Here is a 57,671-nt window from a genome sequence, read left to right on the forward strand (position 1 = left end):
ATGTTAAGGTGTGGGTTTGTCAGCCATGTTGAGATTGATCTGCAGTGTTCACACGCATTAGAAAATTATTTCGTCGACGAACTTGACACAAACAATACGACACTTATTCTGTCTGGCGTGGACAGTACTGAACTGGATGGGGTAGCCAGATCATTCCCGGCGAAACTCTTCAAAGGTTCGGTTTATTCGAGGAAAAGGTTTTACTGATTAATTAGTTCACATGAGCTGACAAAGTAATAGTTGCCACTCCGATCCGCTTTCAGAGGCAATTCCCTGCCGGTCTGCTCCTTAATGCGCTTTTTCATCCTGCTGATAAAGGTATCCAAACGCCTGTTGTCATATTCAATCCAGCGATACCCTTGGTGCTCTACAAACCGGCGCTTGGAGAGCAAATTTCTTTCACTATTAAACAACAATTCAAGAAAAGCAGTTTCTCTCTCCGTCAGTTCAGCTTTGTGAGCCTCCGGCGTGAGCAGGAACCGACCATGGCTATTGAGTTGCCACATAGGAGGACTATGATGTTCCCCGCTAAAACGCCGGGAAAGTGAATACAAGATGGCGGTAAGTTCGGAAGGACTGAATGGCTTGCCCAGATAGATATCTGCGCCTTCAATATAGCCGCGTACTTTGTCTTCGGTAGAGTCTCTTACGGTCAGAATGATAATGCCGATATCGTAATTGTCATCTCTGAGTTTCTTGGCAAAATCATAGCCGCTCCCATCCGGCAGATTGATGTCCACGATGGCGATGTCTGCCTGGCCAACCAGCTGACTGGCCTGATTGATCGTTTCTGACCTGATTGGCATAAACCCCATCTTTTCAACGACTCTTTCAACCAGCTGGCTAACACCTTCATCATCGTCGAGTATCAATACTTTCATTTATATCTCCGAAAAAACGTGATTCTACTTAATGCAATAGTGTCCCCCAACCTTTGTAAGGATATGTAAGTTTGTAACAAGGTGAATGGAGATAAGATCCCAAGCATTAGCAGTTTAAACAATCTTAGCGCATTGCAAAGCGGGCTATACTGAACATACCATACCGCTGCTCCCTGATTGTTTTTTCAAAACATCACTTATTCTCGCTCAATCATCTATTATGTTGTCCGGCTCATTTTCATCACATGATCACAATCTATTGAATTTTCAAATTATCCAAGTGAGAACTAATTCCACGAACCTCAAGACGGAGTTATGAATCAATGCACTGGAAGCTAAATCTAGTTTCAGATGAGTTCTATATCACAGAAGAACTTCTCAGTGCCCTCGGCTGGGAATTTGAGCCGGTCAATCTCGATTTTAAGCAGTTTATGAACCTGATCGCTGTCAAGGATCGTGATAGGGTTCAGCACGCACTCCAAAACGTCGCAACGGGCAACAAGCCTGCTATCATAGAATACACTGTCATCCTGCCTGATCACGAAAAAAGAGTAATCAGGCAGACCATCAGCCCACTCGTCAATCAAATAGGGCTGGTAACCGCTTTGACAGGAACATTAGTCGACATATCCGAATTATGGAAGACCAGAAAGCAAACAGAGAACCTCTCCAATTTCTTCAATGAAGCAAAGCTGATTACCCATATCGGCAGTTGGGAAACGGATTTGGCTGAAAACAGACTTTATTGGTCTGATGAAACTTGCCGCATGCTTGGTGTCCTGCCCAGCCAGTTTTCTGAAAAATTGGACGAGTTTTATCAGTTAGTTCTACCGGATGACCGGAACAAGATTTTTAAACAGTATCAAAACGGTACCGCTGATAATGAACTGTTTGAACTTGAATACCGGATTCGGCGTGCCGACAATCAAGAAATACGATGGTTATATGAACGAGGCAGAAATATTTCTGGTAACGGACATTCAGCTCAGCACAGGCTGGGTATTGTTATGGATGTGACAGCGCGTAAAAAAATGGAGGCCCTGGTTCAACTGGAAAATATCGTCTTTCAGGAGTTACTCTCGCAGAGCCCTCTGGATGACGTCATCAACGCCATTGCAAACGGCATCAAAGAAGTCATCTACGATGTTGCAACCAGTATTCACCTCATTGATCGCGCCCATGACAAAGTTGAAGCTTTCTATGCGCCGAGCATACCCGCCGAACTCAGCGATCTCATCAAGTCTATTTCAATATCAGATCTGCTCGGCCATACCAATCCCGGCCCCCCAAACGCACCGACGGTAATCATTCGAGATATGCCCACAGACCCTGTATGGGCTGACTTATATCAAGGCAGGCATGACTGGCCATACCGGCAAAGCCACTCCTTCCCGATTATGACCGCACAACAAGAACTCATAGCCGTTCTGACAATCTATTATCCGAACAGCAGCTCCCCTTCACCTGAAGAAGAAAACATTATCAGGCGAATTTGCCATCTCTACACCATCACAATCGAAAAACATCACAACCATCAAGCCCTCATGTCCAGTGAGGGCCGATTCCGGCACATATTCAATGATTCTGCGACTGGCATCGCGATCACAGATCTGGACGGCAAGCATCTGGAATTCAACCATGCCTACCGCCAACTGCTCGGTTACACCGAGTCTGAACTGAAACAAAAGGACATAAAGTCGCTCACCCATCCAGCAGACTGGAAAAAAAACCAATCTCTGCTGAAAACGGTTATTGCCGGTGAACGTGACAGTTTCATAATTGAAAAAAGATTCATCGGCAATCATAAAAAAATCGTCTGGGTGCGGATGAGCGTCACCGCCCAGAAAAACTCCCAGGGCAAACCCATCAGGTTAATTGGAATCTGTGAAAACATCAGCGAACGTATCCGGGCAGAAAAAAAGCACGCTGAAGCGCAGGAAGTGATTGCTCATCTTTTCACCAATCTGCCTGGTATAGCCTACAGAGGTATAGCGGACAAACACTGGACAATGCTGTTTTTAAGTCAAGCAGTCAAAGAGGTGACCGGCTATGATGCACAAGACCTGATTCATAACAGCGTTATAAGCTTTGCAGAGTTAATTCATCAGGACGACCAGTCCCGGATAAAAAGTGAAATAAACCAGGCTGTTAAGGAAAACCGGAGCTTCCAGGTTGAATACAGAATAATTCATGCAGATGGCTCCATAAGATGGGTCTGTGAACAGGGAAAAGCTCTCAGCCATAAATCAGGTGATGGGCACATCCTGCTGGATGGTTATATGACCGACATTACGGCCCAAAAAGCCGCTGAACAAACCATTGAAGAAAATGAAGAACGGTTTGAGCTTTTACTCAAGGCATCCAGTGATGCTATCTGGGATTGGAATTTAACCACTAACACCGTCTGGCGCAGCAACGGCTTTGAATCATTATTCGGCTACAAAGCAAATGAACTCCAGCCCTCCTTATCGCAATGGAAGGAGTTAATGCATCCTGAGGATAGAAAAAAGATTAGCGACGACATCGAAGCTTTTATTGCCTCCACTGAAACCAAATGGTCTGTCTCATATCGTTACCTGCGTAAAGATGGTGGTTATGCCCATGTTTTAGACCGTGCCTATCTGATACGGGATGCCGGCAATAACGCTGTCCGGATGGTCGGCGGTATGACGGATGTGACCGAACGCATGGTCCTGGAGGAAAAGTTACTTCAATCTCAGCGACTTGAGTCTATCGGTCAGCTTACGGGCGGTGTCGCCCATGACTTCAACAATATCCTCACCGTCATGCTTGGCAATGCCGAAATGATCATTGAAGAAACGACCAGCGGCGATCAGGTAAATGAAATGGCACAGATGATTGTCGAAGCAGCCAGAAGAGGGGCTGAACTGACTCAAAGTCTGCTCTCATTTGCCCGCAAGCAATCACTGAAACCGCAGAAGGTCGACATCAATACACTGATCAGAAATATGAAACCATTGCTGCTGCGGACTATCGGCGAGCCGATTCATTTCGAACATGATCTGAATCCCGAACTCTCGTTTGCCAAAGTCGATCCGGGACAGCTTGAAAATGCCCTTCTCAATCTGCTGCTTAATGCCAGAGATGCAATGAAAAATGGCGGTGTACTCAAGATATCAACTCAAAACACCACCTTAGGCAAGGATTTTGCCGTAAATCGGGATGTCGTTTATGGTAAGTACATCATGCTCAGTGTTTGCGACAATGGTGCGGGGATCTCGGCAGACAATCTGCGGTGGGTTTTTGAACCCTTCTTCACCACTAAACCCAAAGGCAAAGGCACCGGCCTGGGCCTGGCCATGGTATATGGCTTTGTCAAACAATCAGGTGGCCACATCGAAATCAACTCTACTCCCGGCCAAGGCACTCGTGTAGATATTTATCTGCCAAGCTTCAAAGGCAACCACCATAAAAATAAAAAGCTGGTCGATGATGCAATCGCTATGCAAGGACGTGAAACTATTCTGCTTGTCGAGGATGACGATTTGGTCAGACGTTATGCTCGCCAACAGTTGACCAAACTGGGGTATATCGTGGTTGAAACCGATAATGCCAAAGATGCACTCAAACTGCTCGAAACGCACCATCCTGACTTGTTATTCACTGATATTATTCTGCCCGGGGGAATGAATGGTATCGAACTTGCTGAGGAGGCAAAAAAAACAGCTGATGACTTGAAAGTTTTATTCACCTCCGGTTACACCGATAACGCTGTCGTTGAAAAATACCGGAAAAAGTCCGGCTTTCAACTGCTGGCCAAGCCCTACAAGCGTCAAAAGCTGGCCGCCGCGGTGAGACAGGTACTGGATTAATCGATCATGATGAACACAACGCACCCGATAGACACTAACCGGCTGCTCATTCTCGAAGATGACATCAATGTAGCCAAGCTTATATCGAATATTGCAATAAGAGCAGGTTATGATACTCACATCACCACGACGCCAGACGAGTTCTGGGCGCGAATGACTGACTGGAAACCGGCCTTTATTGTCATTGACCTGATCATGCCTGATATGGATGGTGTTGAAGTCCTGTCCAGGTTATCAATGCGTAACTGCAAATCCAGAATCATTATTACCAGTGGTGTCGGAAGCCGTATTCTCAGCGCCGCGCAACGCAGTGCACTTGAGCAGGGGTTGGATGTTGCAGGTGTACTGCCCAAACCCTTTGCAACATTACAACTCAAATGCCTGCTCTATGCCGACAAACAAGCAGACTTAGCTAAAAATTTACTCCTGGAAAGCGAACAACGCCCGCCTGTCACGTTCCATTCTCTCGCAGAAGCGATTGAAAAAAAACAGCTCATTGCTTTTTTCCAACCCAAGATCGACTGTGACTCCGGAAAGTTAGCCGGCTTTGAAGTTCTGGCCAGGTGGACACACCCGGAAGAAGGGCTCATTTATCCGGATGAGTTCATCAGCATTGCCGAGCAACTGAATCTGATACAGCCTTTGACTTATCATGTTATTGAAACATCGTTCACCGATTTCACTCGTTATCTAGATATCGCAAGGCGCACCGATCCAAAGCTGGCAGAGACTATCACTATTTCTATAAACATCTCTGCCAAAGCACTCGATGACCAGGCATTCGCGACTAACATACTATCTTTGTGCACAAAACATAACATCCCTACCCGACAAGTCGTGCTGGAATTAACCGAAAGCAGCGCAATGAACGACCCGATCACATCCCTCAAGATGCTGACCCGATTGCGGATGCAAGGCTTTCAGTTAGCTATTGACGATTTCGGGATCGGCTATTCTTCGGTAGTGCAGCTGATCAGGCTGCCTTTTTCGGAAATCAAGATCGATAAGTCCTTTGTCATGACAGCAAAGACTGATAAAGAATCGTTGTCGGTTATCAAGTTTATTATTGATCTGGGTAACGATCTGGGCTTACAAATCACTGCGGAAGGCGTCGAAGACGAAGAAACGCTGATTATTTTGAAATCATTAGGTTGTAATCAGGCCCAAGGTTATTTTATTTCTTACCCAATGCCAGCTGATGAATTACTGAAAACCGCTGAAGCGTTGACATGCACTAACTCAACACTGATCTGACTGTTAGCGTTTCTCAGAATAAAACAGCTCGCGAATTAAGGCTTCGTACTGAAACAGCCAAGACCAGCAACATCCCCTGGTCAGGTATTAGAAAAAATAATAATCCGGCACTTGTTGACACAGTCCGCTATCAAATACACGCTGAAAGTCAGCATACGAAGGCTACGCTGTTTGCACAGTTGAACACCTGATAAGAGTATCCATGAAAAAACTTTTTGCCATACCGCTTATTTTTGTCAGCGTACAAGTCTGGGCCGACCATCCCGCCGTTGCCTTTGGCAATGAAGGAGCGGGACCTATCAGTACAATTAGCGCCACCACTATGCCTCATGGCAGTTGGAGCGTCGGCATCAGAACTGAGATCATCGAAAATGATGCTTTCAGTCACCAAAAACTGGAACGCTTTGCCGAGCAAGGCCTTGAAGGTGTGCATAATATCGATCGCATTCGTAACACCTCATTCTCAGCCGCATATGGCGTTACGGACGATCTGACCTTAAGCGCCAGACTGCCCTATATCGAACGCGACAATATCCGTGAAAGTGAAATTGAAGATGGTGAAGCAGAAGCCCACGAACACGGTGATTCATCAGGATGGGGCGATGTGTTGCTGTTTGGACAATACCGCCTGTTTGGACAGACTTCACAAGACGCAGCACTGTTATTCGGTATCAAAACACCCACCGGCGAAACATGAAAAAGATGCCAACGGTCAACGTTTCGAAACGGAGTTTCAACCCGGCTCCGGCTCTTGGGATTACCTGCTCGGGCGGCGTACAGCTATAACCAGGATAAATTCGGTTATCACGCCAATGTGTTAATGAATAAAAAAACAGAAGGTACGCAATCCACCGAAATCGGCGACAGCCTGACTTATAACCTGGCGGTGACCTACCGGCTTAATGGACATACACACCATAGCCATGCTGGAAATCCCCATACCGACACCAACTGGGATGCAGTGCTTGAGTTCAACGGCGAAACGCGGCGTAAAAATAAAATCGGCTCACACTCGGAGGATAATTCCGGTGGTACCACTATCCTGCTGGTCCCCGGCTTGAGGGTCTCCGCCGGTGATTTCAGCGGCTTTGTCTCTATCGGCTTGCCGTTCATAGAAAATATGAATGGTAAGCAAACCGATATCGATATGCGTATCTTGGCCGGTGTTGCGATAGCGCTCTTCCCCCCCTCCCGAGCCTGTAAATAACGCGCTGTTTTTTATTGCTTACTACTTTTTCTTCTTGCCTTTTTTATCTTTCTTGGCTTTTTTCTTGTTCTTATCTTTCTTTTTATCTTTGTCTTTCTTCTTGTCCTTGCTTTTATCTTTAGCTTTTTGCTTATCTTTTTTCTTGGTTTTTTCAGGCTTGGGCTTACTTACAATGGTTTTAGCCTCTGCTTCTGGTTGCTCTGGTTGGGCAGTGGCGCTTTCCGGGAAGCAAGCCAGTTTTAATTGGTGAAAACGCGTAACACAATATTTGACTTGTCCGATAGATAAGCCAGTCTCTAATGCAGCCTGAGCGTGTGTTGCGCCGGCATGAATGGCGAGTAATGCCGCAGCCCGCTGGCTGTATTTATTATTGCCCGCGGCTATTTGTTTACAGATGGTGACTTCTTTTGGCGCCAGCAATGTCTTCCTTGCCTGGCTGGTACTTGTCTGTGTTGCCATTCATTTCTCCCTGAAGATTGAACTGACGTTTGTTTATGAAATTTGTACCTGCCGTTCGTCCGCCCCGGCAGAATTGGCAGGCTCAATATAAATTCTGATATCGGGTTCATTATCCTGTTCCATCACAATGGTAGGTTCCAGCAGCACGCCGATTTTTTTGCTAATTATCTCCGTCGACAACTCTTTGCTAATATCAAAGTCGATCAGTGACAGTTTAGCGCTCCGACAGGCCTGAGAAATGATTTTTTGCCGTTCAGTCTGAGCTGCCGTGCCACTCAGTTGCACTACACAACGTGGCGATGAGTTCAGTTTATCTATCAACACAAAGTCGACACAAACTGATTCGATCTGCTGCTTCGCCTTCAGAATAACTGCCTGCTTTTGTTTGCCACTGATTTTTATTAAATCAGCAAGCCGTACTTTTGCGTAAATATCATATTCGTTGGATACCGCACTATGCAGTTTGGTTTTAAAAGCGCGCTCGGCAATATTGAAAAGCGCAGTTTGACGTTCAAACGGGATATTTAATGGATTGGATTTACGTGTCGCTCTGATTAACCACCACAAAGCCAGTAGTAAAAAAATAAGTGTTAATGCCAAAGTCTGCATGTTCTTCCTCTTAATCAAGCGGTTGCCATATTTACAGGCTGACGTCTTGGCCCCCAGTTGCCGGGCAGTGGTTCAAAGATACCGACACAAGGCGTGCCACAATTTAAACATCTGCCCTGCTCGTCCAGTTGCCATTCAGATAATTGATACCAGTCTCGGCCGATAAGTAGCTCGCCACAATGGTGGCACCAGGTACTATCAGCCTGTTTGTCGTGCATATTACCCACGTAGGCGTAATGAATTCCGTTATCCAGTGCAATTTGTCGCGCTTTTTGTACGGTTGCGCAGGGGGTAGACGGTTTGTCCATCATTTTCCAGTCGGGATGAAACACGGAAAAATGCATCGGCACATCGGGGCCCAGATGTGCCATTACCCACTGACACATTTCATTAATTTCAGCTTCCGAGTCATTTTCGTCCGGAATAATCAGGTTTGTGATTTCGAACCAGACATCGGTTTCGTGCTTAAGATATTCCAGCGTTTCCAGCACAGGCTGCAAATGCGAACCGGTTATCTTATGATAAAACTTTTCAGTGAAAGCTTTCAGATCGACATTGGCGGCATCCATATATCGATAAAATTCTGCGCGGGGCTCAGGACAGACATAACCTGCTGTAACTGCCACGGCTTTGATATCCCGCTCATGACAGGCTTGCGCTACATCTATCGCGTATTCATGAAAGATAACCGGATCATTATAGGTGAAAGCCACACTGCGACAGCCTAATTGTTCTGCTTTAACTGCTATCTTTTCAGGTGTTGCTGCAGCCATCAAGGTATCCAGCTCTCGTGATTTGCTGATGTCCCAGTTCTGGCAGAACTTGCAGGCCAGGTTACAACCCGCCGTACCGAATGACAGCACAGGCGTACCCGGCAAAAAGTGATTAAGTGGCTTTTTCTCGATCGGGTCAATGACAAAACCACTGGAACGGCCCCAGGTGGTCAGCACAATAGCACCATCCCGATTTCCCCGCACAAAACATAGCCCGCGTTGTCCGGGGTGCAATTTACAAAAGCGCGGACAAATATCACATTGCACCCGGCCATCATCAAGTTTATGCCAGTATTTGGTGGCAACAACCTCACCAAAATCGTTGTGTCCAGGTTGTTTGGGTTTCATTTCAATCCACCTCCAGATAAGGAGATATTGCAATAAATATCAGTAAGGATGATACTAATCTAATCTTACGCCGATAAGCGGAGGATTGTCATGGAAATCATTCGCCCCAGCGCAGTGGCAGGCCTTTTCTACCCCGCAGACACCGATACGCTTAACCATATTATTGCAAACGAGCTTGATAAGAGCGTCAGTTCAACACCACTTACACCCAAGGCCTTAATCGTACCGCATGCCGGTTATGTTTATTCAGGTGCCATTGCGGCCAGTGCCTACCGATATCTCAAGCCACTCAAACACACGATTAGCCGTGTGGTACTGATTGGACCGTCACATCGCGTGCCTTTTGACGGTCTGGCGGTATCTGGCGCCGACTGGTTTGAAACACCGTTGGGACTCGTTGCCGTTGATCGTCATGCCAGCAGCAGTATCATGTCAATTGAAGGTGTTCATGTTCTGGAACACGCGCACGCCCGTGAACACAGCCTGGAAGTGCAGTTGCCGTTTTTGCAATATCTACTGGACGATTTCAAAATCGTGCCTGTGGTAGCAGGACATGCCAGTCCGCAACTGGTTGCGCAAGTACTGGAATCACTCTGGGGTGGGCCTGAAACGCTTATCGTCGTCAGTTCTGACCTCAGTCATTACCTTAATTACGACACTGCCCGTGAAATTGACGCAGAAACCTCTGAAGCTATTATCAATCTTGATAATCACCTTATTGATGGTTATCACGCCTGTGGCAGTGTCGGCATCAACGGTCTGCTGCTTTATGCTCGCCGTCATCAGCTCCATGGACAAGTGCTCGATTTAAGAAACTCAGGCGATACCGCCGGTAAAAAAGACAGTGTCGTCGGCTATGGAGCTTATCTGTTTAATTGAATCATGCTACCAAAAGACGAACGCCATTTGCTGAAAAAAATAGCCCGCGACTCAATAAGCTACGGCCTCAAATATGATGAAGCCATGCCTGTTGAACTTGGTGTCCTGCCGCCATCATTCACACAACTCAGTGCCTGTTTTGTAACGCTCTATCGGTCAGGGGCACTTCGCGGTTGCGTCGGTTCCCTGCAAGCACATCGGCCGCTGGCCGTGGATGTCGCCAAAAATGCTTATTCAGCTGCTTTTCGTGACTGCCGCTTTAAGCCTGTTGATAAAACCGTATTACCCGAACTTGATATTCATATTGCCATTCTGACACCTGCCAATGAAATTGCCTGTACCACCGAACAGGATTTACTGGCCCAATTGCGTCCGGGTATTGATGGTTTAATTATCGAAGATAAGGATCACCGAGCCACTTTCCTGCCCGCTGTGTGGGAATCTTTGCCTAACCCGGAAAGATTTGTACAAGAGTTGAAATGTAAAGCTGGCCTGGCCAGCGATTACTGGTCAGCCCAATTACATTGTTATCGCTATCAGGTCGAATCATTTTAATCCGCCAGAATAAACAGGGCTCGTATTTATACCGAAACAACCTGGAATTATGACCGACTCAGTGTTCCAGAACCCGACTGGTGTGATGGCCATAAAAATGCTCGGCCACGGCCTCCACAACTGAATCAGCCACATTGGCCGGTCCCGCTTTGCGGTCGTCCTTGGGCAGGTATTTTCCGGTTCTTACCAGACAGGCCTGTAGCCCCGCCGCCAACGCGCCCAGCACATCGGCCTCAACATCATCACCAATCATCAACACCTGTTCAGGCTGACAGCCCAGCGAAGATACGGCAGCGTGAAAAAAACCTGCGGCTGGTTTACCCAGAATACAGGCTTCAATATCCGCAGCGTACTCCAGTGCCTGGATAAAAGGGCCGGCATCCAGTTGCAACTGACCGGCACTTTTAAAATAGCGGTTACGCCCTATGCCGAGTAGAGGTGCGCCCTCCATCAGCAAGGAAAAGGCCCGGTTCAGATGCTGATAATCAAAACGCTCCGCTGCATCGGCAACCACAACCGCATTGGGATTGCTCTGATCCAGTTCAGAAAACTCAGGTTCCAAATCGGGATGTATCAGGCAATACGGTCGTAATTGTTGTTGCAGGCAGATGTGTTTCACTGCAACCGGTGCGGTGAAAATATCCCGTTGATTCAGCGTAAAGCCCATGTCCTGCAGACTGTGAAGGATATCAGTGCTGGTTGAACGTGAGGTATTGGTGACAAACCGCATCGGTACCCCGCTCTGTTGCAACTTGCTGACGGTATCAACTGCACCGGGCAGCGGCTGCTTATCAACATGCAACACACCGCTGATATCAAAAAGAATCGCTTTGAGCATCACAAAAACCTCCCTTTTGTGAAAGCGCGATTAAAGTATGCGCCAAAGCCCGGAGAGACTCAAATCAGGTAGGTTCCGTCCAAATACAGCATTTTGTTCGGAATATTAGCCGTTATTAATCACTGATCAACCTGAACTTTATTTAAGAAAACAACACGCGGTTAGGCAGGAATCCCTATCTACTTCTCTCACAGAAACGCGGGTTTGGTTTATCGGTCCCAGGTTAATTACCCCTCCTGTAACCAATAAAAGCTGAACGGGGGAATCACCAGTGCATTTTTGAAAATATCCGGTCGCTGACCACTGCACAAATCAAACAACTGGCCATACTGCGGGTCACCCCAGCTGCCCAGTTCGTCCAGATTCAGATGCTGCGGTTTATCGTTGAAATTAGCGACCACCAGTACCCGATCCTGCTGTTGATAAATACTGAAACGCTCAAAAACAAATAAATGTGGATTACCGCCATCAAGCAATTGACGATTATTAAAGTCGGCAAACACGTCAATTTCCTTGCGTATTGCAATCATACGTTTGAGGGCACTGAATATTTGATATTCCGGTGTGCCCGGCTGATTACGCAGTTCGGCTTTTTCCCAATCAATCGTAGGACGGTGGACCCAGCGTGAATCGCCCATCTTGTGTGGGTCTTCCAGGAATGACACATCATTGACCGTGCCTAGTTCATCACCATAATAAAGCAGCGGAATCCCACCAAAAGACAGAATCAGGCTGTGCAGCAGCAGAATGATTTTGATGGCATCCTCAACATCCTCCATATCGCCCTGTTCCAAGGCATATTCCAGACCGACCAGTGAGGCCAGAGAACCGGAAATACGTGCGTCACCTGTTTTCTCATTCTGACCGAACGGTAGACCACGGGCATGAGATTCATCAAAACGGCCCATGAAATAATCGATAAGAAATTTACGGTGCCGAGCCGGTTGATAACCTACCAATTCAATATCACGATCATCAAACCCCAGACCAATATCATCATGACAGCGAATATAGTTAAGCCAGGTTGCCCGATCCAGTTTCACCGGCAGGCTCTTTATTCCCTGGTTGAGAAGTTGCGTGTTCTTGGTCGCGACCGCATCCCACATCAAGGCCATAAAAGTGGCGTTATAGGCAATTTCGCACTCTTTGGCGATAACAGCGTCTTCCCCAAAATACTTGGCTACCTCCACCGGCGCCACAATCGCCTCGGCGATATAAAGAACACTCGGCGCGGTCACCTGGCAGCAGTCTTTCAGCAGTTGCAGGATCAGATGTGCTTCCCGCTCATTCTGACAGGTACTGCCGATTTTTTTCCACAAAAATGCCACCGCATCAAGACGCAAAATATCAGCGCCCTGATTCGCCCAGAACAAAATGACATCCAGCATTTCAATAAAGACGGCCGGATTGGAATAATTCAAATCCCACTGGTAGTCATTAAAGACCGTCATCACCCAGCGGCCCATATCTTCGTCCCATGTAAAGTTGCCGGGTGAAGTTTCAGGGAATACTTCCGGCATGCTCTGCTCAAACATATCCGGCACATTACGATTCTCAAAGGTATAAAAATAATCCTGATACACCGGATCACCCTGCCGCGCTTTTTGTGCCCATTCATGTTCATTTGAAGTGTGGTTCAACACCACATCCAGGGTCAGCAGAATATCTCTTTCATGCATGGAACGGGCAAGCTGATTAAGATCCGCCAGCGTACCGGCCCGTTCATCAATTTCACGAAAGTTACTGACCGCATATCCGCCGTCACTGCTACCGCGCGGGCAGCGCATGATGGGCATGATATGAACCAGATTAACGCCCAGTTCCTGAAAGTAGTGCAGATGGGCTTCCATGCCTTTCAGATCACCGGCAAAACCATGACTGTATAAAGCCATACCTACCCAGTTCTGGCTTAAAAACCAGTTATGATCGGCTTCACGCTCAATATCACGCTGCCGCAGATCTTCCGGCCGGTTAATATACTGCCAGGCCATGGTTTCAACCAGGCGCTGTGCCTGTTCCTTGAAGTCGTCGCGGTCACCGTACAACCGGTCAAACAAGGAATGAATCGCGTAAAAATTCGCGCCCAGCCGGGTGTAGAAATAGCGTAGATCCTGTTTTGAGATCCCGGCTTCGATCTCATTAAGAATGTCATTTAAAAGCGTATGCGCTTGCTGCTCGTACATGAAGTTCCTTCGTGTCTGTTCTCTGGCTTTAAGCTGAAAAGCCTTGATAAAAGGCCTTGTTTTTACTGATGGCACCACGTTGGCCGACTACTTTCGAGGCAAAAGCCTGTGCCTTTTCCAAGGTCGAGGTTATCGGCCAGCCCGCCATCAAACCATGAATATACATAGCGGTAAACGCATCGCCGGCCCCCACCGTGTCGACTACGGTTGTTGCTTGTGCCGGAGCGACTTGATGAAACTCTCCATCCTGACTGCGTACGACGGCCCCTTTTTCACCACAGGTCACAATAAGCTGATCCAGATGAAAATGGGTATGCATACGCGTCATGTCCTGATGCAGATCCGCAGAACGAAAACCCAGCGACTCCAATTCATCCTGATTCAATTTCACCCATCTGGCCTGCTCCAGCCAGCGGCACAGATCTGTTTTCTGCCACCAGGGTGCGCGAAGGTTGACATCAACAAATATCGCCAGATTTTCCGCCTGTGTCAGTGTTTGTAAGGTCTGGTGTGAAACCGGATTTCTGGCCGCCAGTGATCCATGGTAGAACAGGCCTGACTGCGGCGGCTGTTTTAGCTCGTCGTAATCAATAAAGTCATACGCACTGTCGATGGCAATATCATAATGAGGTTGATTATTCTCAAGGCTCACGATAACGCGGCCGGTGGGATGTTTTGTATCACGCTGCACATTTTCGGTTGTCATGCCCCAGCTCTGCATCTCGCTGAGAATGGCATCACCCAGCGCATCATTTCCAACCCGGCTGATGAATTGTGGCTGATCTCCCAGGGCCTGCAGATGCCAGGCAACATTGAATGGGGCCCCTCCCAGAACCGATTCTCCATTAGCAAAACAATCGAATAAGGCTTCACCGAATATAGTTAGGGTTTGTTGACGTTTCATGATGATTCTTCTGCAGTATGCGAATGACAAAAATGCGGCGCAAAATGCGCGACTCCCTGCAATACACCCGCCGAATAATTGCCATTAATGTCCTGTTCGTCGCTTTTGGCAAGATACAGGGCTGACGCATGGCCTTTATGCCGGGAGATATCCACCGCGGCTTGTTTGATTTCAGCACTGGCATTATCAACCAACACTGACTGAATACGGCTGGTAAGCACCGGCAGATCATTACCACTGTCACCGGCAAAAATCACCTCATTAAGTGCATAGTCCAGTTTTTTCTGTAAAAACTCTATGGCATGTAATTTTGTGGCGTGCTTAGGCAACACGTCAAGCAGGCCCACATTTTTCGGTTCATCGATACTCCATAACACGCTGACTTCCACCCCAGCATCTGATAGACAGGCTTCTATACGGGCAAAGATGCTGTCCTTATCAAGATATAAAGGCAGGTAATAACTGAGTTTATGCGTGTTTTGTTTGCTGCTTTCCTGCAATCGCAGTTCACTGATCGGTTTCAGCAACTGTTTCAGTTGAGCATGAGTTTTGCCATGCCAGTCCTGGTCTATCTCGGCCTCCCATTCGACCATCTGCTGCCAGCTGCCTTTGCCTATTTGGTAAATCTTGGTGCCGACATCAGTGATCGCATAATCAGGCATGGGCAATGCGTAGTTTTTAATCGCCTGCTTGACTAATGTCACATGCCGGCCGGTCACATAAACGAGTTTGACATCCGGCCGGTTGCAAAAAGCGTTGAATTGCTTGCGTGCATCAGCCGGTTCGGGCTGAAATCCATTGGGAATAATGGTTCTGTCCATATCGGTACACAACAGTAATTTCTGTTCTGGCATTGTTACGCTTTCTGCTGTTTGGGTTTATTAAAAAACTGATAATGCTCAAGCGCTTCCAGAATCCCGGCAGCAAAAGGCCTGGTGGCGAAGTAAATATGCTCGATATCAATCAGCTGAGACAATTCTTCGTGATGACGATTAGCAACCACGGCTGCGAGGGTATTGCCACGCATCATGTCTTCGTCGGCGCCGGAACCACCGGCAACAAATATATGCTCCAGTGGTATCTGCCAGCGATCGGCGACGTAGCGTAGCGCCATCCCTTTGGATGCCCGGATCGGCAGAATATCCAGATATTGACCAAATGCGACCTGCACATGAACGGCCTGCTCTTCACGGTGCAGCTGTCGTTTTATTTCTTCAACATCGGCAATCTCGGGATCGATGTAATAACTCAGTTTAAAACGGCTTTGCTCTGCTTTTGGCTGCCGCTCCAAGCCCGGATATTCATCCAGCAGTTGCCTGACTTTATGCGGTGTCCAGTGATAATCAATATGTTGTGCCCAGCCGGTGTCAGGTGTCAGTTTAGGCGCGTAGTATATTTCGGTACCGGAGCTGGTAATCAGAATATCCGGCTCCGGAATTTTGTGTTTTTTCATCAGCCGTAAAGCCGCATCAAGACGGCGGCCGGTAGCGATAGCAAATTTGGTGGTTTTACGATGCTCCCGCAGCAAAATAATCAAACCCTGCAATGACACATCGTCGCCAATCAGGTTCAAATCCAGATCACTGACAATGGCACCTTCCGCATAAACCGGATGGATGCGCTCCACCGGTTTGCGGTTGAGCAATTCAGAATGGTGAATTATCGGTTTCACCAGCTGCAGATAACGTTTGGCATGAGCCTGCCAGGAATAATGCCTGGTTACACCTTCCAGGCCCTGGCGGGAGAATTCCTGCCAGCGTTTCCGGTTAGTCAGCAATGACAGCAAAGCATCAGTGATCGTCTTCGCTTCCAGTGGGTCAACCAGGTAGCCATTATGGCAGTTGCCGATAATGTCCCGCGGTCCGCCGTCTTCAGTCGCGACAATCGGTAAACCGGAAGCTGCGGCTTCAATCAAGGTCAGACCAAAAGGTTCAGTCAGGGCCGGATTGACAAACACGCCGCCTGAAGCCGCAGCAATACGGTAAATCAGTGGTACTTGATCGCGTTTGTGATGCTTGGGTAAAGCCACTTTACCGTAAAGATCATAACGATCGATGGCAACCAGCAGCTCGTGGAATACTTCCTGTGCCCCTATTTCCAGATCATCAATATCATCACGGTTACCGGCCACTATCAACAGATTGCCTAATTGTTGCAGTTGTATTGATTCACCATAGGCCTCAAGCAGCGCACTGATGTTCTTGCGTTTATCCGGCCTCGACAACGCCATAATAATGGGTTTGTTCGGGTCGGTCAGATGTTTGGTCAACGTGGCATGCAAATCGCTTTGTAACTCATCACCTGTCGGTGGCTTAAACTGCTTGATATTGGTGCCCGGTGGAATAACCCGCATTTGCTCAGGTTGATAATGATCATAGATTTCGTATTGTTCTTCAATTTCCTGATGGGTGCTGGTGATCACCCGTTCCGCCGTTGCCAGCGTAATTTCCTCGGCTGCCACCCGCCGGCTCATATTGTAAAGTTGTTCGATCTGCTCACCACTCAAACCACTGGCGAGCAACCTTCTGCGCTTGACCCGTCCCAATGAATGACCGGTATGGATCAGAGGGATACCCAGCAGACTTGCCACATGGGCACCGACCAGGCCGGCATCGGCATAGTGACTGTGAATCAAATCAGGAAAGCGGCCGCTTTGTCTGAAAAAGTCAGCCAGGTTATCGGCAAAAGTATCAAGGTGTTCCCATAAATGCTCTTTGTAGATGTATACGTCGGGACCGGCATCAATACGAACAATTCGCAGTTTGTCGCTGAGTAGCTCAATCGGCTCGGCATAGTCGCGGTCAACCCGATCATCCACAACACGCCGCGTTACAAGATCGACTTTTGCAACCTCAGGTAATTCAGCCAGAGCCTGTGCCAGTTCGAGTACATACAGGGTTTGCCCGCCAGTATCGGCATCACGGCCCAGTTCAAGATTTTGTCCACGTATCAGACCGTGCACACTGATCAAGGCGATGTAGATCTTCCCCGATTGTTCGCTCATAGCAAAATCATTCTCCGGTTATTGAATAAACATCCTTATCAGACCGCCCTGGGGTTCACTCCTCTGAATGTCACAGTAAGTTTGTGAAGCAATATAGTATTGATGTATCACAGCACTGTGACAGCATACAACAGTTGAAATGACAAACTGCCGGGCTCCTTCATCAGAGTCAGGACAGGCTTATACCGGCAGAAATCGTTTATTGTCAGGACATAACATTACTATAACAGAGGCCGCTGACTGTCAGCCTCTACAAAGTTATTTGAACAACGATTTAACTTTGGCGCTGAGTCTATGGAAGAAGCGGTGTTTACTGCTGGCCGCCTCGCTGGTCAGAAAGTTAATCTGAATAGACTGACGCTTGCCTTCAAAACTGGGGTAGCCATGCCAGCAGTTATCGGTGACCTTGAATGCCAGTAATGCGCCCGGCCCCGGCGTGATCTCGTCCACATAGTCATCCATATCATCGCCGTTACGCAGGATTCTGAGTTTGCCGGTTGCTGCAGGCCATTGTTCATTCAGATAAATCAGAATAGTGGCGACCTTGGTTTTAGAATCGGTGTGGATACGGCCATCTTTTTTGCGGGAAAAGCCACGCAAGGTCACCATCATTGGCAACTCCATGACTTTGACATCAAACTTGTCACAAATTATTTTGCGAAACTGCGGCGTATCCAGTGAATCAATCAGCTGCTTGAAAGCCGGTCCCATTGCCACATCATCGATATTGTAGCTGCCGCCATCGTCGATAGCTGGAAAATCACTGATGATAGCCGAGATCTCGTTCGCATCAATGGCGTTATCCACTGTAAAAAATGGAAACGGATCGGTTCTCACGGGCGATGCGCTCAGCGCATCCAGATTAAGCACGTTTTGCATAGTTCAGTAACAATTGATTGACAAGCGGTAAGGTTACCACGTCATTTCATTGCCAGAAAGCGCCCAGCCAGTCATAAGTAAATCGACAATTCCCGCCGGCATCGCTCATTATCTGCATCGATCCACGCCTCAACAGCTGCAATCCTGTCAATATAATCAGCCGGTAACGTGTTCTCCCGCGCCCCGGTCAAAACATGGATTTTGTACCAGTCGAAAGGTTTGAGCGTAGCGTCAATATCCGTTGCTATATAGGTATAAGCGCAAACGGTCTGCCCGTTACGGTTCAGTAACTGCACCGGTTTGACTTCATAGCCCTTTCCCAATCCTTCCAATTGATCCAGCAAAGGTTTTTCAGCCTGTTTAAAACGAAACACCACTCCTTGAACCGTATCTGCCGGGTCGCCGGTTACACAGGCATCACATTTGGCCGAACCATCAACATGACTGCGTTTGTGGAAACACAATTGGTGCCCCCTTAATGCAGCGTTGCAGACGAGTTGTGCTGAAGGCACTCTGGCACGCAACCTGCGTACCGACATATTGGAACCATAGGCAAAATACAGAATATGTTCCGAAGCTGTTTTAGTATCAGTTGATGACATGTCTTATCTGACCTGACAACAAACTTAATGACTTCAAAGAATTGATTGATTTAGCCCCGTGATTAACGTTTATAATAATAGTGATTCTCATTTCCAAAAAATTGCACTCAGTCAATCGTGTATCGTTATCGGAGCCAACATAAAAGTGTTTAAATTGGGCAATATCATCAAGTCTGTTTTTTTGAGCAGCTTGATTACAATAGTCGCTTTGACTGTACTGCCAGTTAAGGCCAACGAAGCGCAAAGCGATACGCGCCAATTAATGCAGATAGCTGAATATATCAATGTTGATTATACCGAAGCGGTTAAAGACGGCGAAATCATCAGCGAAGCCGAATATCAGGAAATGCTAGAATTTTCGAGTCTCGCAGTTGAAAAAAGCCATACTCTGGAGGGAGGGGCCGCGGCTGTCGCTGCTGCTGTAAAGCTTGAAAATGCCATTCAGGAAAAACAGGATCCTGCTGTTATCAAGCCCATCACCGTTGAATTACGTAACTTACTGATGGCCATTGCACCTGAAGTCACTCTCTCTGAAAATTTGTTACCTGGCGTCCAAACACAAGTATTATTTCAACAAAACTGTATCGCCTGCCACGGCGCGCAAGGCAAAGGCGATGGCGAATTAGCGGCTTCACTGGAACCTGCTCCTACCGACTTTACAGATAAAACACGTGCTGAGAATCGTTCTCTGCTCGGCCTGTATGATGCTATTACCAATGGTCTTGAAGGCACGGCAATGACCGCATTCTCACAACTCAGTGATCAGCAACGCTGGTCACTGGCCTTCTACGTCGGCAGTCTGGCTTTTGACGGCCAGAAAGACGCTCTTGCCAACGTGCCTGCAGTTATGACACTGCATCAGTTTGTCAGCAACAGCCCCAATACCCTGGCCCAGCAATTTCCTGCCGTAGATAGCCAGCTTCTTGAACAGTTACGGGTCAATCCAACCCCGTTATTTACCACAACCAATCCGCTGGAAATGGCGAAACAACAGCTGCGCGCAGCGCATCATAGTTATTTGAACGGTGATTTCAAGCAGGCACAGGCTTTGGCCGTCAGCGCTTACCTGGATGGCTTTGAGATGGTGGAAAATGCACTCGATGCTTATGACTCCCAATTGCGTAAAGATATTGAAAAGTCGATGATGCAATTTCGGCAACTGACCGGACAGGTTCAGCAACAAGACACACTGGCTCAAACGCTGGACACTGCAATAACACAACTTGATCGTGCACAAAACATGCTCTCTGCCGACACCTTGTCTGACTCAACGCTGTTTACTGCCAGCTTCATTATCCTGCTGCGTGAAGGGCTGGAAGCCTTATTAGTAGTCATGGCACTGCTCACCGTATTGGTTAAAACACAGCGCCGTGATGCGGTCAAATATGTTCACAGTGGCTGGATTGCCGCAATTGCCGCCGGTTTTGGCACCTGGTGGATGGCCCAGCACTTGATCAGTATCAGTGGTGCCAGCCGTGAAATCATGGAAGGTGTAGCTGCTTTACTTGCCGCGGCCGTATTGTTTTATGTCGGTTTCTGGATGCATAGCAAAACCAATGCGATCCACTGGCAGGCTTATATCAGAGACAATATTCACCGCCATCTGAGTACCGGTACGTTGTGGGGTATTGCCGGTCTGGCGTTTATCGCCGTCTACCGCGAAGTATTTGAAACCGTACTGTTTTATCAATCACTGCTGACACAGGCTCAGCCCTCACAATTCATGTCCATCTCAACCGGTTTCTTTGCAGGTGTTGTCGTACTGGCTTTCGTAGCGTGGGTAATGATTAAATTCTCCATGCGCCTGTCTATTGGTAAGTTTTTCTCTTTCACCACCTATTTAATGCTCGCTTTATCGTTTGTATTGATGGGTAAAGCCGTAGCCGCTTTACAGGAAGCCGCCTTGATTGCTATCTCGCCTTTACCATTCAATATCAACATATCCTGGCTGGGCATCCATGCCACCTGGGAAGGTATTTTGTCTCAGCTGCTGATTCTACTGCTATCGCTATTGCTGTTACTGGGCTTCAAGCCATTTAGCCAGCGCCACTCAACCCAGCAAAGCTAATAGAAGCGGCCTCAAAAACAGGGATCGCCTCTAATAAAAAAGCCCGCAGAATGCGGGCTTTTTTAATCCTACTGGTGAAAATAAGTGGGCAAATGCCTACCCCGCCAAAGCCACCTGCACCAGGTTGTCGGTAAAAGTCGGGGCATGCCCCATATCCACGAACTCGGCAGAACTGACGCAATTCACCGTACCTTTATTGAGCTGCCGCCAATACCCTAATGTGGCAACAACCATTCCGGAGTTCACGTCATCCGTGATCTGCGCCACGCCCTCAAAACCGCCCCGATTATTAAAGACCCTGACATTATCACCACTCTGGATATTACGCAGTTCAGCATCTGCTGGGTTAATCATCACAAACTGTTCGCCCTGGCCTTTTATTTTCTGCGCCATATTGGCATAACAGGAATTAAGAAAACCGTGGCTCTTGGGTGAAATAATATTAAGCGGATATCTGGCAGCCAGCTCAGGATTATTCTCAGCCGTCTCCCGGGAAGGCACGTAGTCCGGCAGGCTGTCCAATGCTTCACCCGGCTGAAATCCTTCGTACATCTGGCGAAACGGTGCCGCAACAAAGTTAGTCGCGCCTTCGACTATAAAATGACATTTACCCGTCGCTGTCGGAAAGTTACCTTCCTTATGCGGTGCACGATTATCCCGACTACCCACATTCAAGCGGGCAAAGCCATGCTCGCGTAAATAAGCCAGATCAATGCCATCACAAGCCGGTGCATCCCAGTTCACATAGTTTTGCAGACACTCGGAATCCGACCATCTGAAATTTTCCTCCTCATACCCCATTTTGGCGGCAAGACGGCGGAAAATCTCATTATTGGGGAGCGCTTCCCCGGGTGATTCAACACATTTTTCATTGTATGTCAGATAGAGATGGCCCCATGACAGAATCATGTCTTCCATTTCCGCGCCCATAGAGGCTGGCAGCACGATATCAGCATAAGACGCCGTATCAGACAGGAAATGCTCGGCAGAAACCAGGAACAAATCCTCACGCATCAGCCCCTCGACAATTTTGTCTGTTTCCGCTGCTTGCGTGACCGGGTTGGCGTTCCAGCACATCATTGATTTAATCGGGATATCCAGTGCCATTTCGCCGTTCAAAGCACGGCCAATCTGTATCGCATTAATCACCCGTGTGCCTTCAGGAATCAGATCAGGACGGGAAATAACATCAAACTTGTATGGATGCTCCCAGACCGGGAATTGCAACGCCCCGCCGCCAACATGCCGCCAGGCACCGGTTAACGCGGGTAGACAAGTCACGGCGCGAATAGCCTGACCGCCGCCGTAGTTACGCTCCAACGCCACACCTAAACGAATCGCCGCCGGTTGGGTGGTGGCAAATTCACGGGCCAGCTTGCGGATATCTTCGGCAGCCACACCGGTGATTTTTTCGGCCCATTCCGGTGTTCTGGTTTTGGCTCTCTCGGCTAGTTCCGCATAACCTACGGTGTAATTATCGACATAATCCTGATCCTGCAAACCTTCTGCAATAATGGTATGCACCATCGCCATTGCCAGCGCGCCGTCGGTACCGGGTTTGGGCGCAATATGCCAGTCTGCTTCTTTGGCGGTTCTGGATTTATAAGGATCAATCACCACCACTTTGGCGCCAAGCTTTTGCGCTTCTTTTACAATATGCCAGTGATGCAGATTGGTGCTGACCGAATTACAGCCCCAGATAATAATGTATTTGGAGTGGATAAAACTTTCCGGATCAACTCCGGCAGTGGGGCCAACCGTCAGCAACCAGGCCGTACAGGAACCTTCACCACAGAAAGTGCGTTCGCAAACCGTCGCGCCCATTTTGTTAAAAAAGGCATCGCCGCCGTTCAAACCATGCACCAGCCCTTGATTACCCAGATAGCTGTAGGGAATGATAGCCTGCGGTCCGTATTCAGCAATAATGGCTTTCCAGCGTAGCGTGATTTCATCCAGCGCTTCATCCCAGCTGATTTGTTCAAACTGCCCGCTGCCTTTGGGGCCGACCCGGCGCATGGGATGTAACAGGCGATCCGGATGATAATGACGTTTTTCGTAGTCTTTGAGTTTGACGCAAAGACCGCCACGGGTCAGGGGATGATCAGGATTGCCTTTGACACCGGTCAGCTTGCCGTTTTCAACTTCAAACACCATGGAACAAGTATCGGGACAGTCATGGGGACAGCCCCCGTGATGTGTTGTTTTTAATACACTAGCCATATCGTCTCTCTCCTCGCTATCTATTGATTATGCAGCGTTTTATTTCTGACTATACATCAAATGAGTCCGGGAATTTTGCCCGACGCAGGCGCTTCAATCTGCAATCAATTGCAATGCCTGTTGCAAGTCATTTATCAAATCGTCGACTGATTCCAGCCCCACCGACAGTCGGATCATTGCGCCGCTGATACCGGCCTGTTGTAACTGTTCCGGCGCCATACCATGGTGTGAAGTGGTCACAGGTTGTGTAGCAAGCGTCTCCGCGCCTCCCAGGCTGGGTGCCAAAGCGATCAGGTTTAAATTATCAATCACGGTTGTGGCGGCCACGGTACCGCCTTTCACATTGAAACTGAGCATGCCGCCAAACCCCTGCATCTGTCTGCAGGCAAGCGGATGCCCGGGATCTGTTTCCAAGCCGGGATAAAATACAGTCTCGACCGATGGATGCGCTTGCAGAAAGCGGGCTATTTGCAACGTATTAAAATTATGCCGTTCTATACGCAGCGGCAACGTTATCAGACTGCGTTTCAGTTTGTGGGCAATTTCAGGGGCAATCATCTGCCCCAGGTTTTTGCGCCAGCCATTTACTTTTGTCAGCTCATCCGCACTGCCGGTCAACACCCCCGCCGTCAAATCGCTGTGCCCGCCAAGAAACTTGGTAGCACTCTGCACCGAAAAGTCCGCGCCCAATTGGAGCGGTTTCTGATTAACCGGCGAAGCGAAGGTATTATCGACCGCGACTTTCGCCGGGTATTGATGAACCTTACCTGCAACAGCCTGAATATCGATCACCTGTAAAGTAGGATTGGCCGGCGTTTCAAAAAATACCAGTGACGCCCCCTGCCGCAACGCCTGTTCCAGTGCTGAGTGATCATCGGCAGGCAGAAACAGGCTGTTAACACCGATGCCGGTTAACTGGTTTTGCAGAAGTTCCGCCGTGCCGCCATAAATTTCCCCCAGACAGATAATGCCACCCCCGCCATGTGCCAGAAACAGCGAAGAAATAGCCGCCATACCAGATGAAAACGCCAGCGCGGCTTCAGCTTCATCTAATGCTGCCAAGCGTTGTTCCAGCGACTTGATAGTGGGGTTCATGCCGTAACGGGTATAAAAAGCGCCTGGTTTTTCCCCATTAATCACCGACAATAAAGAAGCCGTATTGTCAAAACGGAAGGTGGTGGTGTCATACAGCGGTGTGAACGGCGACCCGAGCGTATCATGGCCGTTCCCCGCATGAACAGCCAGCGTCATTTGCTGTCTGGAATCAGTCATTTTGCACTCCTTTGTGCTGACGAGTCGTCAATACTGTCGACGATAAAAGGTTAACCTGGCTCTCAGGGCTGCAGGCTTTTCGTCTTCGCTACCGTTGTTGTCTGAAAAAATGTCAATCAAGCCGGGAGGAATGAAGTTTGTGTTCAAAAAGGTGCCGGACGATTTTGTAGTCATTCTAGATAAATGACGAGCAAATCTTCCACATCCTGCTCACGCCCTGGCTTACATCCATGTAGGCCACACAGAAAAGTGCTTTTGCAGACACTCCCGGCGGGCTGGGGCTGTTTTTGCGCCCAGCGTCAAAGTCAATCACTCACTACATCACACTCTTTCCGCCTTGCCGGACACAAAAACAGCCTCCAGCAGTGGTGAATACGAAAGACTAACAGCCCCTAAATTAAGCTTGTCCCTTATTCAAGTCAATGGCAGCCGAACCGTCGTTTCTACCTCTTTTTGAGTAAGCCTTCTTAATAATTGTTGCTATTCGCAAATATGGATTTAATAGCTAGTGTCTTATGACACAAAAATTAAGGAGGTAAGATATGAAATATATTCAAAAAGCCATTGCAGCTGAACAACCGTCTATGGGCATTGAAGGCGTGAATGCTACTCTGGGCGATACTGTTGTATCTGACAGTAAAGATAAAACCTTGTGTGCTGGTTTTTTCCACCTCAACAAAAGTGATAAACCATTGGTTTACACCTATGATTACGAAGAAATGAAGATCGTCGTTGAAGGTGAGTTCATTATTTCTGACGAATCTGGGCAGAAAGTTAATGCCAAAGTTGGTGATGTACTTTACTTTGCTAACGGCGAGACCATTACCTTTGAAACCCCCAGTAAAGCTGTTGGCTTCTTTGTAGGTCAACGCAACCCCCTGTAATCCAAAAAGCAGGCTCATGAAAAATGCCGGTAACGTCATCTGACATTGCCGGCTTTTTTTATTTCTGCTGATGTTTCCAGACAGCTGCTTCCAGGCGGCTGGTCAGGTTCAGTTTTCTTAAAATGTTTTTAATATGAACCTTGACTGTAGTGTCACTGATACCCAGTTTGCGGGCGATGTTTTTGTTGTTCATGCCCTCAGCCAGGCAGTTAAGAATCTCGTTCTCACGTTCGGTCAGGCCGGCATCTGAAACTGATATTTTGGTGTCGGGCTCCATCAGCGCTTTTTTGAGTACCTCAGTCAAACAATCCTGCAGCACCGTCACGCCGACCGAAGCTTTGACGAGATGGTTTCTCAAGTCTTCAGGTTCCATATCTTTGAGTAAGTAACCATCCGCACCGGCTTTGAAGGCGGCCAGCAAGTCTTCTTCTGCATCTGATACGGTTAACATGACATAACGCGCCTGAAGATCGGTCGCTTTAAATCGTCGCAGTGTCTCCAGTCCGTCCATACCTTTCATATTAAGATCGAGCAAGACAAGATCCGGCAACAGCTGTTGGGCCAGTTCCAAACCTTCCTGACCGGATGCAGCCTCACCAACTACCTCAAAATTAGGATCATCAGAAATAATCTGACTGACTCCTTTCCGGAATAAAGGATGATCATCAACTATCATTACTTTTATCGTGTTCTGCATATTAATTCTCAATGTATCTTCGTTATTGTGCCAATTTTGGCATGAATGAGAGACGGACACGAGTACCACCGTACCGCCTTGCCATCACCTCTATATCGCCACCCAGCGTATTGGCGCGTTCTTTCATGATAGCCTGTCCGTGATGGTCATGGGTCGTCGATGCCGGCGTGAACCCCACCCCATCGTCATCTATGGTTAACTCGACTGAACCGTTTTTCTGCAACATCATCAAAATGGAGACATTTTTGGCTCCCGAATGACGCACAATATTCGACAAGGCCTCTCTGACCACATGCAGAATGTGAAACTCTTCATTCACCGTCAGACGACAATTTACCAGCCTGTTATCTAATGTAATGGTTAACGGTGACCGTTGCGAAAACTCATCGATAGTCGCCTGAATCGCATAACCCAGTCCACGCAAATCCATATGCACACGAAAAGTCGTTAATAATTCGCGCAATTCGCGATAGGCATTGTCCAGTCCTTCACGTAGCTCGCTTACCACAGCCATCTGTTTTTCGTCATTATTTTTCGATTGCAGCCGCGCTACCTGAATTTTCATAAATGATAGCGATTGCGCCAGTGAGTCATGTAATTCACGGGCGATAGCGGCCCGCTCCTCCAGCACTGCCAGCCGTCTGCCTTCTTCGTCATGGCCTTGAAATTTGGCGACCATGCCCAACAATCTGGCGGTAATTTCAAGTACTTTAATCTCAGAGTCTTCCAGAAAGCGTCCCTGTTCCATTTCCACCAACAATACACCGATACCGTTACTGACGCCGGAGAATGTCACACCCAGACAACCGATTCGCTCATCATCTGCGTTGGTGTATTCATATGTTGCCACGCCTACCATCAGCAACTCATCAAAGATCTCGTCTGTCAAGCTTTGGGGTTTATGGTGTGAAAATATGATTCTTTCCGTCGAAATAACGGCCGCATCGTCAGTATAAATAAGTGCTGCATTGGTAAACCCCAATGCTCTTTCGAGAGCATAAAGCATTTTCAGCATGGTTCTCTCGCTGAGCACATTTTCACTCACCGTCTCAATAAAGCGCAGTATAAAATCCTGGGCCCGAATCAGCACCCGCACGTGCTCACTGGTTCGATGCGCCCAGGTCACCTCTGATTCGAAGCCTTCCAATTGCGCCGTCAGTTCCGAAACACGATGTTCCAAGGTCGCAAATTCATCGACAGCGGCACGGTGACTAGCATCACCTGACTTAATATTGATGAAAGACGTGAGATTATCAAGACGCTCCACAAGCAAGCGGCGCCCGCCTATCACAATGGCCAAAATACAACTGAACACAAAGATCAGGCTGATAGCCTGTAATAAACCGATAATGGATCGTTTGGCTTCATTGTCCCGGTGCAAAGCTTTATCCAACTCGTCATAGGATTCCGCCACTCTCTCGGCCATGCGCAATTGCGCGGTGACTCTGACGTTGAATTTGGCAACATCGGAAAAATTCTGCTGTTCCCGCTCAACTTTTCGTACCGCTGCCAGCACCTCGGGATTATCCTGCCGCAACATCCACAATACCTCAGGATCTGCGGTATCGAGGTAATGCTGCTGCATGTCTTTTAATGTCGCATCGGCCGCTTCCAACTTGATGGCTTTCATATAGGAAAGTTGGCGGTGCCAATAAACCTTCTGGCTGCTAATCTTATCTATGGCTGACTGGCTGGACGGGATATAATCTAATAAAAAAATAGTACCCGATTGCATCAGCAAAACGGTGAGCGTAATACAAAACAGCAACAGCATCAGCTTGGCATAAAGCGTCCGTCGACTAAAACTGCCGATTAAGGCTGATATTTGTTTCAGTTTTGTTACCATCAGTTTTTGTTGTCTCCCAACACAAACCCATCAAAGAAGGTTTTTGTTATGAGTTTATTTTTATTTTGCCTGGTCATGCTCAGCGCCATTTTCACTCTGGTGTTTGGCTTCTGGTGGGACAGTAGCGCACCATTCAAAGTCCACCTTTCTGTGCTCGCGTCCTTACTTGCGATGTTACTCTCAGCCATACTAATCATTAATATTTACCCCAAAATTCAACGTCGCAGCGCAGTCACGGCAAAAGACAAACACCTGGACAATGTGATGTGGGGACAAGATATTTCCAGTAAATTATCAACACCGGCCGCAGTTATCGAAGGGTACAACATCAAATTTGCCAACAATGCCTTTCTCAAAGAATTGGGAATGAGCGGCATGCGGGAGTTTATCACTGAGATGCCGCTGACCAATCTGGTTCACCCCAGTAATCACAACGCTTTGGCCAATTTCATCAGCCAGCAGCATGACCTGCAGAGCAATGAGACTATCACACTGAGAATGCTTTATGCTGATGGTACGACAATCCCGGTTCATATGTCATTATCCCCGCTGAATGCTACCGAACAACCCAATCAGTATTTACTCCAGTTTTCACTGACATCCAGTTCTGAACCTGCAACCAGCTCTGTCTCAGAGGAGCTTACCTACCATCTGCTTATAGACCGGATCGAGCAAATTGTTTTCCAAATCAATGTTGATCAGGAACTTATTTTTCTCAATCCATCCTGGCAGCGCCTGCTGGATTACAGCACCGAAGAAAGTCTGAATAAAACACTGTTTTCATTCATTCACCCTGAGGATCAACCCCTGGCCGAATCCAGACTTAACGCTTTGACTGAAGGCAAGCGCCAACAGTGTCAATTCGAACTGCGTCTGATTGCCAAAAACGGCCGTTCCCTGTGGGTAGAGTTACGGGCTTCAACCACCTCGACCCTGAAAGGCGAACGTACCAGCATTATGGGTACATTGACCGATATCAGCCGCATGAAACAGACTGAAGCTGGCTTAAAAGCCAATGCCCGCTCCACCACCGATATGATCATGACCAATATCCCATGTATGTTGTATCGCTGTAAAAATGATCGTAACTGGACTTTTGACTTTGTCAGTGAAGGCTGTCTGGAAGTCACAGAATATCAGCCTTATGAAATCACCAACTCCCTCAACTTTAATTATATGCAATTAATCTACCCTGAGGATCAACCCAGAGTCTGGGAACATGTCCAAAATCAGATCAATAAACAACGCAGCTTCCAGCTTGTTTATCGCATTCTCACCAGAAGCAACAAAATCAAATGGGTAATGGAACGGGGCAAGGGTATTTTCTCTGGTAGTGATGAATTGCTGACACTGGAAGGAGTCATTATCGATATCACCAGTGATAATTTCCATGAACTCATGTACGGTCTGGAGCAAATAATAGAATCGCCTTGTCCCTATCCTCAACCATAAAAAAGGAGCCACAGCTCTCAGAGTGTGGCTCCTTTTTAAGCTCAAATATTTAGAAAGAGCGCGTCACATAACCAATAAACTGGCTATCACCACGATTATCGCCATCAACACCCGGCCACCAGTCTTTATCAGCGTTGGTGTCGGTATAGTTCACACCCACTGTCCAGCCTTCAGAACCAGCAAGCGAAAAGTCCTTGCTCACGCCAATCAGGTAGTCGGTGTAATCAAAGTCGCTGTAGTTTTCGACATCCAGGCGACCGATATGTGCTGTCAGATTGAAGTCCATCGGCAGGCCATAATTGAAGTTCAGCTCGTAATACTGAGTGCCTTTACTATCGCCATTAGCGTCAGCGCCCATCGTATTGCTAGTGACACCGCCCCAGTCGGTCAGGGTACGGCTGTATTTGGCAGTGAACCATTTCCAGGTGGCGGCCACATAAGCTTCGGTGGTGTCGAAATCTTCATCGCTCCGGCCATTCAGACCCGGCACTTTCTTATTATCAGGGTAATAGAATTGCAGCAAACCGACATCCACGCCAAAATCATCTGTGAACTGGTGGTAATAACCGCCATAGAAGTCGACTTCGATGCTGTTACCCACGTTAAGGCCTTCTTCCAGAGTGGTTGCCCAGACGCCCGCATACCAGCCGCTGGCATGGGCATAGTCAAATCCGCCCTGCAAAGCAGGATCTTCATCACTGTAGTCAATGCCGCGGAATACGTACGAACTGAACAAACCGACGTTTGAACTAAAGCTGTGCGGTGAGGTTTCTTCGGCATGAATAGCCGTGGTGGCTGTCATAGCGGTACCCGCTATTGCCATTGTTAATAAAAGCTTCTTCATTCTATTTTCCTTTTAGGTTGGTAAAAGTTGTTGCTAAAAATCGCAATAAATATTGCGTCGTTCAGATTGGTTGAATTACTTGGAGTAGACAGCATCAACCACCGTTCAATTAAACAATGTTTCACCAAGTGAAACTTTAACTGCATTTACGCATGACTCATTTTCCCTGTCAACACATTCACTCAGGATGAGTGCCCAATTCGAGCTCTTCGCCATCGTCCAGCGGTGCCAGCCAATCTATCGCCATCTGACGGTAGTTATCCAGTCCTTTGTATTCAGATAAGTCCGGATGCAGGTTTTGCAGCACGCGATGCAAACGTTTGGCCCAACGTGGATAAGTCGCCAAATCTTTAAGGCTGATGAGGTAACCACGGACGCTGAAGGCAATGGCATTACTGCGCGGCAGGCGGAATAGTGCCTGAAGCTCCACACGCAAATGCACTTTTTCAGCCACATTTTCCGGTGTGACTGACATATTGTCCGGCCCCCAAAGCGGGTAATTTTCCGGAGAGGTATCCAGACGCGGGTTAATCGTCATGGTCCAATTCAGGCGACGAACCGGGCTGCCATATTGAAGATGCAGCAAGTATTTCAGGGCACGGTCAAAAATGCCGAGTTCATTGGCTTGCGGAACCGGACCATGCCATTCCTTGAACGACATGCCGGCGTCAAATGCCATAGACCAGTCGGCCTGACTGGTGACCATGCCGGCATCGGCAAATAAATCTTCATCACGCTGGTCCAGCAGAATCCAGTCGCCCTGCACTTGACGGGCGATATATTCAAACGGCTCCATCGGCAGCGTGCCTTCATCACCAAAGGTGAAGGACTGTCCGATGCCCAGTGGTTTGTTGACCCAGTGCCAGTTATCACCGTCTTTACTCAGCTGAAACTGTTCCGGATAGTCAGCCGCCAGTGAATCCATTACCAACTCAACCATGTCCCACTGCGCATCCATCATGTGCGGCAACGCAATATAACGCTCGGAATCTTCTTCCAGCGTAATTTGCCTCTCTGCACATTCGGCGACGTAATGTTCATCTACGTCAATAACATGTTCAAACACCGAACCTGGCTGCGTCGGAGCATGCTGCTCAATGTTGACGCTGTACATATATTCATCTTCGGCAAACGGGAACGGAAAACGACGAATGGCTTCAGGTGAGTTAGAAAAGGTGTAATCATCACGGAAGCTTTCTTGTTTAAATACCATGTTCATTCGTATTTCCTCAGATGTTGAGCACTAAGTGGCTGCATTTAGCACGTGAGACGCAGGGCAGAATTTTGTTTCCTACCGCTTTTTCTGCGTCTGACAGATAATGATCGTTGTGCATCAGTACACCATCACAATCGAGCACTTCCAGCTCACAACGCCCACAGGCACCGCCACGGCACAGGAACGGGGCATCAACACCCGCTTCTTCCATCGCTTCCAGCAGGCTCATATCACCCGGTACTTCCACTTCCATCTCGGTTTGCGCCAGTTTGACGCTGAACGCATCGCCCATCGGCGGGGCTAAGAACTGCTCGCTGTGCACATGGTTTTCCGGCCAACCCAGATTTTTTGCTGTTATCAACAGCGATTTGACCATGGGCTCCGGGCCACACACATAGACATGGGTGCCTAAAGGCTGATGGCCGAGCAGATCGTTAAAATCCACAAGCTGGCCTTCTTGTTCGACATAAAAATGCACCCGGTCACCACACATCTCTTCCAGTTGTCCTCTGAAAGCCGCATGCTCATTGGAACGATAGGCGTAGTGCATTTCATAATCGCAGCCGAGCCGGTTCAAGTCCGCGATCTGGGACATAAACGGTGTAATACCGATACCACCTGCAACCAGAATATGTCTGCGTCCCAGCTTAGAGATGGCAAACAGATTGACCGGATAGGTGATTTGCAGCCGTGAACCCGGCTTCACCTTGTCGTGCATGAACACCGAACCACCGCGGGATTGGTCCTGGCGGCGCACTGAAATATGATAACTATCCGTATTCGCAGGCGATCCCATCAGTGAATAAGGATTCCGATGAATACGACCATTGATATTCATTGCCACCACCACATGACTGCCACCGGAAAACCGCGGCAAGGGTTCGCCGTTTTCCTGTACCAGCGTGAAGTGCTTCACGAACTCGGTTACTTGTTCAACATCGGTTACTTTTACATTCAAAATACTCATGGGTAGAGCTCCTCACTTGCCGGAATCTTGCCGGGTTCTTCCGCATCAATCATCACGCCCATATAGGCGCCGAGACGTCTGGAAAAATGATCCCGAACAAACAGGTGCCGGCCGCACCCGCTACAAGGATGGATACTGTGATGCACATCCTCGTCAATAGTCTTGCAATGTACGCAGTAAACTGAGCGTGCCAGCGTACCGCAGAGTTCTTTTTCAACATTGACGTCTTGCACGCCATAGGGTTTAAGTGTCTGCATCACCGACCAGATAAATGCTTCAGTACCGGCGACATAAAATTGTGTGCCCATTAAACAGTCAGGTAGTTGCTCCTTGAGCGCTGCCAACACCGCCTGTTTAGAATCACAAATCTGCAATCCTTCTGGGACCAGCGTTGAAACAATATCAGCGTACTTTTTCGAAGCCGATGCATTATCGGCAAACAACAACTTGATTGGCTCACGGGGATACATTTGCTGAAACAACTTCAGCACGGCAATACCACCCTCCCCCTGTGCTATCACTACATGGCCGGTCGCCTGATGACGCCAGACCAATGAGTCATAAAAGGGTTTACTTCTTATCCAATATCCTCGTTCCATATTTGTTATCTCATCTTGTTCGTACAGCCAGCACCCTGCCATTGGCAGGGTTGCAAGCAGTACGAGAGTTAATCTTGTTACTCTGGATGAGTACGCAGACGCATGGGGTCATAAAACGGTGTTTTCACCACATGCGCTTCTACCGGTGTTTCACCGCTAATCACTACCTGAGTGCCCAGTTGTGAAAACTCGGGCTTGACATGCACCATAGCCAGAGATTTCATCAGATAACGGCTATAGCAGGCACTGGTAACCACACCGATTTCTCTACCGTCTTTGATGATTCTGGCACCTGCTTCAACCGCTTCACTGCTCTGACATTCCAGTCCCACCTGTTTGAATCGTTCACGTCCGCGTAACTTGAGCAGCGCTTCCTTACCGATGTAGTTGCCTGGTTTATCCAGATCAACACACCAGCCCAAATTCACCTCCCAAGGGGTGGTATCGCCTTCGGGCATGTCATAGGGGTAAAACAATAACGCTGCTTCTACGCGGGTCAAATCCAGAGAGTCCCAAGAAGCTGCCATCACACCATAAGGGTGGCCTTTTTCCAGAATGCTGTCCCAAAGATGAATTGCATCATCGGCGTGACAATAGACTTCATAGCCGCGTTCTCCTGAATAGCCGCCACGGGCGATCTTTACATCACAGCCGAATAGTTTGGTTTCGATATGTTTAAAATAAGGCAGTTTGGCCAGATCAATAGCCATATGGGGCGGGTCCAGCGCATCAGCAGATCTAAGGACATCAATAGATCTGGGGCCCTGCAATGACAGAATATGGACATCCATATCCTGTTCAATTGTCACATCCATACCTTCAGCCAGACGGGCCAAAGTCTGCTGCGTCGCACCGCTGCCATGTGACAGGCGATATTGCTCTTTGCCATCACATATCACCATGATGTCGTCGACCAGCGCCCCTTTTTCATTTACTTGTGCTGCCAGTCTTGACGTGCCCGGTTCAAGGTTGCTGACATCAATCGCAACAAGCTGATCAAGTACAGTCAACGCAGCCGGACCGGAAACGTTGACAATGTTGAGTGCAGAAATATCATAAAGCCCGGCCCTGGTTCTGACTGCAATCACTTCATCATACGGGTTTGTATGGTAACGCCAGGGAATCGGCATATTGTTCCAGGTTTCGCCGTCCAGCTTGCAACCCAATTCCTGATGTCTGATATTTAAGATTGAATTGCGTATGGTACCTGATTCAGGTGTCAAGGCATTTAAGCTTGAATTTCCCATAATGAGTGACTCCGGTGTAATGAAAATGTAATCGTATGGAAAAACATATCGAAATCAGGATCGCTCCGAAATTCTCACGATGGAGTACTCCCTTTAGAGTAAGCAGGGATTAAGCAGATCTCAGCGCTATCAGAATCAGAAAAATTGCAGCAATCGGAAGGCATAGGTCAGCAGGGATTCACCGACACCTTTATCTCATTAAGAACATCAGGAGATGCAACACTAGACCAAGTTAATCCATGCCAAAGCCTAAGGACTGTTGCTGTTTCGTAATTCACCACTGCCGAAGCTGTGGGCTGTGCCTGAAAAACCACTTTTCTGCGTGGCCTACTTGGATGTAGGTCAGAGGCGTGAGCAGATGCGGAAGCTTTGCCCGTTATTTATTTAAAATGACTACAAAAATGTCTGGACAAGCAATGTTCCAGACATTGCTTTTGCATACACTCCATCCATGGCGATAAACGTTTTTGAGCACAAGCCCCCAAGGGTGCAAGATACAACGATGTATCTTGCAAACTTCATTGTTCGTGCTTGATTGACTTTTTTTCAGAAAACAACAATAAGGAAGTCGAAAGACCAACAGCCCCTGATACTGAACAAACTCAGTGCTTGCTCAGCCGTTTCAGGGATTGGATCATTTCTAGCACAACCTGGGCCGCTTCGGCACCCTTTATTGTCATCCTGTCGATGGCTTGTTGCTCGTTTTCGGTGGTCAGAATTGCATTGGCAACAGGAATGCCAGTGTTAATTTGAATGTCGGAAACACATCGTGCCGACTCGTTAGCAACGATTTCAAAGTGATAGGTTTCACCCCGTACGATGCAACCGAGGGCAATAAGCCCGTCATATGCGCCTGTTAATGCCATTTCATTAAGCATCAATGGCGATTCAAGTGCGCCCGGCACGGTCATGATATCAATATCGGCTTCCGCCACCTGGCTCTGCCGCAACTGTTCAAGACACGCATTCAGCAAACCTTCGCCGATATGCGGGTTGAAGCGGGACTGGACAATACCGATCCGCAAACCGGCACCGTTAGTCGTTGTTCTGGTCACTGATTTTTCAAAATCCGTTGCCATATCACATCCTTTATCAAGTCAAAACGCAGGCAGGCAAAACTGTTTTTGTTAACAGCTATACCCGGGATACCTGCCTGCACTTTAACCAACCTGTCAACTCAGTGACAGATTATTGTCAAGTCCTGCTTATTCAAAGTGTGTACGCAGTTCTTCTTCAATATCAAAGATATCGCCAACAATACCGTATTTGGCAATGGTGAAGATCGACGCACCCGGATCGGTGTTAACCGCCACAATCGTAGGCACGTGTTTCATGCCGGCCATATGCTGAATCGAACCGGAAATGCCCATTGCAACATACAATTTACACGAGCCCACCACTTTGCCTGATTGACCCACCTGACGTGATTTCGGCAACCAGCCAGAATCAGCAATCGGACGGGAGCAACATAAAGTAGCACCTGCCATATCTGCCAGTTCGCGGAATTGATCAACATTATCTTCATCGGCAATACCACGGCCAATAGACATAATGAAGTCAACCGTCGTGATATCAATGTCACCCGCACCTTCGGGCTCAACATAACGCAGGTTTTGGCTGCGGCTGCTCAGATTGTTCATCTCTAATATGTTCACTGTCGGCGTTGCCGCCTCTTCTACAGGCTTAAACACACTCGCGCGAACTGTCAGTAATACGCAATCCTTACCGGGGAAATCAACTTCTACATAGACTTTTTCATTATACGCGGCACGTGTAACCACCAGCTCATCACCATCGTAAGTCAGTCCGAACACATCGCTTGCAAAACCATAGTTACCTTTGCGCGCCAGAGTCGGTGCATAGCCCAGACTGTCTACAGAATGCGGCATCAACACCACGGCAGGAGTATAGGTTTCCATCAGCGAGCTTACTGCTGCTTCATGAATATCAGAATCAAAATCTTCCGAAGGTGTTTTAACAGCGACAACTTCATCTACACCGCTGAGTGACAATTGATCGACATAAGACTCTGAGTTCTGACCAATAATGGCCACAACCACCTTGTCATCCGCCTGACGAATATCTTGTGCTGCGGTAATCACCTCAAGTGAGATGGGACGCAATTCATTTTGGCGACTTTCCGCCACGACCAGAATAGTTTTCATCTTTATTCCCCCTTGAATTCTCTTATAATTTCAGCCAGTTTGGCCGCCTGTTCAGCTGGTGTGCCTTCAATCATCGTCGCCATACCTTTTTCAGGGATATACATACGTCTGACATGTGAAAAAGCCGCATCAGCGCCAACTTCTTCAGCGCTAAGTCCCAAATCACTGAGTGAGACCTCCTGAATCGGCTTAGCAGCCGCCTGTTTGATGCCACGCAGAGAGGCATACCGTGGCGTGTTGATACCCAGTTGAATTGTTAATACCGCAGGACAGGTGATTTCAACTTCCTGGGTCAGTCCGCCTTCCAACTCACGACTGACAGTCGCTTTACTGTTGCCCGGTGTGTAATCAAGTCCGGCAACAACGGCAGCATGCGGCCAATTAAGGTAGGACGCAGTGGCAATGCCGGTAGCAGAATTAGCTTCATCTGAAGACTGGACACCGGCAAAAACCATATCTGGTTTTTCAGATTCAGCCACAGCCGCCAGAATGCGTCCGATAGTAATGGTGTCGGAGCCTTCCATTTCATCACTCCAGACCCGGATGGCTCTGTCTGCGCCTTTGGCAAGACATTTACGCAGACTTTCGTCTACGCGATCCGGTCCCACTGAAACCACAACAACCTCGACTTCGGTATCGGAGCTTTCCTTGATACTCATTGCCTCTTCGAGTGAGAAATCATCCCATTCATTAAGGTCATAGAGGAGGAAGTCCTCATCAACATCAAGTTGGTCGTCACGAATTTCAAAGTCATCATCCAGAGCGGCGACTTCTTTGACTGCAACTAAAATTTTCATACTATTTTCTCCTAATTTGCTGTTTTACTTCAGCTTTATATGCAGAACTTACTGCAAATACTTCCTGGAAAACCAGGTAAACAATGTGAAACGAACGGCTGAGTCCGGATCATCGTAAAGCGCCCATTTATCTTCATCACTGAGTACCTCGCTCTGTATCAGCAGCAAGCGATGCAGGTAATAGGGATCTTCAAGTAATGGATACAAAGTCTCGCGATCGGCATTTTTGTTCAGGATCACAGCGCGTCTGACATGCGGTTCGATCGATTTGGTAAGCCTTTGTAATACCGGTTGCGGGGTATTGGGATTATTAGCCACACCGCTGAGCACATCGACGGACTGGTCATCAGACAACATTTTCAGCACAGGTACAGGGGTATGGGGCTGATATGCCACGGCTGAGCGAACCCAGGCCTCAGGATCCTCCGCCAACTGAATCAGTATCTTCTCGGGTGTGCTGCTGTTGCGGGCGATGGCTCTTCTGACTTCTTTATCGCTGTCAGTCGTCAGCTGTTGCATCAGAGCTTCGCTTAAATTCGGGTTCAGAGCGACCCACTGTCTCACCCAGTGATCATCATCATTTGCCAGCTTTTCCACTGCTTCCAGACTCAGGTCCTGGCGTGCGGCTACTGCTCTTCTGACTGATGCAGAGGGTGCATCTATCAATTCTTCCGCTCTGTCGGCAGCTAAATTCGGGTTCCCTGCCGCGGCACGACGGATAGAGCTGTCATCGTGTTTTGTCAGCAATAACAAAGCAGCTTTGTCAGTGCGCGGATTGGCGGCCAGATGTCTGAGCACCACAGGATCCGTATGTTCCAGCGCCTGCGAAAATAATTGTGACGGGCACTGGTCGTGCGCGATCACTTCAGCCTGAACAAAATTATTTCCCCTGTTGTAAATTTTTTCCAGTAGTTCAACGGGGGTATTGGCGTGTCCGGCCAGTTCGGCATCAAAAGTCCCGGCATGTTTTGCTTCAACCATTGCAAAAATTTCTGCCGTGGCATTTGGATTTTTGCAAACAGACCGGATAATCGATGTTTCAGTTTCAGTCTCGACAATCTTTTTCAACACTTCTGCCGAAGTATGAATATGCTGGGCAATCAAACCGACCAGCGTGAGGTCGTCATGTTCATCTTTGAACAGCGTCTCCAGCGTATCACTCTCAGTAGCAGGATTTTTGTCTATTCGAAGACGAATCGTATCATCATGCAAGCCGGACAGCAGTCTCAATACAATGGCTGGCGTATGCTCCCAGCGGGCCAGCCGCAACGCATCACGCCGCTCTTTGCACAGAATATCGGCAAGTTCCGAACGCTGTGCTTCATTAGCCACTTCATACACTGCCGCTGCACTGTATATATCGTTCTCGCTGAGAGCAATCGAAACCAGATCTGAAGCTGATTCAGGTAGTTTAATATCATGCTGTTGCAAGATCGGCCCCCTCATCTTCTTCATCATCAAACTCAATACATTCATTGACGAGTTCAATCAGTTCTTTAACGACAAACTTCCCTTCGTTGCCACTTGTTTTCAGCGCATCTTCAAACATGGTCAGATCTTTAGGACATGACACGATGAAGACTTGCAGACCTTCAATTTCAGCCGCTTCTTTCATACGGTTTTCTGAAGGTTTTTCTATACCGACAGGATCCGGAATCCAGATACGGCCACCACCGGCACCACAGCAGAAGGAGTTGTCACGGTTACGATCCATTTCCACCAGATCGCAGCCGAGCATTTTTATCACTTCACGCGGCGCGTCATAGCCTTTGTTATAGCGGCCCAAATGGCAGGGGTCATGGAACGTAACGCAATAATCCAGTTTTTTCTTCAGTTTGAGTTTGCCTTCATCCAGCAATTGTTTGAGCAGCGTGGTGTAATGCTGAATCTCAAACTCACCGCCGAAGTCGGGATATTCGTTCCTGATGGTGTTGAACGAGTGCGGATCAGTGGTCACAATCGAGTTGAACTCACAGGCATCCAGCGTGTTGATATTGGATGAGGCCAGCAACTCATACAGCCCCTCTTCACCCACACGGCGGACATCATTACCGGCATTCATTTCAGCTTCATAAAGCAGCCCGAAATCGACACCGGCCTGTTTCATAATGCGGGCAAATGATTTGGTCACCACCTGATTGCGCGGGTCAAACGACGCGTAGTCTCCGACGAACCACATCACATCAACCGGCTCTTTGCGGGCATCTTTGATTTCAAATGATAAGTCTTTGGTCCATTTGGCGCGTTTGCGTTTGGACTCACCCATTGAGTTACCGGTTTTGTGAACCGATTGCAGTGTTTTCTGCAAAATGGGATCCATATTGCCTTCATCCACCAGTTTGCGGCGCATTTGCACGATAATCGGCACATGCTCAATGGCCACCGGGCAAATTTCCACACAGGCCATACAGGTGCGGCAGGACCACAAGGTTTCCATAAAGACCTGACCGACATCTTTGCCGTGCACATCGAGCTCGACTTCGTCCGGCAGCTCCTTTTTCTCCAGTGCATTATTGGCAAATTCGCGCAGGGAAAGAATCACATCACGCGGTGATAACGGCGCGCCCACTGCGTTGGCCGGGCAGGCCTCATGGCAACGGCCGCATTTGGTACAGGCATCCAGATGAAGTAATTGTTTCCAGGTGAAATCGGTAATAGTTTTAACACCGATATCTTCCTGCTCTTCAGGTACGGTCGGCAGCCGTATTCCTGCCTTGGGATCACGAAACATCAATGAAGCCGAGGCAGTAAATATATGCTTGATCTTGGTAAAAGGAATCACGGCGATAAAGGTCAGTGCCAACACACCATGGAACCACCATAAGCCGGTACGGAAGGTGCCTGCCGCTTCAGGGCCCATGCCCAGTCCGTGCATCATGCCGGCAATTGCAGCGCCCACCGGAGACCACCAGCGGTAATCCCATACAGTGGCATCGTCCATTAGCCAGACAAGACGTGACGATTCCAGTAAAAATCCAGTAATAACAATGAGGATGAATGACCACAAAAAGGCCCAATCTTCGCGCCGGTAAAAACTGCGGTCATAATCCGGATCACCCGGTTCACGATCAGGACGGGTGTAATCGAGTTTGGGCAGTTTCAGCCATTTACGGCGATACATCATGTAAATCAGCCCGGCGATTACAGCGACACCGGCCACATCAAGAATCAAAGAGAACCAGAGGTAAAAATCGCCATACCAGAACTTGAAGCCAAACAACGGCTCAAGAATGTCGTATTCCAGCGTTATTGTGGCCGTGCCGATGAACAGCAATACAAAGCCGAAGAAAATACCCGCATGCGCCTTACCCGCCGCTGTGTCACGACGCTTTATTGTACGATGCGTCAGCATGGTTTTAACCATGTCGATAAAACGAGGGAAAATCTCGCCCCACGCTGCATCAGGCTTGCCTCGGCGGTATTTTCTCACCTGCACGTAGCAGCCATAGAGAAATACAGCAATGGCAGTATATCCAACTATGTAAAACAAATAGATGGACGTTGTTGAAAAATCTTCAAACAGAATTCGGGTAATTTCTTGTGCTTCGTTCATAACACACACCTGCTAGGCTTGCTTGGAATAGGAATAGAATGCTTTGAGGTCAGAAATGCGTGCTGCCTTCATGGCAGCACGCAACCTTTTCCTGTTTAGACCTTGTACTCGAGCTCGTGGTTTCCACCGGGCATATGCGGTGTACCCCAAGCGATGACTTCACGTTTGTACGGCAGTGGGTATTGTGGATTTTCTTCATCAATCTCCCTTGCCACACGATGGCCGGTGAAGGTCGCATCAGCAATCAAACGAGGCGCTTCAGCATCACCGATCAGGTAAATACCTTTGATATCGTTTTCTGCCCATTCGCTTTCGCGTGCTTTGAGTTCTTGATACAGACTGTTATCGGATTTACGTCCGGTTACCAGTACCAGTGAATCAAACTCGAGCCAACGGTGTGTTTTGTTCTCATCACGTGGTGAAACACCCGGGCCACGATAACTACGACGTGAACCTTCACCCCACATGTTGTAGATTTCCAGTCGGCCTTTTTCGATACGGCTGCAGAAATGATTACCGATTTCTTCGATATTCAATTCATGCATGCGGCGCATCATGTTTGGATATTCCAGCGTGAACTCCATGTATTTAGCAAGGTGAACGCCAGATACGATGGTCACTTCATGACCTTCTGTTGCCAGTTTTTCAGCCAGGCTCGGTGCCATGAAATAGCTGTCAGCATTCAGAATAACCACACGCTTGCCGATCTTTTTCTCACCAGACAAAACTTGTTCAGGTGTCAATTGTTCAGGCAAGGAAGCATCTGCACCTGGAATGGCCGCATGGGTCAGACAGTTTTCACCATCGGTTGTCCAGTGAGCACCGGTAGCGATAATCACTTTTTCCGCACCGTATTCCAGCACATCATCAGCAGTCAGCGCTTTCTGACCTAAAGCCAACACATTGTGCTTGTTGGTTTTGACCAGTTTTTCCAGTTGGGTTTCACGATAATCACGGTGATAACCCCACTCGCCCAGACCTGGCAAAGTGATAACCTGGTTCAGGTGACCACCGACTTTTTCAGCTTTATCGTACAGATGCACTGTGTAACCACGTTCCATCAGCACGCGAGCTGCTTCAGAACCGGATGGGCCGGCACCGACAACCAGAATTGAATCTTGCGAATCAGCTTTGGCGAATTTCTCAGGATGCCAGCCGCGACGGTATTCTTCACCGGCAGTTGCATTCTGAGTACAAATCATTGGAGGACCACCGATTTCCCAGCGGGAAATACACACGTTACAACCGATACAAACACGAATATCGTCGTAGCGACCTTCCTCAATTTTCTTCGGCAGGAACGGATCTGAAATAGAAGGACGGGCAGCACCGATAATATCAGCGTAGCCTTTGGTAACGATTTCTGTCATTTTTTCAGGATCAGTGTAACGACCTACGCCCAGCACTGGTTTTTTGGAAACTTCTTTAACAAACTTGGTCCATGGCACCTGATGACCTTGCTGATAAAAACGCGAAGGGCCTGCATCCTCACCCCATTCAGCAATATCACCGACATCTACGTCCCACAAATCGACAAAATCATCCGCCATTTCGACGAACTTCATGCCATCCACTTCAACTTCGATTTGATCGGGACCGTAAATGGTATCCACCGCAAAACGGGTAGCAATTGCACAGTCATCCCCCACGGCACGACGGACTTTTTCCAGCGTTTCAATCCAGAAACGGGCGCGGTTTTCCAGCGAACCGCCATAACCATCGGTACGTTTATTGTAGTAAGGGTTCAAAAACTGCAGTGGCAGGTAAGAGTGCGCGCCATAAACGTAAACGATGTCGAAACCGGCATCACGGGCGCGATAGGCTGCGTCTACATAGTACTGCTGGACCATCTTGATATCGTCAAGATCCATTTCCTTACAATAGCTCAGGGTTTCAAATTCAGATGCGTATTGGCTGGGGCCTCTTGAAGTGGCACGGGTTTCCAGGCAGGGAGCATGAGCGCCGCCGTACCACATTTCAATACCGGCCAAAGCACCGTTTTTATGCACCGCATCGGTCATCGCCTTCAGGTTACGAACATCGCCTTCATCCCAGATCCGTGCGGACATGCGCATGGTGTCGTCAGACTCGGGGTGAATTGAACAATATTCAGTGTTCATCGCAGCCCAGCCACCTTCAGCTTTCAAGGAACGGTGTGCCGCCTGAAAACCGGGGCGATCTGAACCCGCGCCGATACAATGTGGTACTTGATAAAAACGGTTACGGAGTGTTTTGGGGCCGATTTGAATCGGCTCAAATAGAATATCGTGTTTAGGATCGCGTGCCATTTTTAATTTCTCCCTATTTATGAGTGTTGGCAACCATATTTTCAATCTTGCCAATTACTCCAACAATTCCTAAGAGGGGTTACCTCCTAGGTAGTAGAGACCCCTATACACTCGGGAGAAATATCAACGCTGCAGACAAAAAACGGGGGGCTTGCTCCACCCGTTTGCTTATTGAGAGCAGAGGAAAAGCCGCTAAGACACCAGGCTGTTGGTGAAATAAACAACAAAGATACCGGCAGCCAATGCAATATATGGCAGAATACCTGCTCGTGTATCGCCATCTTTTTCGTTACTGCTCAGATACATATCTTCCAGCATGGCTTTCGGGAATTGACCTTTGTCGATGATGTAGTGACGCCATATAAAAACAGGAATCACCAGCGCAGCCAGGAACAGACCACTCACCAATGTTCCCACTCCCCAGACATTGGCCCCCAGCCCCATCAACGCCAGATTGACGTAAGCCAGTATGGTGCCCATCACAATCAGAATAGTAGGCGCCCGATACGGTCGTTCCCAGCTCGGACGATCCATGCGGTGAATCCAGCCTGAGTTCAAATTCAGGAAGTTGAAAATGATATAACCCACGTTGGAAGCTGCCAGCAGGAACACGTAATCTGACATGCTCAGCAGTACCATATTCACTATTAGATTGGTCCACATGGCGCTGCTCGGCGCGCCATGCTCGTTCACATAAGACAGATACTTCGGTAACAAGCCATCAACGGAACCCTGATATAAGGTACGCGAAGAACCGGACATGGTCGTCATGATAGATAGCAGCAAAGCCAGTATCAGCATCACCACAAACATATTGGCAATAAAACCGCTACCTCCGAAAATGCCGGCCAGCGCATTCGCCACCCCCATACCGCTGTAGATTTCCGATGCCAGCATACCGTCATAAACAGCCGGTGCAATCACGGCGCCTGATGAATTCAGAACTTCAGGTGTAACCAGCTCTCCCAGACCCAGGTGTCCCTGGAATGCCAATGGCACAAGTGTGAATACAGCAACACACAACAGCCCTGAATAGAAAATGGCTTTGAAGGTATCCTTTCTGGGATTTTTAAACTCACGTGTGTAACACGCGGCAGTTTCAAATCCATACGTTGACCAGGCCGCAATAAACAAACCGCCGGCCATCAACACCCAGCCGTCCATGCTCCACTGCCCATCTACCACATTACCGATAGCGTCATAAGCCAGCGGTGACAATGGAAAGAAATGCGCGGAAGGTACATCATCGGTGATCAGCGGTACTACGCCGACGATCAGCAACGGCACCAGTGCTGTTACCCCCAGGACCATGGTCGTTTTTGCCGAGCGTAGAATACCGCCGTTCTGAATGGCATAAACCAACAGCATCAACGAAGCACCGATAATGAAGGTAGCGTTAATTCTGAGCTGGAGCCCCTGTTTGAGCATGCTCAGATCCATTAACGTTATCTGCCAGGTATTAATCACGGCATCTGCCGGAAACAAAGCCGTCAGAATATAGCCAGCCGCCAGACCCGAACCTATCGCCAGCACGGGGCCCCAGGCGACCCAGTTACACCATATTGACAAAGGTGCGACAAACTTGCTGTATTTAACCCAGGCCACTGCACCATACACGGATGCTCCGCCTGTTTTATGCGGAAACAAACCCGCTATTTCTGCATAGGTAAAAGCCTGAATAAAGCCAAAGCCAATCGAAATCATCCATACCAACCAGGCCGGCTTACCCACTGTGGCAGCAATCGCCCCCATGGAAAACAGCACCAGAGCCGGTACTCCACTTGCCACCCAAAACGCCCCCGTCCAGTTAATGCTGCGGTGGAGTGAAGAACTGCCTGCCACTACATCATCGGCGAGGTCGGCTGTAATAGCATCAATCGTTGTTTTTTCCTGCACTGTTTCTCCTTGAGGGTAAGCAAATCCGAATAACGCAATCCTGTAAAAATTCAACTATTAAGGTTTTACAGGTAATATCCTTGCCAGCGTATATGTAGGCTTATACACCACAATATGCACCCATTTGTAACTGAATCTGTACTATCCTTGTCACTCGCACACCTTTTCAATTCTCAATACAGACTACTGCTTAAGGAGTGGCCTGAGAGTAATATGCTGCTTTTGACCTGAACTCAGGTCTTGTGTTTATCTGAAGCTTACCTAGGGGCCTGTTTATCTTTCAGCTCACAACAGAAGCGGACCAGTGCCCGGTCCGGAATTTTATTCAGCATTTACTTGCATTAAGCTTTTGTGACAAAGCTCCTCGCATGATAAAGAGCAAGAACACTCAATGCGACTATCACCACAATTGCCAATACATCGGCTCCGGAATATCCCCAAAATTCAGACATAATATTTTCTCCTCATAAAGATCGAACAACGATTACGCCAGTCCACTGCCACGCATGCATTCACGACCAAAATCATTCAGCCGGATCTTTAACAACACTTTACCCAGTCCAAAACAGCCCTTCTCGCCCAGCTTTTCTTCAACATTTCTATAATTACCCGGACTCAGAACAGCATGCGATATGAAATCTGATCTAAGCATACACATTGAAAAGCCCTCTCCACGCAGTCCTCCATAGTAGATGGACATATCTCAATTTTTCTGGAAATCCGGAAAATGGAACAGGATGGGCTGAAATAAAACTTAAAGGGAAGCTGTCACCCGAATTGACTGGAATCATCAGTAGCCATCTCAACATCATGTTCAACTCAAGAAAAAATTTGCTCTCTGCCACTATCGATCAGGCGGTAATTTTGAGGCCGACAATGCCGATCAAAATCAACATGACACTCAACATACGGTACAAACCGGCCGCTTCACCCAGAAAGAAAATACCGAAGATAACCGTGCCGACCGCACCAATACCGACCCAGACACCGTATGCAGTCCCTACCGGCAGCGAGCGCATGGCAATGCCTAGCAACCAGAAACTTAACAAGAGTGTGATAACAGTGCCCACACTGGGCCAGAATTTTGTCATGCCCTCTGAATACTTAAGCCCCACAGCCCATACGACTTCAAGCAAACCGGCAATGACGAGAATTAACCAAGCCATCATGGCCTCCTTTATGATGGGGCCGTCCCCGTTGATATATGGAGCGGTGAGGTCGTCCCCACTTCCCGCTGAGGGGATTAAGCCTGAAGCAGGCCGGTATCCCGCATGCGTTCCCTGCCAAAGTCAGACATCGCATACTTGAACATTAAGCGGTTGCTAACGTTATCCAGACGGTGCGCCTCGCGGATAATCAGGCCTGCCGCAGCCAGTTCATCGAGGATGATACTGAAATGCTTGACCCAGTAGCTTCCGGATAAAGCGTATTCTGACTGGGCGGCGTCGATCAGCACTTTATCCCACAGGGTGCCATGTTGTTCCAGATAAACCAGCATATAGCCTTTGTGATGAAGTTTCATCGCTATCATCCAGTTGTTTCAGTGACCGACCGCAGCTCGGCGATTGACTCAGGTGGTTCCCGGAACATCACAAAACTGCCGGTTACCGTTAGAATCAGACCTACAATGAAATACCACTCCGGTAATTCCAGCGTTACGGCGGCCACAAAAATAACGGCGAACACCCCGTAGAGATTGCCGATGGCCTCGCCACGCCCGACGCCGATTAAGGAAAAGCTTTTATAAAACGAGGTATAACAATAAGCGTGACATACGGAGGCCAGCAACATCCATTTCATTGCATCAATTGATGCCACGGTCTCTACAAGCAGGTGCATAACCGGCAAATCAGTAAACAACATCAGCAACGGCAGAATTAACACACCCCAAAACAGGATTTCAAACGTAAAGCGGCACTGAATGCCGACATCAGGATCAGTGACATCCATGGCTCTGGAAGCCACCGCCCCCTCCGCTCCCCAGCCAATGGCGGACATAATGCCGCCTGCATAGCCAAGCCAGGCATAACCGCCCATCAGGTCTTCACCAAACAAACCCGGACCGTAAATCACCACCCCGCCCATAATAATGATAGCCATGCCTAAAGCCGCTTGTGCCGATATCTTTTCGTGATACCACAAACGGGCAATCACTGCCCCCACTACCGGATAGAACAAGGAAGTCACCGCGGCAAAAACCGGCCCGACAAAGCCCATCGCCATATAGGATCCGAAGATCGCCATGGGACCGCCAAATAAAGAGGCCAACGCATACCACTTGGAAATTTTCCGAAACCGCACCAAAGTGCGGCCATAGTCTTTTAATTTACCAAGACTGCCATTCCATAATGCCAGGAAAATAAATACCGCGATGGCATGCAGCCAGGTCATCACCGCAGTGGCAACAAGCCGATGGGCTTGTTGATCCGGGCCGATGGCTGAATAGGGATATTCATACCACAGCGCCGTACCGGGAATATACCAGGCGCCCCATAACACTGCCGTCCACAACGCCCAGGTAAATCCCCAGCGCTGGTTACGGGCATAATGCCGTTTCAGTGCATCTTCTGAATACATAACCGCCCCTGGGTGGGTTTAGCTTTGTGCTGTGTCGGCTACGCGCAATTTCGGCAACATGTCAGGCAACAGGAATTCCGCCACGGTCAGGCCAAAGCCGCTCATGCTGGGAATCTTTCTGGGCCAGGTCAGCAAAGACATTTTGTTTATGCCCAAATCTTTCAGAATCTGGGCGCCGATGCCATAGTGTTTCAGTTGATAATCGTCCGGCAATTGGGGCTGCCCGGTGATTTGTGTCAACCAGTCATCATCATCGCCCTTCAGCAACACCAACACGCCATGCCCGGCTTGCTGAATAGTCTGCATCGCCTCAGCTACACTCCAGCTATGTCCGTGTCTGTCATTATCAAGCAAATCGAAACTGTTCAGCGGTGCATGTACACGGACCAGGGTGGAATATTTTGATTGCGGCTCACCGTATACCAGTGCCAAATGGATTTGCTGGGTGGTGAGGTCACGATAAGTCGATAGCTCAAACTGGCCGTAAGCTGTATTGATGCTGCGCTGGTGTTCACGTTTTACCAGTTGCTCAGTCTGGTTGCGATATTCGATCAAGTCGGCAATCGTCCCCACTTTGAGTTCATGGGCTTCAGCAAAACGTAACAGATCAGGCATTCTTGCCATGGTGCCATCTTCATTCATGATTTCGCAGATAACCGAGGCCGGTTCCAATCCGGCTAACAGCGTCAAATCACAGCCTGCTTCGGTATGCCCGGCCCTCGCCAGCACGCCACCCGTTTGTGCCATCAAAGGAAAGATATGACCGGGCCTGACAATATCCGCCGGTTTGGCATCAGCGGCCACAGCAGCTTGTACGGTACGCGCTCTGTCTGCGGTGGAAATACCGGTAGTCACCCCTTCCGCCGCTTCTATCGAGACGGTGAAGTTGGTACCGAGACTGGCCCGGTTATGTCGAACCATCAGCGGTAAATCAAGCTGACGGCAACGTTGTTCACTCAAAGTCAGGCAAATCAGGCCTCTGGCAAAACGTGCCATAAAGTTGATGTGTTCCGCCGTGACAAATTCTGCGGCCATGATGAGGTCGCCCTCATTCTCCCGGTCCTCATCATCCATCAGCACAACCATCTTACCTTGACGAATATCGTCAATAATCTCCTCAACCGGTGAAATCCGGCGCTGAGACTGTTTTGGTGCAAACGGAATAGTTAGACTGTTCATGGCATGTCCCCTTACAGGCGGTCAATCATTGCATAGGCTGAGTGGTTGTGAATCGACTCGAAATTTTCGCATTCAACTTTAAAACCCGACACGGCCGTATTTTTATCCAGGGTGCCGGCAATATCTCTGACCAGATCCTCGACAAATTTCGGATTATCGTAGGCGAATTCGGTGACATATTTCTCATCCGGCCGTTTCAACAGACCATAAAGCTGGCTCGAGGCCTGCTCTTCCACCGCACCGATCAACTGATCCAGAGACAGGCTGTCGTCCATGTTAACTTCAACCGTAACCAGAGAACGCTGGTTATGAGCGCCATACGCGGAAATCTTCTTTGAACAGGGGCACAGGCTGGTCACCGGAATCTCGGCCTTTACTGTCAGGCTGAAATCGGTGCCCATACCGGCCGCCAGCGTTACGTCATAATCCATCATGCTTTTCACCCCGGAGACGGGGGCGGCTTTACTGATGAAAAATGGAAAACGCATTTCGACATGGCCGACTTCGGCTTCCAGCAGCTGTAACATGTCCTGCATAAACACTTTCATGCTGCCGACTGAGAAAACCTGCTGTGGACGCTCAAGCAGTTCAATAAAGCGAGACATATGTGTGCCTTTGACATCATGCGGCAGTTGCACATACATACTGAAATCGGCCACAACACGAATGGGGCCTTGATCATCGCTTTCAAAATAAATGGGATAACGTAACGATTTGATACCCACCTGGTCTATGGCCAGCTGACGCTTGTCAGGGGTGTTTTGTACATCTTCCAGACCGGTGTTAAGAGGCAAATTCATAACGTTTATCCTTATCTGTAGACTTCGTTTAGTCATTGAAATCTGTTGATTATCCTCAAAAAAAAGGAGGGTGAACTTACCGCTGCCACTTATTTATCGCCATTGAGAACGTATGCTGGCTGCGGCAGTTCACCCCCAACGTCCCAACGAGAGACCGGTTAGAGGATAACCATGAAGAAGCTGAGTCTGAATCATCAAACTAAAGCCTCGATTTGGATTATCCAAGGCTGCAAGGTCAGTCACAATTCCAAAGAAGGATTACTACCAATGGGTTAGTAAGGCCTTGTGAACTGAGTTATAAAAAACCCTGCCAAGCAAAGTGCAGCTGACAATCTTGCATTCGCCACGCTGCTGACAACGCAATGGCCAGATTAATTTTGCTGTGCCAGCGTCCAACGCAGCCGCGCCCACATATACGCATCCATGACTGACAAGGCGTAGATAAAAACACCACCGGCGAACTGGCCAACCAAAGAAACATCCGGCGCAGCCAAATTAAAAGTGATCACACCGAGCACCATCATGAAAAATACCATCATTAAACCGCGCATCGGTGCATGATTAAGCACCTGCCCGACACCGGGTAACACAATCGCTACGGCAAGTACCAGGTAGGGATGAATCGGTCTGGATTGTTTCTGAATAGCCTGACTCATGGGTTTTCGCCTCCATCCAGATTGTATTGCAACCGTTGTAACTGACGCGCCAATGCCGCCACCTGATCCGAATCAATCGGGTTGTCATCAAAATGCACCGAACGCAACAGTAAATAATTTCCCCTGTCGGCCTGACGAATCAGATAAGTCAGGCGAACAGCATCCGGTGTTATCAGTAATTCTTTGGTTTTTTCATCGGCAAACAAAGTCCGGACATCGGCATCGATGGCCTGCAAGTCCGGCGTCACATCCCGACTCATATAACGGGCATGTTCAGGCCAGCCAGCCAGCGGCTTGACTGGCTGAGACCATTGCCACGACGGACTATAAAACTCGGTATTCTGCGGCCGTACCAGAATATCGAGACTGCCGGTTGTGGCAGAAGTATTACGCTCCAGTTTGATATGCAACCACATCACCGGAATCTTACGGGCAGTCAGATTATCCACCTCGACCCGCAAAGACAGGGGAGTCTGGTTGAAAAAGCCACGTATCGAAGCATAACCGGCAGCATTAAAACGTGTCTCACTGACAGTCATGACCTTGCCACAACTGTCAAGTAAGCTCGCACGCGATTGAATCACCTGCCGGTGATGTTGTTTATATAACCACCACAAGGCGAAACTGAACACAATGGCCAGCATAAAGACGATAAGTTCAGACATAGTGACCGCTCCGTCTCAGCATAAAAGTTAATTGAATAAACATCGGTAACTCCTTTGGAAAACAGCAAAAGATCGTAAAAAAGACCCCGCAGCCAGTTTGCTGCACTCACTGCGGGGCCAACGGACTAGCGCACCACCGTTACCGGGCAATGCGCCTTGCTGATAACCTGCTCGGCAATAGAACCGAGCAGCACCTTGGAGACACCTGTACGTCCCACCGAACCAGTTACCACATGATCGTGATCATTCTCTTCGGCATAATTAATAATTGCCGCCGCAATGTTGTGTCCCGGCACCGTGGTGCAGAATACCGGTCGCAAACCATGCTGATGGGCTTTCTCCATCGCCTGATGTAACTCCATCTGAAGCTGATCAGATGCTGCATTGAGCACATTGGAGTCCCAGAAGTAGGAATGAGACACATCATTTTCGGTAGGCATCATCACATGAATAAATGTCAGTTCCGCCTTAGCCAGCAGCGCCAATTCAATGGCAAACTCAATTGCTTTTTCAGCACTGTGAGAACCATCTGTTGCACATAGTATTTTTTTCATTTCTGCCTCCTCCTTTAATAACCTTTAGGCCGTGGCCAAGGCATGGTGAACTGATCACCGCGTTTCACAAACTGATAACGACGCATCACAAACCACACCGATGCTACGATGTAGAAAGCCATGATCGACAACAGCGAAGCGCCGTAACCGAGGAAGGTGGCGAAATAAACCACTGAACACAGACCCAGCAATGTCAGTGCCGGAATCGGATGGAACGGATGGATATAGCCACGTTTGATCACATCCAGTGGCCACATTTTTCTGAACCGGATCATATTGAAGGACATAAAGGTATAGCCCAGCAAACCCGACAGAATGGAGAAAGTGATCACCTGATCCAGCAGACCGGTAAAGGCAAACGAGACTGCGATGGGAATCAAAAAGATAATGGCGCGGTACGGTGTCCGGTAATGCGGATGAATCGCCCCGAACCAGGTTGGCATATAACGGTCACGCCCCATCGAAAACCAGGCCCGTGCCGCATCATTGATACAGCCATTGGCAGAGGCAATCGCCGCAAACATGGTGCCGATAAACAGCACAACCTGCAAAGAAGGATTACCAATAATGGATGCCGCATCATATAACGGTGTGGTCGCCTGTCCCAGGTATTGCCAAGGCATCAGACCGGTTGCGATATACCAGGTCAATGTCGCGGCCACCAGCAGCGTCAGAATCCCGCCGATGGTACCCAGTGGAATAGCCCTGCCCGCGCTGCGCACTTCTTCTGCAGCCTGACAAGTGCCTTCAATACCCAGGTAATACCACATACCGAACTGTAACGCCGCCACAACCCCAATCCAGCCATAAGGCAGTTCAGTCAATAAATCACTGTGCTTGAGGATGTTGCCCGGATTAAGCGGATCACTGCCGACAAACAAGGCAATAATCGCCAAAAAGGCAAACAGCGTAATGACAAAATTCACCGTCAGGGTCATAAACACCCCGCGGTAATTCAGCCAGGCCAGAAAAGCAATGGTCAACACCACAAACGGCTGCGGACTCAGATCAGCATAGCCGGTTGCTGAAGCCACCGCTGCCATCAAATCCCCGACTATCAGCGCATCTGCCGCTTCCAGCATGGTATAGGCCATCACCAGGTACAAACCCACATTAAAGGCCATAAGTGGTCCGATAATATGCTTGGCCTGGGTATATTGCCCGCCAGCTGCCGCCACGGTTGAAGTCACTTCGGAGTCAATCATCGCCACGCAGCTGTACAGCAAACCAATCACCCAGCAGGCAATCAACGCACCATAAGCACCGCCCTTGGCAACCGAAAAGTTCCAGCCCATAAACTCACCGACCAGAACGATACCGACGCCCAGCGCCCAAACATGAAACGGGTTCAACACTTTCAGCATCGAAATGCGTGGTTGAGTCCCCGTTACAGACGTAGATGTACTCTGTTTTGCAGTCCCTGTAGTAGACGTTGATGTACTCATTTGTCTTCCCCTTCTCGTTTGATTTCCTCCATCAACTCATCCGCACCCTCACGGGAACTGACCAGCAGATCTTCATCAAACTGACGCGACACACTGACGGCATCGGCCAGAATCCAGAGCAGCAGCACCGCGGAAATAATCCAGGCGGCATAGCTCAATAATTCCCAATAAATCATCTTGCACTCTCCTGTTCATTAGCCTGATTGCCGGCGGCACCGAATTTTTCGTCAATTACCTCACGGTATTGCCTGTCAGAGACACGCAAGACAAAAAAGAAGTAGCCGATAATTACCAAAGCCGTGATAATCAGCATCAGCGGATTTATGGTGTAATCAAACTTGTCGTTGATAATCTCAGCCGCAGCAGCCACATCTAAACCGAGCTTTTGCCACTGTTCCTGTTCAACGGGGGAGACATTAAGTGATTCCCAGGTGATGACCTGAGCGGAGATCGTTTCATCGGGGGCAGATTTAGCAGCCGATTCGAGAAACAAGGGGATATACAGACTGACATAAACTAATACAAGAATGAACAGGCTATCGAATAACTGGCCACGCTTGTTCTGTATTTTGGGTATATACATATTGGACATAGCTTTTCCTCATTAATAAACTCATCACATTATTTTTTGGCCGCCCGATTTTCATCGAGATGCTTGATATCCAGTGTGTAAATGAAGTCCTTATCTTCCGCGTAGTGTTTGGTCATCGCTGCTACTGACGCAGTATTGAAAAGCACTAACAACGCACTGGCAATAATCATCACCGTTCTTATGAACGGATCTTCCACAATGCTTAAGATACTAATGAGGACGAAGCCTATAGCCAGCCAGAGTAAAATAATATCCGACCAGGCCATAATACAGTCCCGTATATACATATTTTGTATACGTTTTTTTAAATTATTATTCATGGTTTATTCCTCTCTCTTTTTTTATATTTAGTTAATAACTACACTGATTCCTCCTCTATGAAATAAATCAAATAAAAAAGAAAAGGACTGATGCCACCATGAAAAAACACACTTAAATTGACGGGGTAAGGATCTTTTTAAGTAGGTTTAATCAAAGCAGCACCAGCCCTTGTCTCGATTGCTCTAAAAAAACGGTTTATCAGAACTGCTGCTGACCCGGAATCCAGCTGGTACCCGCCAGAGGTACTTTCGCCATCGCAGCCGACTCAACAGTCAATGCCACCAGATCTTCAGGTTCAAGATTACGCAAATCGTTTTTACCGCAGGCTCTGGCCAGGGTTTGTGCTTCCAATGTCAACACACGCAGATAGTTAGCTAAACGACGGCCTCCCTCAATGGGATCCATTCTTTTCATTAACTCCGGATCCTGAGTTGAAATACCGGCAGGATCTTTGCCATCGTGATAATCATCATAGAAACCGGCAGCTGAACCGATCTTCTTGAACTCTTCATCATAAATCGGATCGTTATCACCCAAAGCGACCATAGCTGCAGTACCAATGGCTACCGCGTCGGCGCCCAGTGCCATACATTTGGCAACATCTGCACCATTGCGAATACCGCCGGACACAATCAGCTGAACCTTACGGTGCATGCCCATTTCCTGCAGAGCCTGAACGGCAAGAGGAATAGCAGCCAACGTTGGTATGCCCACATGTTCGATGAATACTTCTTGTGTTGCAGCAGTACCACCTTGCATACCATCTACAACAATGACATCAGCACCGGCTTTCACAGCGAGTTTCACATCGTAATAAGTACGTGTTGCACCCACTTTGATGTAAATCGGTACCTGCCAATCAGTGATCTCACGCAACTCATGAATTTTGATAGCCAGATCATCCGGTCCGGTCCAGTCAGGGTGACGACAGGCAGAACGCTGATCGACGCCCATCGGCAGTGTGCGCATTTTAGCGACGCGTTCGGTAATTTTCTGGTCGAGCAACATACCGCCACCACCAGGTTTGGCACCCTGGCCCAGTACCACTTCTATCGCATCGGCTTTACGCAGATCATCCGGGTTCATGCCGTAACGTGATGGCAAGATTTGATAAACCAGTTTTGTAGAGTGACCACGTTCTTCCTGAGTCATCCCGCCGTCACCGGTAGTCGTAGAAGTACCCACTGCGGAGGCACCCCGGCCAAGCGCTTCCTTGGCATGTGCTGAAAGGGCACCAAAACTCATGCCTGCAATCGTCACCGGGATATCAAGTTCAATCGGTTTCTTGGCAAAGCGGGTACCGAGTTTCACTGAGGTATTGCATTTTTCACGATAGCCTTCCAGCGGATAACGAGACATGCTCGCTCCCAGGAACAGCAAATCGTCAAAATGTGGCAGCTTGCGCTTGGCACCAAAACCACGAATATCGTAGATGCCTGTGTCCGCTGCACGGCGGATTTCAGACATGGACAGACGGTCGAAAGTCGCTGATTCACGAAGTTCGGTAGTTCGTTTGATTCTTTCACTCATTGTATTTTCCTCGCAAAATCAACCATCAATACGCGCCAGCGTTATCGACTTTGAAGTTGTACAGTTGACGGGCCGAACCGTAGCGTTTGAAGGCTTTCGGATCTTCGTCCACGCCGGCTTGCTCGAGCAGTTTGGTCAGCTCTTCGATGTGCTCGGCACGCATCTCTTTCTCGATGCAATCCGCGCCCAGCGACTTCACTTTACCTTTCACATAGATATGGACTTCGTACAGTGAATCGCCCAGGGCATCCCCGGCATCACCACACACCACCAAAGTACCGGCCTGTCCCATAAAGCAGCTCATATGACCGACATTGCCTTTCACAACAATGTCAACCCCTTTCATCGAGATACCACACCGTGAACCGGCATTACCTTCAACCACCAGGAGACCGCCATGAGCGGTGGCACCGGCAGCGGAGGAAGCATCGCCTTTAACGCGTACGCTGCCTGACATCATGTTTTCAGCCACACCTTGTCCGGCACTGCCGTGTACCACAATATCGGCTTCTTTATTCATACCGGCACAGTAATAACCGGCGTGGCCTTTGATATCGATTTTCAGTTTCTGATCGACACCGACTGCCAGATTATGCTGACCTTTTGGATTCAGCACTTCCCACTCCGCTTGAGTGAGTTCGTTTGCCTGATCATGCAGAGCCTGATTCAGCTCGCGTACAGACTGCACAGCCAGATCTACTACGCCATCCACTTGCTCAATTAGAGGCTGACTCATTTCGCCTACTGACTGTTCTGCTAAGTTGATCGTTTTCATTTTGTTCTCCTAATGCGCCATTGCTTAGTTATTGTCGCGTTCCCACACGTAAATAGTTGCAGGTTCGGGTTCCCAGACTTTTGCGTTCTCAATACCTGGCAAGGTAGTCAAAGCCTGATATTCAGAAGCCATAGCAACGTAATCATCTGTTTCTGCAATTACTGCCGGTTTGCAGGCAATCGGGTCACGCACAACCGCAAAGCCGTCTTTGGTACCGATAGTAAAGGTGTAAAAACCGTCCAGTTCTTGCAGCGCATGTTCCAGCGCTTCACGCAGTGAATCACCCTGTTGCAGACGGTAAGTCAGGTAACCTGCCGCCACTTCAGAATCATTTTCGGTATCGAAGGTAATACCATTGCGTTTCAGTTCCTGGCGTAGACGGTTATGGTTGGAAAGAGAACCGTTGTGAACCAGGCACAAATCCAGACCGGTAGAGAAAGGATGGCTGCCTGCCATGGTGACAGCAGATTCTGTTGCCATACGGGTATGGCCGATAATGTGGCTGCCTTTCATATTGTTGAGTTTGAACATATCAACAATTTTTTCCGGCAGACCGACTTCTTTCAGAATCTCAATTGATTTACCTGAACTCATAATCAGCACATCGGGATGATTTTGTTCCAGATATTGCTCAACGGCTTCGTCTTCTGCATTCACTTTGAGTACAGCAACTTTGCTGTTTTGAAACCATTCGACTGTGGTATTCAGAGCCGTTTCGATTTCTTTAGCCAATTTGGCCCAGTCATAGTTTTCGTCTTCGTGACGCAGGGTCAGTTTGATACCGTCGTTAACCGCGTCACCATAGACGGCAAACCCGGCACTATCAGGACCGCGGTCGGTCATCGCAATCAGCATTGGTGCAAATAACTCACCCAAGCGATTTTCGTATTCATTGTTTTTCAAATAAAGGCCAACAATTCCACACATAAGATTTCTCCTAAAAAATTCCTACTAGAGGGATACTTAATAAAATTCAGCGTAACGAGAGATTTCCCAATCGGAGACATGTCTCATGTACTCCACCCATTCCATGTGTTTCAGTTCCAGAAACTCGTTCGCAAGTCCTTCACCCAATGCACCACGAACAACACTGTCTTTTTCAAAAGCGGTCAGGGCTTCGTGTAGATTTTGAGGCAGGATGGCAATACCTTTTTCTTCCAGTTCAGCAGGGCTGAGTTCATAGAGATTGGTATTGTGTCCCTGGCCCGGATCAAGCTCGCGTTCCACACCGTCCATACCGGCGGCAATAATGGCTGCCGTTGTCAGGTAAGGGTTGCATGAGCCATCCGGCAGGCGCATTTCAAGACGACCGTAAGGAATACGCACCATGGTTGAACGGTTGTTATCGCCATAAGTCA

Annotated in this window: 53 protein-coding genes (1 of these 53 running past the window's edge); 9 read left to right on the forward strand and 44 right to left on the reverse strand. The window is 48.4% G+C overall.

The window, feature by feature from the left end; translation table 11 throughout:
- Window positions 1–200: 200 nt before the first annotated feature.
- Window positions 201–881 (reverse strand): response regulator transcription factor, encoded by a 681-nt coding sequence (locus OMP95_RS04220; protein WP_266326278.1) that lies wholly within the window; start codon window positions 879–881, stop codon window positions 201–203.
- A gap of 323 nt (window positions 882–1,204) precedes the next feature.
- Between OMP95_RS04220 and OMP95_RS04225 the strand changes: the two genes are divergently transcribed.
- From OMP95_RS04225 to OMP95_RS04240, 4 genes are all read left to right on the forward strand, one after another.
- On the forward strand, window positions 1,205–4,714 hold the full coding sequence (locus OMP95_RS04225; RefSeq protein WP_266326280.1) for a PAS domain-containing protein: 3,510 nt from the start codon (window positions 1,205–1,207) through the stop codon (window positions 4,712–4,714).
- A 6-nt stretch (window positions 4,715–4,720) separates the two neighbouring features.
- Entirely contained in the window at window positions 4,721–5,968 is a 1,248-nt protein-coding gene (locus OMP95_RS04230) for an EAL domain-containing protein (protein ID WP_266326282.1), read from the forward strand.
- A gap of 202 nt (window positions 5,969–6,170) precedes the next feature.
- Window positions 6,171–6,665: a hypothetical protein gene (locus OMP95_RS04235; protein ID WP_266326284.1), complete on the forward strand. Its 495-nt coding sequence runs from the start codon at window positions 6,171–6,173 to the stop codon at window positions 6,663–6,665.
- A 54-nt stretch (window positions 6,666–6,719) separates the two neighbouring features.
- Window positions 6,720–7,175 carry a hypothetical protein gene (locus tag OMP95_RS04240; RefSeq protein ID WP_266326286.1) on the forward strand — a complete coding sequence of 152 codons (456 nt, stop codon included), beginning with the start codon at window positions 6,720–6,722 and terminating at the stop codon, window positions 7,173–7,175.
- Window positions 7,176–7,196: 21 nt separating this feature from the next.
- Here the strand turns inward: OMP95_RS04240 and OMP95_RS04245 are convergent, their stop codons facing one another.
- The 3 genes from OMP95_RS04245 to amrS are packed head-to-tail and all read right to left on the reverse strand — an operon-like array spanning window position 7,197 to window position 9,364.
- Window positions 7,197–7,634 (reverse strand): helix-turn-helix domain-containing protein, encoded by a 438-nt coding sequence (locus OMP95_RS04245; protein WP_266326288.1) that lies wholly within the window; start codon window positions 7,632–7,634, stop codon window positions 7,197–7,199.
- 33 nt (window positions 7,635–7,667) lie between these two features.
- Complete coding sequence (locus OMP95_RS04250) at window positions 7,668–8,243, reverse strand: DUF2726 domain-containing protein (RefSeq protein ID WP_266326290.1); 576 nt, start codon at window positions 8,241–8,243, stop codon at window positions 7,668–7,670.
- A gap of 14 nt (window positions 8,244–8,257) precedes the next feature.
- Window positions 8,258–9,364, reverse strand: coding sequence for an AmmeMemoRadiSam system radical SAM enzyme (gene amrS / locus OMP95_RS04255; protein WP_266326292.1), 1,107 nt, complete (start codon window positions 9,362–9,364; stop codon window positions 8,258–8,260).
- Between the two features lie 90 nt (window positions 9,365–9,454).
- Between amrS and amrB the strand changes: the two genes are divergently transcribed.
- A complete protein-coding gene (gene amrB / locus OMP95_RS04260; RefSeq protein WP_266326294.1) occupies window positions 9,455–10,243 on the forward strand; it encodes an AmmeMemoRadiSam system protein B in 789 nt (262 codons plus the stop codon).
- Between the two features lie 3 nt (window positions 10,244–10,246).
- Window positions 10,247–10,798 carry an AmmeMemoRadiSam system protein A gene (gene amrA, locus OMP95_RS04265; protein ID WP_266326297.1) on the forward strand — a complete coding sequence of 184 codons (552 nt, stop codon included), beginning with the start codon at window positions 10,247–10,249 and terminating at the stop codon, window positions 10,796–10,798.
- A 58-nt stretch (window positions 10,799–10,856) separates the two neighbouring features.
- On the opposite strand, the gene OMP95_RS04270 is transcribed toward amrA, so the two are convergent.
- From OMP95_RS04270 to OMP95_RS04300, 7 genes are all read right to left on the reverse strand, one after another.
- Window positions 10,857–11,636 (reverse strand): TIGR01458 family HAD-type hydrolase, encoded by a 780-nt coding sequence (locus OMP95_RS04270; RefSeq protein ID WP_266326299.1) that lies wholly within the window; start codon window positions 11,634–11,636, stop codon window positions 10,857–10,859.
- Between the two features lie 227 nt (window positions 11,637–11,863).
- Window positions 11,864–13,819 (reverse strand): alpha-amylase family glycosyl hydrolase, encoded by a 1,956-nt coding sequence (locus OMP95_RS04275; RefSeq protein ID WP_266326301.1) that lies wholly within the window; start codon window positions 13,817–13,819, stop codon window positions 11,864–11,866.
- 28 nt (window positions 13,820–13,847) lie between these two features.
- The gene (locus OMP95_RS04280) at window positions 13,848–14,723 is read right to left on the reverse strand and encodes a carbohydrate kinase family protein (protein ID WP_266326303.1); all 876 of its coding nucleotides are present in this window, start codon (window positions 14,721–14,723) and stop codon (window positions 13,848–13,850) included.
- Complete coding sequence (locus tag OMP95_RS04285; RefSeq protein ID WP_266326305.1) at window positions 14,720–15,577, reverse strand: HAD-IIB family hydrolase; 858 nt, start codon at window positions 15,575–15,577, stop codon at window positions 14,720–14,722. The genes OMP95_RS04280 and OMP95_RS04285 overlap by 4 nt, the downstream gene beginning before the upstream one ends.
- 2 nt (window positions 15,578–15,579) lie before the next feature.
- The gene (locus OMP95_RS04290; RefSeq protein WP_266326307.1) at window positions 15,580–17,727 is read right to left on the reverse strand and encodes an HAD-IIB family hydrolase; all 2,148 of its coding nucleotides are present in this window, start codon (window positions 17,725–17,727) and stop codon (window positions 15,580–15,582) included.
- A 258-nt stretch (window positions 17,728–17,985) separates the two neighbouring features.
- On the reverse strand, window positions 17,986–18,606 hold the full coding sequence (locus OMP95_RS04295) for a 2OG-Fe(II) oxygenase (protein ID WP_266326309.1): 621 nt from the start codon (window positions 18,604–18,606) through the stop codon (window positions 17,986–17,988).
- 71 nt (window positions 18,607–18,677) lie between these two features.
- Window positions 18,678–19,208 carry a gamma-glutamylcyclotransferase family protein gene (locus tag OMP95_RS04300; protein WP_266326311.1) on the reverse strand — a complete coding sequence of 177 codons (531 nt, stop codon included), beginning with the start codon at window positions 19,206–19,208 and terminating at the stop codon, window positions 18,678–18,680.
- Between the two features lie 190 nt (window positions 19,209–19,398).
- On the opposite strand from OMP95_RS04300, the gene OMP95_RS04305 reads away from it, so the two are divergent.
- Window positions 19,399–21,276: a cytochrome c/FTR1 family iron permease gene (locus tag OMP95_RS04305; RefSeq protein WP_266326313.1), complete on the forward strand. Its 1,878-nt coding sequence runs from the start codon at window positions 19,399–19,401 to the stop codon at window positions 21,274–21,276.
- Window positions 21,277–21,372: 96 nt separating this feature from the next.
- Here the strand turns inward: OMP95_RS04305 and OMP95_RS04310 are convergent, their stop codons facing one another.
- Both OMP95_RS04310 and OMP95_RS04315 read right to left on the reverse strand, forming a co-directional pair.
- On the reverse strand, window positions 21,373–23,496 hold the full coding sequence (locus OMP95_RS04310; RefSeq protein WP_266326315.1) for a molybdopterin-containing oxidoreductase family protein: 2,124 nt from the start codon (window positions 23,494–23,496) through the stop codon (window positions 21,373–21,375).
- A 93-nt stretch (window positions 23,497–23,589) separates the two neighbouring features.
- Entirely contained in the window at window positions 23,590–24,768 is a 1,179-nt protein-coding gene (locus OMP95_RS04315) for a trans-sulfuration enzyme family protein (RefSeq protein WP_266326317.1), read from the reverse strand.
- A 542-nt stretch (window positions 24,769–25,310) separates the two neighbouring features.
- Between OMP95_RS04315 and OMP95_RS04320 the strand changes: the two genes are divergently transcribed.
- Entirely contained in the window at window positions 25,311–25,652 is a 342-nt protein-coding gene (locus OMP95_RS04320; RefSeq protein WP_266326319.1) for a cupin domain-containing protein, read from the forward strand.
- Between the two features lie 58 nt (window positions 25,653–25,710).
- Here the strand turns inward: OMP95_RS04320 and narL are convergent, their stop codons facing one another.
- Both narL and OMP95_RS04330 read right to left on the reverse strand, forming a co-directional pair.
- Entirely contained in the window at window positions 25,711–26,349 is a 639-nt protein-coding gene (gene narL / locus OMP95_RS04325; RefSeq protein ID WP_266326321.1) for a two-component system response regulator NarL, read from the reverse strand.
- Between the two features lie 22 nt (window positions 26,350–26,371).
- Window positions 26,372–28,195 carry a histidine kinase gene (locus OMP95_RS04330; protein WP_266326323.1) on the reverse strand — a complete coding sequence of 608 codons (1,824 nt, stop codon included), beginning with the start codon at window positions 28,193–28,195 and terminating at the stop codon, window positions 26,372–26,374.
- Between the two features lie 48 nt (window positions 28,196–28,243).
- Between OMP95_RS04330 and OMP95_RS04335 the strand changes: the two genes are divergently transcribed.
- Window positions 28,244–29,647, forward strand: a complete 1,404-nt coding sequence (locus OMP95_RS04335) for a PAS domain-containing protein (RefSeq protein WP_266326325.1) — start codon at window positions 28,244–28,246, stop codon at window positions 29,645–29,647.
- Window positions 29,648–29,696: 49 nt separating this feature from the next.
- Here the strand turns inward: OMP95_RS04335 and OMP95_RS04340 are convergent, their stop codons facing one another.
- From OMP95_RS04340 to glnT, 29 genes are all read right to left on the reverse strand, one after another.
- Window positions 29,697–30,491, reverse strand: coding sequence for a TorF family putative porin (locus OMP95_RS04340; RefSeq protein WP_266326327.1), 795 nt, complete (start codon window positions 30,489–30,491; stop codon window positions 29,697–29,699).
- 178 nt (window positions 30,492–30,669) lie between these two features.
- Complete coding sequence (locus OMP95_RS04345; RefSeq protein ID WP_266326330.1) at window positions 30,670–31,710, reverse strand: heme-dependent oxidative N-demethylase family protein; 1,041 nt, start codon at window positions 31,708–31,710, stop codon at window positions 30,670–30,672.
- 10 nt (window positions 31,711–31,720) lie between these two features.
- The gene (locus OMP95_RS04350) at window positions 31,721–32,674 is read right to left on the reverse strand and encodes a PDR/VanB family oxidoreductase (protein WP_266326332.1); all 954 of its coding nucleotides are present in this window, start codon (window positions 32,672–32,674) and stop codon (window positions 31,721–31,723) included.
- Window positions 32,671–33,273, reverse strand: coding sequence for a dimethylamine monooxygenase subunit DmmA family protein (locus tag OMP95_RS04355; protein WP_266326334.1), 603 nt, complete (start codon window positions 33,271–33,273; stop codon window positions 32,671–32,673). The genes OMP95_RS04350 and OMP95_RS04355 overlap by 4 nt, the downstream gene beginning before the upstream one ends.
- A 77-nt stretch (window positions 33,274–33,350) precedes the next feature.
- The gene (locus OMP95_RS04360) at window positions 33,351–34,520 is read right to left on the reverse strand and encodes an aminomethyltransferase family protein (RefSeq protein WP_266326336.1); all 1,170 of its coding nucleotides are present in this window, start codon (window positions 34,518–34,520) and stop codon (window positions 33,351–33,353) included.
- Window positions 34,521–35,122: 602 nt separating this feature from the next.
- Window positions 35,123–35,599 carry a 6,7-dimethyl-8-ribityllumazine synthase gene (ribH, locus tag OMP95_RS04365; protein WP_266326338.1) on the reverse strand — a complete coding sequence of 159 codons (477 nt, stop codon included), beginning with the start codon at window positions 35,597–35,599 and terminating at the stop codon, window positions 35,123–35,125.
- A 126-nt stretch (window positions 35,600–35,725) separates the two neighbouring features.
- Entirely contained in the window at window positions 35,726–36,685 is a 960-nt protein-coding gene (locus OMP95_RS04370; RefSeq protein ID WP_266326340.1) for an electron transfer flavoprotein subunit alpha/FixB family protein, read from the reverse strand.
- 2 nt (window positions 36,686–36,687) lie between these two features.
- Window positions 36,688–37,482 (reverse strand): electron transfer flavoprotein subunit beta/FixA family protein, encoded by a 795-nt coding sequence (locus OMP95_RS04375; RefSeq protein WP_266326342.1) that lies wholly within the window; start codon window positions 37,480–37,482, stop codon window positions 36,688–36,690.
- A gap of 48 nt (window positions 37,483–37,530) precedes the next feature.
- Window positions 37,531–38,913, reverse strand: a complete 1,383-nt coding sequence (locus OMP95_RS04380; RefSeq protein ID WP_266326344.1) for a HEAT repeat domain-containing protein — start codon at window positions 38,911–38,913, stop codon at window positions 37,531–37,533.
- A complete protein-coding gene (locus tag OMP95_RS04385; protein WP_266326346.1) occupies window positions 38,900–41,035 on the reverse strand; it encodes a heterodisulfide reductase-related iron-sulfur binding cluster in 2,136 nt (711 codons plus the stop codon). Before OMP95_RS04385 ends, OMP95_RS04380 begins: the two co-directional genes overlap by 14 nt.
- Before the next feature lie 95 nt (window positions 41,036–41,130).
- Window positions 41,131–43,323, reverse strand: a complete 2,193-nt coding sequence (locus tag OMP95_RS04390) for an FAD-dependent oxidoreductase (RefSeq protein ID WP_266326348.1) — start codon at window positions 43,321–43,323, stop codon at window positions 41,131–41,133.
- A 192-nt stretch (window positions 43,324–43,515) separates the two neighbouring features.
- Window positions 43,516–45,219, reverse strand: a complete 1,704-nt coding sequence (locus OMP95_RS04395; protein ID WP_266326350.1) for an APC family permease — start codon at window positions 45,217–45,219, stop codon at window positions 43,516–43,518.
- A 484-nt stretch (window positions 45,220–45,703) separates the two neighbouring features.
- Window positions 45,704–45,871 (reverse strand): hypothetical protein, encoded by a 168-nt coding sequence (locus tag OMP95_RS04400; RefSeq protein WP_266326352.1) that lies wholly within the window; start codon window positions 45,869–45,871, stop codon window positions 45,704–45,706.
- Between the two features lie 199 nt (window positions 45,872–46,070).
- Window positions 46,071–46,385 carry a quaternary ammonium compound efflux SMR transporter SugE gene (gene sugE / locus OMP95_RS04405; RefSeq protein WP_266326416.1) on the reverse strand — a complete coding sequence of 105 codons (315 nt, stop codon included), beginning with the start codon at window positions 46,383–46,385 and terminating at the stop codon, window positions 46,071–46,073.
- A 77-nt stretch (window positions 46,386–46,462) separates the two neighbouring features.
- Complete coding sequence (locus OMP95_RS04410; protein ID WP_266326354.1) at window positions 46,463–46,741, reverse strand: hypothetical protein; 279 nt, start codon at window positions 46,739–46,741, stop codon at window positions 46,463–46,465.
- A gap of 5 nt (window positions 46,742–46,746) precedes the next feature.
- Window positions 46,747–47,796 carry a DMT family transporter gene (locus OMP95_RS04415; RefSeq protein WP_266326356.1) on the reverse strand — a complete coding sequence of 350 codons (1,050 nt, stop codon included), beginning with the start codon at window positions 47,794–47,796 and terminating at the stop codon, window positions 46,747–46,749.
- A gap of 18 nt (window positions 47,797–47,814) precedes the next feature.
- Entirely contained in the window at window positions 47,815–48,975 is a 1,161-nt protein-coding gene (ribBA, locus tag OMP95_RS04420) for a bifunctional 3,4-dihydroxy-2-butanone-4-phosphate synthase/GTP cyclohydrolase II (RefSeq protein ID WP_266326359.1), read from the reverse strand.
- Between the two features lie 11 nt (window positions 48,976–48,986).
- Window positions 48,987–49,775, reverse strand: coding sequence for a GTP cyclohydrolase FolE2 (gene folE2, locus OMP95_RS04425; RefSeq protein ID WP_266326361.1), 789 nt, complete (start codon window positions 49,773–49,775; stop codon window positions 48,987–48,989).
- Window positions 49,776–50,146: 371 nt separating this feature from the next.
- Complete coding sequence (locus OMP95_RS04430; RefSeq protein ID WP_266326363.1) at window positions 50,147–50,431, reverse strand: hypothetical protein; 285 nt, start codon at window positions 50,429–50,431, stop codon at window positions 50,147–50,149.
- Window positions 50,428–51,096, reverse strand: a complete 669-nt coding sequence (locus OMP95_RS04435; RefSeq protein ID WP_266326365.1) for a hypothetical protein — start codon at window positions 51,094–51,096, stop codon at window positions 50,428–50,430. Before OMP95_RS04435 ends, OMP95_RS04430 begins: the two co-directional genes overlap by 4 nt.
- Before the next feature lie 125 nt (window positions 51,097–51,221).
- Complete coding sequence (locus OMP95_RS04440) at window positions 51,222–51,650, reverse strand: universal stress protein (protein ID WP_266326367.1); 429 nt, start codon at window positions 51,648–51,650, stop codon at window positions 51,222–51,224.
- Window positions 51,651–51,664: 14 nt separating this feature from the next.
- Entirely contained in the window at window positions 51,665–53,095 is a 1,431-nt protein-coding gene (locus tag OMP95_RS04445; RefSeq protein WP_266326369.1) for an APC family permease, read from the reverse strand.
- On the reverse strand, window positions 53,092–53,271 hold the full coding sequence (locus OMP95_RS04450) for a hypothetical protein (protein ID WP_266326371.1): 180 nt from the start codon (window positions 53,269–53,271) through the stop codon (window positions 53,092–53,094). The genes OMP95_RS04445 and OMP95_RS04450 overlap by 4 nt, the downstream gene beginning before the upstream one ends.
- Window positions 53,268–53,687, reverse strand: a complete 420-nt coding sequence (locus OMP95_RS04455) for a hypothetical protein (RefSeq protein WP_266326373.1) — start codon at window positions 53,685–53,687, stop codon at window positions 53,268–53,270. Before OMP95_RS04455 ends, OMP95_RS04450 begins: the two co-directional genes overlap by 4 nt.
- Before the next feature lie 29 nt (window positions 53,688–53,716).
- Window positions 53,717–53,953 (reverse strand): hypothetical protein, encoded by a 237-nt coding sequence (locus OMP95_RS04460; RefSeq protein WP_266326375.1) that lies wholly within the window; start codon window positions 53,951–53,953, stop codon window positions 53,717–53,719.
- Between the two features lie 253 nt (window positions 53,954–54,206).
- Window positions 54,207–55,538 (reverse strand): FMN-binding glutamate synthase family protein, encoded by a 1,332-nt coding sequence (locus tag OMP95_RS04465; protein WP_266326377.1) that lies wholly within the window; start codon window positions 55,536–55,538, stop codon window positions 54,207–54,209.
- A 25-nt stretch (window positions 55,539–55,563) separates the two neighbouring features.
- Window positions 55,564–56,313 carry a protein glxC gene (locus OMP95_RS04470; protein WP_266326379.1) on the reverse strand — a complete coding sequence of 250 codons (750 nt, stop codon included), beginning with the start codon at window positions 56,311–56,313 and terminating at the stop codon, window positions 55,564–55,566.
- A 24-nt stretch (window positions 56,314–56,337) separates the two neighbouring features.
- Entirely contained in the window at window positions 56,338–57,240 is a 903-nt protein-coding gene (locus OMP95_RS04475; RefSeq protein ID WP_266326381.1) for a class II glutamine amidotransferase, read from the reverse strand.
- Window positions 57,241–57,276: 36 nt separating this feature from the next.
- Window positions 57,277–57,671: the final stretch of a type III glutamate--ammonia ligase gene (gene glnT / locus OMP95_RS04480; RefSeq protein ID WP_266326383.1), read on the reverse strand. 1,012 nt of this gene lie beyond the right edge of the window; 395 of the gene's 1,407 nt are visible here — the last part of the coding sequence; its start codon lies off the right edge, out of view; it ends in the stop codon at window positions 57,277–57,279.

This window comes from Methylophaga sp. OBS4 (assembly GCF_026319305.1).
Classification (GTDB): domain Bacteria; phylum Pseudomonadota; class Gammaproteobacteria; order Nitrosococcales; family Methylophagaceae; genus Methylophaga.

Excerpts from the sequence above, each read along its gene's own strand:
- OMP95_RS04220 (WP_266326278.1), bottom strand. The coding sequence starts at position 881 with ATGAAAGTATTGATACTCGACGATGATGAAGGTGTTAGCCAGCTGGTT.
- OMP95_RS04225 (WP_266326280.1), top strand. The coding sequence starts at position 1,205 with ATGCACTGGAAGCTAAATCTAGTTTCAGATGAGTTCTATATCACAGAA.
- OMP95_RS04230 (WP_266326282.1), top strand. The coding sequence starts at position 4,721 with ATGATGAACACAACGCACCCGATAGACACTAACCGGCTGCTCATTCTC.
- OMP95_RS04235 (WP_266326284.1), top strand. The coding sequence starts at position 6,171 with ATGAAAAAACTTTTTGCCATACCGCTTATTTTTGTCAGCGTACAAGTC.
- OMP95_RS04245 (WP_266326288.1), bottom strand. The coding sequence starts at position 7,634 with ATGGCAACACAGACAAGTACCAGCCAGGCAAGGAAGACATTGCTGGCG.
- OMP95_RS04250 (WP_266326290.1), bottom strand. The coding sequence starts at position 8,243 with ATGCAGACTTTGGCATTAACACTTATTTTTTTACTACTGGCTTTGTGG.
- amrS (WP_266326292.1), bottom strand. The coding sequence starts at position 9,364 with ATGAAACCCAAACAACCTGGACACAACGATTTTGGTGAGGTTGTTGCC.
- amrB (WP_266326294.1), top strand. The coding sequence starts at position 9,455 with ATGGAAATCATTCGCCCCAGCGCAGTGGCAGGCCTTTTCTACCCCGCA.
- amrA (WP_266326297.1), top strand. The coding sequence starts at position 10,247 with ATGCTACCAAAAGACGAACGCCATTTGCTGAAAAAAATAGCCCGCGAC.
- OMP95_RS04270 (WP_266326299.1), bottom strand. The coding sequence starts at position 11,636 with ATGCTCAAAGCGATTCTTTTTGATATCAGCGGTGTGTTGCATGTTGAT.
- OMP95_RS04275 (WP_266326301.1), bottom strand. The coding sequence starts at position 13,819 with ATGTACGAGCAGCAAGCGCATACGCTTTTAAATGACATTCTTAATGAG.
- OMP95_RS04280 (WP_266326303.1), bottom strand. The coding sequence starts at position 14,723 with ATGAAACGTCAACAAACCCTAACTATATTCGGTGAAGCCTTATTCGAT.
- OMP95_RS04285 (WP_266326305.1), bottom strand. The coding sequence starts at position 15,577 with ATGCCAGAACAGAAATTACTGTTGTGTACCGATATGGACAGAACCATT.
- OMP95_RS04290 (WP_266326307.1), bottom strand. The coding sequence starts at position 17,727 with ATGAGCGAACAATCGGGGAAGATCTACATCGCCTTGATCAGTGTGCAC.
- OMP95_RS04295 (WP_266326309.1), bottom strand. The coding sequence starts at position 18,606 with ATGCAAAACGTGCTTAATCTGGATGCGCTGAGCGCATCGCCCGTGAGA.
- OMP95_RS04300 (WP_266326311.1), bottom strand. The coding sequence starts at position 19,208 with ATGTCATCAACTGATACTAAAACAGCTTCGGAACATATTCTGTATTTT.
- OMP95_RS04310 (WP_266326315.1), bottom strand. The coding sequence starts at position 23,496 with ATGGCTAGTGTATTAAAAACAACACATCACGGGGGCTGTCCCCATGAC.
- OMP95_RS04315 (WP_266326317.1), bottom strand. The coding sequence starts at position 24,768 with ATGACTGATTCCAGACAGCAAATGACGCTGGCTGTTCATGCGGGGAAC.
- OMP95_RS04320 (WP_266326319.1), top strand. The coding sequence starts at position 25,311 with ATGAAATATATTCAAAAAGCCATTGCAGCTGAACAACCGTCTATGGGC.
- narL (WP_266326321.1), bottom strand. The coding sequence starts at position 26,349 with ATGCAGAACACGATAAAAGTAATGATAGTTGATGATCATCCTTTATTC.
- OMP95_RS04330 (WP_266326323.1), bottom strand. The coding sequence starts at position 28,195 with ATGGTAACAAAACTGAAACAAATATCAGCCTTAATCGGCAGTTTTAGT.
- OMP95_RS04335 (WP_266326325.1), top strand. The coding sequence starts at position 28,244 with ATGAGTTTATTTTTATTTTGCCTGGTCATGCTCAGCGCCATTTTCACT.
- OMP95_RS04340 (WP_266326327.1), bottom strand. The coding sequence starts at position 30,491 with ATGAAGAAGCTTTTATTAACAATGGCAATAGCGGGTACCGCTATGACA.
- OMP95_RS04345 (WP_266326330.1), bottom strand. The coding sequence starts at position 31,710 with ATGAACATGGTATTTAAACAAGAAAGCTTCCGTGATGATTACACCTTT.
- OMP95_RS04350 (WP_266326332.1), bottom strand. The coding sequence starts at position 32,674 with ATGAGTATTTTGAATGTAAAAGTAACCGATGTTGAACAAGTAACCGAG.
- OMP95_RS04355 (WP_266326334.1), bottom strand. The coding sequence starts at position 33,273 with ATGGAACGAGGATATTGGATAAGAAGTAAACCCTTTTATGACTCATTG.
- OMP95_RS04360 (WP_266326336.1), bottom strand. The coding sequence starts at position 34,520 with ATGGGAAATTCAAGCTTAAATGCCTTGACACCTGAATCAGGTACCATA.
- ribH (WP_266326338.1), bottom strand. The coding sequence starts at position 35,599 with ATGGCAACGGATTTTGAAAAATCAGTGACCAGAACAACGACTAACGGT.
- OMP95_RS04370 (WP_266326340.1), bottom strand. The coding sequence starts at position 36,685 with ATGAAAACTATTCTGGTCGTGGCGGAAAGTCGCCAAAATGAATTGCGT.
- OMP95_RS04375 (WP_266326342.1), bottom strand. The coding sequence starts at position 37,482 with ATGAAAATTTTAGTTGCAGTCAAAGAAGTCGCCGCTCTGGATGATGAC.
- OMP95_RS04385 (WP_266326346.1), bottom strand. The coding sequence starts at position 41,035 with ATGAACGAAGCACAAGAAATTACCCGAATTCTGTTTGAAGATTTTTCA.
- OMP95_RS04390 (WP_266326348.1), bottom strand. The coding sequence starts at position 43,323 with ATGGCACGCGATCCTAAACACGATATTCTATTTGAGCCGATTCAAATC.
- OMP95_RS04400 (WP_266326352.1), bottom strand. The coding sequence starts at position 45,871 with ATGCTTAGATCAGATTTCATATCGCATGCTGTTCTGAGTCCGGGTAAT.
- sugE (WP_266326416.1), bottom strand. The coding sequence starts at position 46,385 with ATGGCTTGGTTAATTCTCGTCATTGCCGGTTTGCTTGAAGTCGTATGG.
- OMP95_RS04410 (WP_266326354.1), bottom strand. The coding sequence starts at position 46,741 with ATGAAACTTCATCACAAAGGCTATATGCTGGTTTATCTGGAACAACAT.
- OMP95_RS04415 (WP_266326356.1), bottom strand. The coding sequence starts at position 47,796 with ATGTATTCAGAAGATGCACTGAAACGGCATTATGCCCGTAACCAGCGC.
- ribBA (WP_266326359.1), bottom strand. The coding sequence starts at position 48,975 with ATGAACAGTCTAACTATTCCGTTTGCACCAAAACAGTCTCAGCGCCGG.
- folE2 (WP_266326361.1), bottom strand. The coding sequence starts at position 49,775 with ATGAATTTGCCTCTTAACACCGGTCTGGAAGATGTACAAAACACCCCT.
- OMP95_RS04430 (WP_266326363.1), bottom strand. The coding sequence starts at position 50,431 with ATGAGTCAGGCTATTCAGAAACAATCCAGACCGATTCATCCCTACCTG.
- OMP95_RS04435 (WP_266326365.1), bottom strand. The coding sequence starts at position 51,096 with ATGTCTGAACTTATCGTCTTTATGCTGGCCATTGTGTTCAGTTTCGCC.
- OMP95_RS04440 (WP_266326367.1), bottom strand. The coding sequence starts at position 51,650 with ATGAAAAAAATACTATGTGCAACAGATGGTTCTCACAGTGCTGAAAAA.
- OMP95_RS04445 (WP_266326369.1), bottom strand. The coding sequence starts at position 53,095 with ATGAGTACATCAACGTCTACTACAGGGACTGCAAAACAGAGTACATCT.
- OMP95_RS04450 (WP_266326371.1), bottom strand. The coding sequence starts at position 53,271 with ATGATTTATTGGGAATTATTGAGCTATGCCGCCTGGATTATTTCCGCG.
- OMP95_RS04455 (WP_266326373.1), bottom strand. The coding sequence starts at position 53,687 with ATGTCCAATATGTATATACCCAAAATACAGAACAAGCGTGGCCAGTTA.
- OMP95_RS04460 (WP_266326375.1), bottom strand. The coding sequence starts at position 53,953 with ATGGCCTGGTCGGATATTATTTTACTCTGGCTGGCTATAGGCTTCGTC.
- OMP95_RS04465 (WP_266326377.1), bottom strand. The coding sequence starts at position 55,538 with ATGAGTGAAAGAATCAAACGAACTACCGAACTTCGTGAATCAGCGACT.
- OMP95_RS04470 (WP_266326379.1), bottom strand. The coding sequence starts at position 56,313 with ATGAAAACGATCAACTTAGCAGAACAGTCAGTAGGCGAAATGAGTCAG.
- OMP95_RS04475 (WP_266326381.1), bottom strand. The coding sequence starts at position 57,240 with ATGTGTGGAATTGTTGGCCTTTATTTGAAAAACAATGAATACGAAAAT.